Annotated in this window: 39 protein-coding genes and 3 pseudogenes (1 of these 42 running past the window's edge); 15 read left to right on the forward strand and 27 right to left on the reverse strand. The window is 57.8% G+C overall.

Annotated elements, in window-relative coordinates; genetic code table 11:
• Window positions 1-107 precede the first annotated feature (107 nt).
• From BK658_RS28475 to BK658_RS28490, 4 genes are all read left to right on the forward strand, one after another.
• Window positions 108-1196, forward strand: coding sequence for a polyamine ABC transporter substrate-binding protein (locus BK658_RS28475; protein ID WP_123585215.1), 1089 nt, complete (start codon window positions 108-110; stop codon window positions 1194-1196).
• Window positions 1193-2503: an NAD(P)/FAD-dependent oxidoreductase gene (locus BK658_RS28480; protein WP_123585216.1), complete on the forward strand. Its 1311-nt coding sequence runs from the start codon at window positions 1193-1195 to the stop codon at window positions 2501-2503. The genes BK658_RS28475 and BK658_RS28480 overlap by 4 nt, the downstream gene beginning before the upstream one ends.
• A gap of 36 nt (window positions 2504-2539) precedes the next feature.
• On the forward strand, window positions 2540-3037 hold the full coding sequence (locus BK658_RS28485) for a GNAT family N-acetyltransferase (RefSeq protein WP_123585217.1): 498 nt from the start codon (window positions 2540-2542) through the stop codon (window positions 3035-3037).
• 108 nt (window positions 3038-3145) lie between these two features.
• Window positions 3146-3943 carry a DJ-1/PfpI family protein gene (locus BK658_RS28490; protein ID WP_123585218.1) on the forward strand — a complete coding sequence of 266 codons (798 nt, stop codon included), beginning with the start codon at window positions 3146-3148 and terminating at the stop codon, window positions 3941-3943.
• Window positions 3944-3955: 12 nt separating this feature from the next.
• Here the strand turns inward: BK658_RS28490 and BK658_RS28495 are convergent, their stop codons facing one another.
• The gene (locus BK658_RS28495; RefSeq protein WP_123585219.1) at window positions 3956-6220 is read right to left on the reverse strand and encodes an ATP-dependent DNA helicase; all 2265 of its coding nucleotides are present in this window, start codon (window positions 6218-6220) and stop codon (window positions 3956-3958) included.
• Window positions 6217-7869, reverse strand: a complete 1653-nt coding sequence (locus tag BK658_RS28500) for a VRR-NUC domain-containing protein (protein WP_123585220.1) — start codon at window positions 7867-7869, stop codon at window positions 6217-6219. The genes BK658_RS28495 and BK658_RS28500 overlap by 4 nt, the downstream gene beginning before the upstream one ends.
• A 419-nt stretch (window positions 7870-8288) precedes the next feature.
• Here BK658_RS28500 and BK658_RS28510 point away from each other — a divergent pair, with 419 nt between their 5' ends.
• Window positions 8289-8513, forward strand: a complete 225-nt coding sequence (locus BK658_RS28510; protein ID WP_123585222.1) for a YgdI/YgdR family lipoprotein — start codon at window positions 8289-8291, stop codon at window positions 8511-8513.
• Between the two features lie 9 nt (window positions 8514-8522).
• Here BK658_RS28510 and BK658_RS28515 read toward each other — a convergent pair whose 3' ends face one another.
• Complete coding sequence (locus BK658_RS28515) at window positions 8523-8909, reverse strand: hypothetical protein (RefSeq protein WP_123585223.1); 387 nt, start codon at window positions 8907-8909, stop codon at window positions 8523-8525.
• Between the two features lie 283 nt (window positions 8910-9192).
• On the opposite strand from BK658_RS28515, the gene BK658_RS28520 reads away from it, so the two are divergent.
• The gene (locus BK658_RS28520; protein ID WP_259740159.1) at window positions 9193-9636 is read left to right on the forward strand and encodes a hypothetical protein; all 444 of its coding nucleotides are present in this window, start codon (window positions 9193-9195) and stop codon (window positions 9634-9636) included.
• 49 nt (window positions 9637-9685) lie between these two features.
• Here BK658_RS28520 and BK658_RS28525 read toward each other — a convergent pair whose 3' ends face one another.
• From BK658_RS28525 to BK658_RS28565, 9 genes are all read right to left on the reverse strand, one after another.
• Window positions 9686-11539 carry a polyurethane esterase gene (locus BK658_RS28525; RefSeq protein ID WP_123585225.1) on the reverse strand — a complete coding sequence of 618 codons (1854 nt, stop codon included), beginning with the start codon at window positions 11537-11539 and terminating at the stop codon, window positions 9686-9688.
• A 94-nt stretch (window positions 11540-11633) separates the two neighbouring features.
• Window positions 11634-13328 (reverse strand): polyurethane esterase, encoded by a 1695-nt coding sequence (locus BK658_RS28530; protein ID WP_123585226.1) that lies wholly within the window; start codon window positions 13326-13328, stop codon window positions 11634-11636.
• 46 nt (window positions 13329-13374) lie between these two features.
• Entirely contained in the window at window positions 13375-16428 is a 3054-nt protein-coding gene (locus BK658_RS28535) for an autotransporter outer membrane beta-barrel domain-containing protein (protein ID WP_123585263.1), read from the reverse strand.
• Window positions 16429-16653: 225 nt separating this feature from the next.
• Entirely contained in the window at window positions 16654-19620 is a 2967-nt protein-coding gene (gene eprS / locus BK658_RS28540; RefSeq protein WP_123585227.1) for an autotransporter serine peptidase EprS, read from the reverse strand.
• Window positions 19621-19689: 69 nt separating this feature from the next.
• Window positions 19690-21054, reverse strand: a complete 1365-nt coding sequence (locus BK658_RS28545; RefSeq protein ID WP_123585228.1) for a TolC family outer membrane protein — start codon at window positions 21052-21054, stop codon at window positions 19690-19692.
• 2 nt (window positions 21055-21056) lie between these two features.
• Window positions 21057-22373 carry an HlyD family type I secretion periplasmic adaptor subunit gene (locus tag BK658_RS28550; protein WP_123585264.1) on the reverse strand — a complete coding sequence of 439 codons (1317 nt, stop codon included), beginning with the start codon at window positions 22371-22373 and terminating at the stop codon, window positions 21057-21059.
• Window positions 22374-22387: 14 nt separating this feature from the next.
• A complete protein-coding gene (locus BK658_RS28555; RefSeq protein WP_123585229.1) occupies window positions 22388-24166 on the reverse strand; it encodes a type I secretion system permease/ATPase in 1779 nt (592 codons plus the stop codon).
• A gap of 217 nt (window positions 24167-24383) precedes the next feature.
• Window positions 24384-24770, reverse strand: a complete 387-nt coding sequence (locus tag BK658_RS28560; protein ID WP_123585230.1) for an AprI/Inh family metalloprotease inhibitor — start codon at window positions 24768-24770, stop codon at window positions 24384-24386.
• 103 nt (window positions 24771-24873) lie between these two features.
• Complete coding sequence (locus BK658_RS28565) at window positions 24874-26298, reverse strand: serralysin family metalloprotease (protein ID WP_123585231.1); 1425 nt, start codon at window positions 26296-26298, stop codon at window positions 24874-24876.
• Window positions 26299-27070: 772 nt separating this feature from the next.
• Between BK658_RS28565 and BK658_RS28570 the strand changes: the two genes are divergently transcribed.
• Window positions 27071-27346: a DUF1652 domain-containing protein gene (locus tag BK658_RS28570; protein ID WP_123585232.1), complete on the forward strand. Its 276-nt coding sequence runs from the start codon at window positions 27071-27073 to the stop codon at window positions 27344-27346.
• An 82-nt stretch (window positions 27347-27428) separates the two neighbouring features.
• Here BK658_RS28570 and BK658_RS28575 read toward each other — a convergent pair whose 3' ends face one another.
• Complete coding sequence (locus tag BK658_RS28575) at window positions 27429-29903, reverse strand: UvrD-helicase domain-containing protein (RefSeq protein WP_123585233.1); 2475 nt, start codon at window positions 29901-29903, stop codon at window positions 27429-27431.
• A gap of 276 nt (window positions 29904-30179) precedes the next feature.
• Here BK658_RS28575 and BK658_RS28580 point away from each other — a divergent pair, with 276 nt between their 5' ends.
• Entirely contained in the window at window positions 30180-30875 is a 696-nt protein-coding gene (locus BK658_RS28580) for a pirin family protein (RefSeq protein ID WP_123585234.1), read from the forward strand.
• A 206-nt stretch (window positions 30876-31081) separates the two neighbouring features.
• Here BK658_RS28580 and pgm read toward each other — a convergent pair whose 3' ends face one another.
• The 4 genes and pseudogenes from pgm to BK658_RS28605 form a co-directional block, all read right to left on the reverse strand.
• Window positions 31082-32728, reverse strand: coding sequence for a phosphoglucomutase (alpha-D-glucose-1,6-bisphosphate-dependent) (gene pgm / locus BK658_RS28590; protein WP_054597307.1), 1647 nt, complete (start codon window positions 32726-32728; stop codon window positions 31082-31084).
• Window positions 32729-32853: 125 nt separating this feature from the next.
• A pseudogene (locus tag BK658_RS28595) lies at window positions 32854-34176 on the reverse strand (aminotransferase class I/II-fold pyridoxal phosphate-dependent enzyme).
• 55 nt (window positions 34177-34231) lie between these two features.
• Window positions 34232-35707 (reverse strand): hypothetical protein, encoded by a 1476-nt coding sequence (locus tag BK658_RS28600; protein ID WP_123585235.1) that lies wholly within the window; start codon window positions 35705-35707, stop codon window positions 34232-34234.
• 600 nt (window positions 35708-36307) lie between these two features.
• Complete coding sequence (locus BK658_RS28605) at window positions 36308-37330, reverse strand: zinc-dependent alcohol dehydrogenase family protein (RefSeq protein WP_123585236.1); 1023 nt, start codon at window positions 37328-37330, stop codon at window positions 36308-36310.
• A 267-nt stretch (window positions 37331-37597) separates the two neighbouring features.
• Between BK658_RS28605 and BK658_RS28610 the strand changes: the two genes are divergently transcribed.
• Both BK658_RS28610 and BK658_RS30520 read left to right on the forward strand, forming a co-directional pair.
• Window positions 37598-38512, forward strand: coding sequence for a LysR family transcriptional regulator (locus BK658_RS28610; RefSeq protein WP_123585237.1), 915 nt, complete (start codon window positions 37598-37600; stop codon window positions 38510-38512).
• A 153-nt stretch (window positions 38513-38665) separates the two neighbouring features.
• Window positions 38666-38806 (forward strand): annotated as a pseudogene (locus tag BK658_RS30520) (tyrosine-type recombinase/integrase); the annotation flags it as partial.
• A gap of 221 nt (window positions 38807-39027) precedes the next feature.
• Here BK658_RS30520 and BK658_RS28620 read toward each other — a convergent pair.
• The 8 genes from BK658_RS28620 to BK658_RS28650 form a co-directional block, all read right to left on the reverse strand.
• Window positions 39028-40356, reverse strand: a complete 1329-nt coding sequence (locus BK658_RS28620; protein ID WP_123585238.1) for an LLM class flavin-dependent oxidoreductase — start codon at window positions 40354-40356, stop codon at window positions 39028-39030.
• Between the two features lie 36 nt (window positions 40357-40392).
• Complete coding sequence (locus tag BK658_RS28625; RefSeq protein ID WP_123585239.1) at window positions 40393-41298, reverse strand: ABC transporter substrate-binding protein; 906 nt, start codon at window positions 41296-41298, stop codon at window positions 40393-40395.
• A 49-nt stretch (window positions 41299-41347) separates the two neighbouring features.
• Window positions 41348-42031, reverse strand: coding sequence for an ABC transporter permease (locus BK658_RS28630; protein ID WP_123585240.1), 684 nt, complete (start codon window positions 42029-42031; stop codon window positions 41348-41350).
• A complete protein-coding gene (locus BK658_RS28635) occupies window positions 42031-42660 on the reverse strand; it encodes an ABC transporter permease (protein ID WP_123585241.1) in 630 nt (209 codons plus the stop codon). Before BK658_RS28635 ends, BK658_RS28630 begins: the two co-directional genes overlap by 1 nt.
• Window positions 42657-43688 (reverse strand): ABC transporter ATP-binding protein, encoded by a 1032-nt coding sequence (locus BK658_RS28640; protein WP_123585242.1) that lies wholly within the window; start codon window positions 43686-43688, stop codon window positions 42657-42659. The genes BK658_RS28635 and BK658_RS28640 overlap by 4 nt, the downstream gene beginning before the upstream one ends.
• A 31-nt stretch (window positions 43689-43719) precedes the next feature.
• Window positions 43720-44664, reverse strand: coding sequence for a fatty acid desaturase (locus tag BK658_RS28645; protein WP_123585243.1), 945 nt, complete (start codon window positions 44662-44664; stop codon window positions 43720-43722).
• A gap of 132 nt (window positions 44665-44796) precedes the next feature.
• A complete protein-coding gene (locus tag BK658_RS29870; RefSeq protein ID WP_148049745.1) occupies window positions 44797-45009 on the reverse strand; it encodes a hypothetical protein in 213 nt (70 codons plus the stop codon).
• 468 nt (window positions 45010-45477) lie between these two features.
• Window positions 45478-46596, reverse strand: a complete 1119-nt coding sequence (locus BK658_RS28650; protein ID WP_123585244.1) for an NADH:flavin oxidoreductase — start codon at window positions 46594-46596, stop codon at window positions 45478-45480.
• Between the two features lie 102 nt (window positions 46597-46698).
• Here BK658_RS28650 and BK658_RS28655 point away from each other — a divergent pair, with 102 nt between their 5' ends.
• Window positions 46699-47073, forward strand: a complete 375-nt coding sequence (locus BK658_RS28655; protein ID WP_123585245.1) for a winged helix-turn-helix transcriptional regulator — start codon at window positions 46699-46701, stop codon at window positions 47071-47073.
• Between the two features lie 85 nt (window positions 47074-47158).
• On the opposite strand, the pseudogene BK658_RS28660 reads toward BK658_RS28655, so the two are convergent.
• Window positions 47159-47356: pseudogene (locus tag BK658_RS28660) on the reverse strand (OprD family outer membrane porin); the annotation flags it as partial.
• Window positions 47357-47691: 335 nt separating this feature from the next.
• Between BK658_RS28660 and BK658_RS28665 the strand changes: the two are divergent.
• Window positions 47692-48807 (forward strand): substrate-binding domain-containing protein, encoded by a 1116-nt coding sequence (locus tag BK658_RS28665; RefSeq protein WP_259740160.1) that lies wholly within the window; start codon window positions 47692-47694, stop codon window positions 48805-48807.
• Window positions 48795-51815, forward strand: coding sequence for an EAL domain-containing protein (locus BK658_RS28670; RefSeq protein WP_123585247.1), 3021 nt, complete (start codon window positions 48795-48797; stop codon window positions 51813-51815). The genes BK658_RS28665 and BK658_RS28670 overlap by 13 nt, the downstream gene beginning before the upstream one ends.
• Before the next feature lie 54 nt (window positions 51816-51869).
• Here BK658_RS28670 and BK658_RS28675 read toward each other — a convergent pair whose 3' ends face one another.
• The gene (locus BK658_RS28675; RefSeq protein WP_123585248.1) at window positions 51870-53156 is read right to left on the reverse strand and encodes an MFS transporter; all 1287 of its coding nucleotides are present in this window, start codon (window positions 53154-53156) and stop codon (window positions 51870-51872) included.
• A gap of 925 nt (window positions 53157-54081) precedes the next feature.
• On the opposite strand from BK658_RS28675, the gene mexE reads away from it, so the two are divergent.
• Both mexE and BK658_RS28685 read left to right on the forward strand, forming a co-directional pair.
• Complete coding sequence (mexE, locus tag BK658_RS28680) at window positions 54082-55335, forward strand: multidrug efflux RND transporter periplasmic adaptor subunit MexE (RefSeq protein ID WP_123585249.1); 1254 nt, start codon at window positions 54082-54084, stop codon at window positions 55333-55335.
• A 15-nt stretch (window positions 55336-55350) separates the two neighbouring features.
• Window positions 55351-57671: the 5' portion of an efflux RND transporter permease subunit gene (locus tag BK658_RS28685; protein WP_123585250.1), read on the forward strand. Its footprint extends 859 nt past the window's final position; 2321 of the gene's 3180 nt are visible here — the first part of the coding sequence; the start codon lies at window positions 55351-55353; the stop codon falls past the right edge of the window.

The following is a 57671-nucleotide window of genomic DNA, read 5'->3' on the forward strand; positions in this document are numbered from 1 at the left end:
CAAGGCAGCCTTCAGCTATGAGAGAGTTTTACCGGACACTAGTGACGCAGAGCATGGGAACGATCAGTGCAAAAACATCGAAAACAATCATTCAAAGGGGTGTCGAAATGCGTCTATTGAAATCGGTCGTTCCCGCAGCGCTCGCGCTGTTCTGCAGCCTCGGTGCGCAAGCGCAGCCGAGCGTCAGTGTGTACAACTGGACCGACTATATCGGTACGACCACCCTCGCCGACTTCCAGGCGAAAACCGGTATCAAGGTCATCTACGACGTATTCGACTCCAATGAAACCCTGGAAGGCAAACTGCTCGCCGGGCGTACCGGGTATGACGTGGTGGTGCCTTCCAACCATTTCCTGGCGCGCCAGGTCAAAGCCGGCGCGTTCCTCAAACTGGACCGCTCGCAGCTGCCAAACTGGAAAAACCTCGACCCTAAATTGCTGGCACTGCTGGAGAAGAACGACCCGGGTAACGCGCATTCGGTGCCGTACCTGTGGGGTACCAACGGCATCGGCTACAACGTCGACAAGATCAAAAAAGTGCTGGGTGTCGATCACATCGACTCCTGGGCCGTATTGTTCGAACCGGAGAACCTGAAAAAGCTCACCCAGTGCGGTGTCTCAATGATGGATTCGCCCGACGAAGTATTCCCGGCGGTGCTCAACTATATGGGCATGGACCCACTCAGCTCGAATGTCGAGGACTACAAGAAAGCCGAAGCCAAGCTGCTGACCATCCGCCCGTACATCACCTACTTCCACTCATCCAAATACGTGTCGGACCTGGCCAACGGCGACATCTGCATCGCCTTCGGCTACTCGGGGGACGTGTTCCAGGCGGCAAACCGCGCCAAGGAAGCGAAGAACGGCGTGAACATCGCCTATGCGATCCCCAAGGAAGGCAGCAACCTGTGGTTCGACTTGCTGGCCGTGCCTGCCGACGCCGGCAACGCCAAACAAGCCCACGAATTCATCAACTACCTGCTGGAGCCGGAGGTGATCGCCAAGGTCAGCGCCACCGTCGGTTACGCCAACCCCAACCCTGCGGCCAAACAGTTCATGGACGCGGAACTGGTGAACAATCCAGAGGTTTACCCGTCCCAGGCGGTGCTGGACAAGCTGTACATCTCGACCACACCGACAGCGGAAATCATGCGCGTGATGACCCGCTCCTGGAGCAAAGTGAAGTCCAATAAATGAATCAGATCGCTATAAACCTGTCAGCGGAACACGCCCGCTCCTATTACAACGCCTCCGCCAACGCGATGGTGCAACACCCGATGTTGACGTCGGACCTGGAAGCCGACGTCTGCGTGATTGGCGGCGGTTTTACCGGCGTCAACACCGCCATTGAACTGGCCCAGCGCGGGCTCTCGGTGATTCTGCTGGAAGGCCGGCGGATCGGCTGGGGTGCCAGCGGCCGCAATGGCGGGCAGTTGATCCGTGGCATTGGCCACGACGTTTCGGGCTTTGCCCGGTACGTCGGTCAGGAAGGCGTGCGCTATCTGGAGCGCGCCGGCATCGAATCGGTCGAGGTGGTGGGCAATCGTATCCGCGAGCATGGCATCGATTGCGACCTGCGCTGGGGTTTTTGCGAACTGGCCAATACTCCCGCGCAGTTCGCGGCGTTTCAGCTGGAGCAAGAAACCCTGGGCGCCCAGGGTTATGCCCATGCAACCCGCCTCGTCAGGCCCGAAGACATGCGCCAGGTTGTGAACTCTGGTGTTTACGCCGGCGGACTGGTGGACATGGGCTCCGGCCATCTGCACCCGCTCAACCTGGTGCTCGGCGAGGCTCGGGTCGCCGAGTCGCTGGGGGTACGGATTTTCGAGCAAAGCCCGGTGCTGGAGATCATCCATGGCAGCACCGTGCAGGTTCGCTGCGCGAGCGGCACGGTGCGCGCCGGGAGTCTGGTGCTGGCCTGCAACGCGCATCTGGAGGATCTGGAACCACGGCTCAGCGGCAAGGTGTTGCCGGCGGGCAGTTACATCATCGCGACCGAGCCATTGCCGGCGCAGGCTGCCGCAGAACTGATCCCGCAGAACCTGGCGCTGTGCGACCAGAAAGTCGGACTCGACTACTACCGGCTTTCGGCAGACCGGCGCCTGCTGTTCGGCGGCGCCTGCCACTATTCCGGGCGCGATCCAGCGGACATCGCCGCCTATATGCGCCCGAAAATGCTCAAGGTGTTCCCGCAGCTGACCGATACGCGCATCGACTTTCAATGGGGCGGCAGGATCGGCATCACCGCCAATCGCTTCCCCCAGGTCGGGCGGTTGTCGCAGTATCCGAACGTGTTTTACGCCCAAGGCTATTCCGGTCATGGCCTCAACGTCACGCACTGGACCGCGCGTCTGCTGGCCGAGGCGATTCATGCAGGACACAGCCACGGCCTGGACGTCTTCAGCGCAGTGCCGCACATGACCTTTCCGGGTGGGCGTGCATTGCGCACTCCGCTCCTGGCGCTGGGCATGTTGTGGCATCGTTTGCGTGAGGTGCTAGGTTAATCGCCATAGCCATCGAATCGTCTGGAGCTTCGTGCAATGGCCGCGATCGAACTGCACCGCGCACAACGGGATGAACTGGACTGCATCGAAAACCTGATGCAGTTCTATCTGTACGACTTCAGCGAGTGGCTGCCGCTGAAGATTGGCGCCCATGGTTTCTTCCCCCTTCAGCCCATGCTCGACTACTGGCGAAAGCCTGCAACGCAAGCGTTCCTGATCAGGGTCGATGGTGACATTGCCGGGTTCGTGACGGTTGACGACTCGGTTCATTTTGACGACGTGCAGTACAACATCGGTTATCTCTTCGTCAGCCGTCACTATCGAGGCCGCGGCGTCGGGAAGTTTGTAGTATCTGCCCTGCTCCAGCAGCTTCCCGGTCAGTGGCAGATTTTTCATATCGATGCCAATCAGCCGGCCCAGGCGTTTTGGTCAAAAATCATCCCCGAGCTGACCCAGGGTCAGTTCACTCGCCATCAGCTTCCCGTCGACAGCTACCCGTGCACGCTGTTCAAGTTTCGGTTCACTGAGGCTTGAGCCCCTGACTGCATACAATTGGCAGGCAACGGCTGGCGAAGTCCAGTCCCTGCGTCCAGACTCAGAGCAATAGACGATCCCCAGCGCTGACGACTCGAGGCTTTGTACATGCTGCTTTTCCTGCTACCTCAGGCTGACTACGACCCCACTGAAAGCAGTGTGCCCTGGCAGGCGTTGCATGACGCCGGCATCGAGGTGTGCTTCGCGACACCAAAAGGCTTGCCGGCCTACGCCGACTCGCGATTGGTGGACATCGGTTTCGGGCCACTGAACTCGCTGCTGATGACCCGCAAGGAAGATCTTCAGTGTTACGCAGCCATGACCGCCGACGAGCGTTTCAAATCACCCATGGCCTACGCCGAAGTAGATCCCGAGCAGTACGAGGGGCTGGTGATCCCGGGCGGCCACGCCAAGGGCATGCGCAGTTTGCTGGAGTCCGAAGACGCCCGGCGGATTGTCCGGTACTTCTTTGATGCACAGAAACCGGTCGCGGCGGTTTGCCATGGCGTATTGCTGCTGGCCCGCACGCTGGATGCCGACAACGTTCTTTCGGTACTGCACGGGCGCAAGGTGACCGCGTTGCTGGCCAACACCATGGAACTGCCAGCCTGGTGGCTTACTGCGCCGTGGCTCGGCCGCTACTACCGCACCTATTCGCAAACGGTGCAGGCCGAAGTCACCGCCGCATTGGCGAGCGTCCATGACTTCTTGCCGGGGCCAAGATTCTCGCAACGTGATTCGACAGAAAACCCGCAATGCGGGTTTATCGTGCATGACGGCAACCTGTTGACCGCACGTTGGCCGGGCGACTGCCACCGTTTTGCCGCGGAGCTGGTCAGCATGGTGCACCAGGCACGCAGTGTTCAGACCTCGCGCCGGGCCGACCGGACAGTCGGCATGCATTGACGGCGGCGCGTCTCACACGCGCCCGCTGACCGACCACCAGCGCGGCAACAACTGCTGAACCTTGCTTTCGCCAAAGCGGTCATCGATCAGCATCACCACGCCATGATCCTGCTGGGTACGAATCACCCGCCCGGCGGCTTGCACCACCTTTTGTACGCCGGGAAACAGGTAGGTGTAGTCGTAACCTGCACCGAAGATCGCCGCCATGCGCTGCTTCAACTGCTCGTTGACCGGGTTCAGTTGCGCCAGCCCCAACGTCGCGATGAACGCACCGATCAACCGTGAGCCCGGCAAGTCGATGCCTTCGCCGAACGCCCCACCCAATACCGCAAAACCAATGCCCTGGCTGGTGGGCGTGAACTGCTCCAGAAAGGCCTGACGCCGGGCTTCGTCCATGCCGCGTGACTGTGACCAGAGGTTGATCTGCGGCCAAGTCTCGGTGAACAGCTGTGCCACCTGTTGCAGGTAATCAAAGCTGCTGAAAAACGCCAGGTAATTGCCGGGACGCTCAATGAACTGTCGGGCCATCAACTCGACAATCGGCGCAAGCGAGGCCTGCCGGTGCACGAATCGGGTGGATATCTGGCTGACAATCTGCACCTTGAGCTGCTCGGCGTTGAACGGCGACTCAACGTCGATCCACACCGTGGTAGCCGGCAATCCGAGCAGGTCTGCGTAATAGCGCTGCGGACTCAAGGTCGCGGAAAACATCACGGTGCTGCGCGCCGCCGTCAGACGCGGGCGGAGGAAACCGGCTGGCACAACGTTGCGCAGGCACAGCTGCGAAAGGCTGCGCGTGTTGCCGAGGTCGCGCTTGCTGATGTCGAACAGGAAATGCTCATCGAACAGCTCAGCGACCCGGCTGAATTGCAGCGCATCGAAATAGAAGCTCTGCAACGTAGCGTCCAATCCTTGCGGGTGATCGTTGAGGTAATCGCCGATGGCGGTCGTGCAGAGCGACAGCGCCTGCAACAATTTGTCCGGGGCTTTCGCGTAAGCCTGATAAGGGCTGATCTGTGTTTTGTGCAGCGCATTCCATTCACGGTTGACCCGCTGCAAGCTCTTCTTCAGCACCTCGGGAGCGCTTTTGCGCAGGGTATTGAGGGTGAACTGATCGAGTGTGGCGCTGTACATCTGCCGACCACGCTCCACCAGATTGTGGACCTCATCCACCAGCACGGCGACTTTCCACTGATTGGCCTGGGCCAAACCGAACAGCAACGCACTGAAGTCGAAATAGTAGTTGTAGTCGGCAACCACCACGTCAGCCCAACGGGCCATTTCCTGGCTCAGGTAATACGGACACACCTGATGTTCAAGGGCGATTGCGCGCAGGGCGGTCTGATTGAGTAGCGTCACCTGACTCGCCGCCTCGCGGGCCGCCGGCAAGCGATCGTAAAAGCCTTTCGCCAACGGACAGGATTCGCCATGACAGGCTTTGTCCAGGTGCTCGCAGGCTTTGTCGCGAGCAATCATCTCAAGCACTCGCAACGGTAAACCGTCGCTGTTGTCGACGATCACCTGTGCCGCATCCAGCGCCAATTTGCGTCCGGGAGTCTTGGCGGTGAGGAAGAACACCTTGTCCAGTTGCTGCGGCGCCAACGCCTTGAGCATCGGGAACAGCGTGCCGACCGTCTTGCCGATGCCGGTCGGAGCCTGGGCCATGAGGCAGCGACCGGTGCTGACCGCTTTGAACACCGATTCGGCGAGGTGACGTTGCCCCGGGCGGAAGTCCGGGTACGCAAAGCTCAGCACCTGCGTAGCCTGATTGCGTGCTTCACGATGGGCCATTTCCTGCTCGGCCCAGTGCAGAAACAACCCGCACTGCAGCGTGAAGAAACGCTCCAGCTCAAGCGCGCTCCAGGTTTCGACCAGGCTGGTTTCCTTTTCGCTGACGATATCGAAATACACCAGCGCCAGCTTGATCTCGGCCAACTGTAGTTTCTGGCACATCAACCAGCCGTAGATTTTCGCCTGGGCCCAATGCAACTGGCGGTGATTGGCCGGCATCCGCTCCAGTTCGCCACGGTAGGTTTTGATTTCCTCAAGACGATTCTGGCCAGGGTCATAACCGTCTGCCCTGCCCCTGACCTTCAACTGACGATATTCGCCTTCAAGGGCCACTTCGTTTTGATAGGTCTCGCTGCGCCGCGAAGCGACAGTGCGGTGACCGACGATGCCTTCCAGGGCAGTCGGCGACGGGGTGAAGCGCAAGTCGAGATCACCGGCCTTGGCGGTGAACTCACACAACGCACGCACTGCAACGTTATAGCTCACGCCTCAGCCTGCGCCCATTGCACATAACAGACCGCGACCGGCATCTGGTGTTCGTGGCAGAACTCCAGCCAGCGCAGTTGGTTGTCTTGCAGGCGATCGCCCGGGCCTTTGACCTCGATCATCCGGTAGGTCTTGTGCTGCGGCCAGAACTGGATCAGGTCCGGCATCCCGGCGCGATTGGCCTTGATGTCCAGCAACAGTCGATGGAACCAGTGCTTGAGGTGTTCAGCCGGCAGACAGTTCAGCGCCTGCTCCAGCAGTTCTTCGGTCAGCACGCCCCAAAACATAAAGGGTGACTGCACACCCGACTTGGCGCGAAAGCGCTGGCGGATGGTTTCGGCATAACGCCCATCGTCCAGCTCTGCCAGGCACGCCTGGAACAGATCGGCACGCCGGGAATGAAAATCTTCGCTGAGCAGGTCTACCGGTCCGCGCTGGAATGGGTGAAAAAATGCTCCAGGCAACGGTGCGAAAATCGCCGGCCAGCAGAGCAGCCCAAACAACGAATTGATCAGGCTGTTTTCGACGTAATGCACCGGTGCCGTGGGTTCATCGAGATGAGCCTGAACATGGAATTCGACTGACAGCGTCGGGTCGATTCGCGACAGACTCAGCTCCAGCCGTTCAACTTCGCGTGCCTTGACCCGTGGCGACGGCGGCCCGCCGAGTTTGCGTCGCAACCGGGGCAGCACCCGCAACAGTTGCTGTTGCTCGGCGGCGCTCTCTGGCGCGTGTTCGGCGTCGGTCGCCAACTCCAGGGCCAAGTGAAACTCAGCGCAACGCTCCAGCACCCGGATCAAGCGCAACCTGGCGCCGGGGTACGCACACTCGCGGTAGATTGTCAGCGCTGCCGAGAAATCGGCGATGCGCTCGCAGTGTTGCCCGATCTGAAACAGCAGCTTGGCGCGTCGCCGCTCGAGCCAGGGGTTGGCGGTTTGCACTGCCTGGATCTGTTCGACGACCTGTTCCAGCGCCTCTCCGGCTTCAAAACGCAGCTGACAATCATGCAGATAGACAAACGCCTCGACGTCGTCACGACTGCGCAAGCCTCGGGACTCGGCGCAAAACTCGACTTTCTCGTAGGTAAAGATCCCTAGATCCGCCAGGACGAACTCCGACCAGTCCTGATACAGGTTGCCGAAGAACATCAGCCGCAGCCGATCGCACAGGTCCATGATGGTCAGGCTCAACAACCGGTCATCCAGCGTCGGGCACCAGTTCTTGAAGGACTGAGGCTGGATGAACTGCTCGCACAGTGCAGCCAGCCACTCGGACTTCTTCGCTTTGGGTTGTTTGATGGCCGTGCTGAAGCACTGAAGGATTTCCGGTTTGAGCAGCACCTCGAACAGTTGCTCAATCGACAGTGGCGTCTGTTCGTCAACCCAGCCAAGGTTCAGCAAGGGTTCTGCCGCGCGGGCACTCTCGCCAATTTCGGTGTAATGCAACTTGCCGAGGCGAAAATGCTCGCCCTTGCGCATGACCATTCTGACCAGCAGTGCCTGGGAGGCACGCGGCAACTGGCCAAAATCAACGATGAATTGCTGCTCCTCCGTGCTAAGCACATCGGCATAGCGCTGCTCAAGCCAGGCGAGCACTTGTTGGAAGTTGTTCAGGTAATAGAACGGATCTTCGAGCGGATTGACTGTCACAGATAGAAAGTGCCATGGCGAGCGGATACTGGTTATGCGTACAGATATCAGCTGAACCCGGTGCTGGCAAACGGAAAAAGATAAGTGGCGGGTTTTGCGTACCACCAGTCCGTCAGGGAAATACATTCTATAAAACGAAGCAAGTCTAGTGTGGGAGCGAGCTTGCTCGCGATAGCGGTGTAACAGTAAACATTGATGTCGAATGTAAAACCGTCATCGCGAGCAAGCTCGCTCCCACATTCGATCTTTGCTGTTTCGAACCTTGGGTTCACTTGGCTGACTGGAATCATCCGGTCTTGTGGCTTTTTCCACCATAAACCGAACTTTCCTGGAGCGAGTGACACCAACAACGGTCGGTATCGAAATGACGCACCTGTGTGTCGAAACGATCAAAAGCGTTCTGAAAGAGAGGTTTATTTATGAATATCCGCATTCTAAGCGTCCCCCTGGCTATCGTAGGCTTGCTGGCATTAGGCGGTTGCGCGTCGCCAACGGTGGTGACGTTGCAGAACGGCACCCAGTATTTGACCCAAGACATGCCGAAAACCAAAGGCACGGACGGTTTTATTGAGTTCAAGGACATTTCCGGCGCCAAGATCAAGGTCAACGCGAACGACGTCGCCACCATCCGCAAAGAAAAATGATCGAAAGCCTCAGGGCATCTGCAATGCAGAGTCTTGCCCCGGGATACTGTTATCGCAGGAAATGACCTGCCCGCCGCGTCGCAGCAATTGCCCCCTGATCGTTTGGCAGCGCTCGTATTCCCGGGCATTCGCGTTGTCGATGCTGATGTTGCCGGTCGCTGGCGGTTGCTTGCCGTCACCCAGGCTCAGTTTCACCCAGGGTTGTTCCGGCTGAATCTGGAAACGGCTGTTCTCGGGTTCAGGCTCGCTCTGCTCGACCTGCGCGGGGGGTGGCAGTTGATCGGCGGTCACGCCGTATCGGTTCAAAATCGAGCCATGAGGCAACTCCTCGGCCATCGCGCTCGCCGATAACATCATCAGCGCTGCTGCGACTGCCTGCCTCTTGCTGTTACTCACTGTGTTCACTCTCCTGTTTCGGTTCACCGCGCCTGGTGTCTGTGCTGCTCGAAGGTGGCGCCCTCTGGAAACGCATGGCCTGCCCGGTGGTTTAATGCCATGGCAAAAAAATACCGGGGCACACGCGCAAAATTCTAATTTACGCCTGGCTCACCGGAACATTGTGGCTATGCTTTTCAGAGTCGACGGGCGTTTTCCTGATCCCGGGGAAATGCTTTTGTCCGGTATTTGAGCCTGTCGTGTATCGACAGGTCACCTTTTTCAATCAGAAGGAATTACCAGCGTGCAGCCCCTACAACGCCCTTTGAGCGATAAGGACTTCGCGCTTCCCCTGCCCGGCTTCAAAGTTCTGGCACTGGCCCTTGCTGTATTCGGGCTCAGTGCGTGCAGCAGTATCCACGCGCACACCACCGAATACGCCGGGGCCCAGCACACAACCGCGACGTCCCCGGACTCGGTGCAAATACTGCGTACCGCGCCGACACGACCGTACACGCGGTTGGGTGAAGTGATTCTGCACACACGCACGCAGCCGGCCCCGCCCGTCAGCCAGTTCGAGCAGAGACTGCGTGAAGAAGCGGCAAAAATCGGCGGCGATGCGGTGGTGGTGATCTACGACATGACCCTACCCATTTCGGATTACGTCAGCGTCGCGCTTCCGCTGGACCGGGATCTCCATTCCGAGCAGAGACGCAAGCTCAAAGGCATCGTGATTCACTATGAATAAACGCTGAAAAGCCCGACGCGAATCGAGGTTCGCGCCGGGCTTTTTAACGTCAGGCGATCACCACGCCTGAACTGGCCAAGTGATCGAGCCCAACTCCGACCAGCGTCACCGAGTCATTGCCGAAGCTCAACACGGTATCCGCGCCTACGGCTTTGGCGTGGTCGCGTACGTCGTAGTTTTGCCCCACGCCTTCGACGCCGAGGAAGACCAGCTTGTCGCTGGTCTGATAGCCGAGGATCCGGTCGTTGCCGAAGTTGCCGCTGAACAGGAAGGTATTGCTCCCGTCACCCGACTCCATCAGGTCGTTTCCGGCACCGCCAACCAGCACGTTATTGCCCTTGCCGCCGATCAGATGATCATTGCCGTCCAGGCCAAACAGCCAGTCGCCGGCTGCATGTGCCGTGAGGACATTGTCTCCCGCGTCGCCCTTCACCGATGACGCGTACTGGGTCAGGTTATTGCCGACCTGCAAGCCTTTGTCGGTGATGCTATGAGTCACGTCATCCTTGAGCAAGCCCCACAGAAAACCCGGTTCTTTACTGATGATGCTGCCGATATCGCGGGTGATGCTGATCCCGCCGTTGGCATCGCGCACGTACAAAGTACCGGCGCCATCGTTAGCAAAATCGAAGTTTTTTACCGACTGCTGCAAGTCCAGGGTATTGCTGCCTTTACCGCCCAGTATGATGTTGTAACCACCGGCATCCCTGAAGGTGTCGTTGCCATCGCCGCCCTCCAGATAGTCATTGCCTTTGCCGCCCTGGATCAAATCGTCGCCGTTACTGCCAATAATAAAGGTACTGCCCTTGTGGGTTTCGGCGTTGCGGTTGAGGTCCTGAACCCAGGTGTTGCTGCGCGCCGGGTCCGACAGGTTGGCGACGATGATCGTCGAGTCCTTGCTGGTCAGGTCGTAGAACTTCGACTCCAGCACCCGGGTCATGCCATCACCGTAACCGGTGGGCAGATGGGAAATCCAGGTCGGGACATTAAGGATCGAAAACGGCAGCACGTTCCACGCCGCCGAGGCGTAATGGTCGTTGAAGCTGACGATGTTGTTGGTTGCCGAGTCCTGATGCGCATCGTGTACGCCGACCGATGCCAGGTTGAACGTTGAACCGTCCAGCGCGCGGAATACCGGATCGTTTTCATAACCAATGTTGAGCACCTTATCGGTGCTGCTCTGGGTCGGTGACGCGTAGGCGACGTAGTTGGAATCCTTGTAGAAACCGTTCCAGTGATCGCCGCTCAGGTCCGCCAGGCTGTTGACCGCCAGCCCGCCGAGGCTGTGGCCGCTGACCAGTACGTCCTTGCCGCTCAGGCCATTGGCGGTGGCAAATGCGGCGACATTCTTGAGCAGTGAACCAAAGGCTTCGCCGACGTAGTTCTTGGCGTAATCCTTGGGACCCAACGCTGCCATCAGGTCGTTGATCACATCGCCGATGGAGTCGCTGATCTGTATTTCACGGGGGCCGCTGGTACCGCGAAACGCGATGCCGATTTCCGTGAGATGGCCTTGTGCGTCGTACTTGCCGAGGATCTCGACCTGAGCGCTGGTGTAACCGGCTTTCTCGCCGAAGAAGGTTCCCCGCACATCGACCTTGCCGCCATAGCCTAACTGGCTGGCAGTGATCGGGGTCCAACCGGCCTTTTGTACCGCGTCCAGCGCAGCTTTTTCCGAATCGGGGTTCCAGGGAACGCCGGGGATCACGCCTTGCGAGTCGGTGCCGCCGATCAGTGCAGTGACCAGCGTCGCCGGCAGCCCGAGGCCGAAACCATTCTGCTGATAGCCCGTGGCAAAGCCATTGTCGAGGTTGTGATAGGAATACAGCGTGATCGCCAGCGCATCGGAAAACAGCGCTTTGGATTCGGCTGAGTTGTGGTTTTTGTAGTCATAAACACCCATGGTATTGCCTCTCTCGTTGTTGAAATTGTCAGAGATAGCTCACGCAGCCGGAACGCCCCGCAGCGCAGGGCGTTCCATTTAGTGCTTCTGTGGTTTAAGCAAATATGATCTCCGCACCAGACAGGTTGTTCAGGCCGACACCGACCAGCGTCACCGCGTAGTCGCCGACCTTGAGCAGCGTGTCGTTACCCGATTGCGAAACGTGCTGGCTGTAGTCATAGCCCTGCCCCGCGCCCTGAACGCCCATGAACACCAGCTTGTCGCTGCCCTGGTAACCATTGATGGCGTCGAAGCCGAACGCGCCGCTGAACAGGAAGGTGTTGTGGCCGCCGGAGGCATACATGACGTCATTGCCCTCGCCGCCGACGAACGTCACCTGGCTTTTGTCGCTGCGCAGCACATCGTTGCCCGACAACCCGAACAGCCAGTCACCGTCGGCGGTCGCCACCAGCGAATTGCCGTAGGCATCGCCATTGAGCGAGTGGTTGTAGTGAGTCAGGTCGGTGCCGGCCAACAAGCCTTTGTTGGTGACGTTGTAACTGACGTCCTTGCCGAGCAGGCCCCACATGGCCCCTGATTCCTTGCTGACCAGCGCGCCGATGTCGCGGGTCATGCTGATGCCGCCATAGCTGTCGCGCACATACAGCGTGCCGTCGCCATCGTTGGCAAAGGTGAAGTTCTTCAGCGGCTGTTGCAGGTCAAAAACGTTCTGCCCTTTGCCGCCGAGCAGGATGTTGTAGCCACCTGCGTCCCTGAAGGTGTCATTGCCGTCTCGGCCTTCAAGGAAATCATTGCCTGCGCCGCCGCGCAGCCAATCGTTGCTGTCGGTGCCGATGATGAAGGTGCTGCCGGTGTGCGTTTCACCACTGCGGCCCAGGTCTTCGATCCAGGTGCTCGCGCGCAACGACTCCGACAAGGTCGAGACGAGGATCGTCGAGTCCTTGCTGGTGAGGTCGTAGAAGCTTGAACCGATCACCCGGTTCAAGCCGTCGGCATAACCGAGGGAGCTGTGAGCCGCCCAGTGTTGCGGGTTGGCAATGCTGAACGGGGTCATCTGGGTGGAAACGTAGTGGTCGTTGACGTTGACGATATTGTTGGTCGCCGAGTCCTGAACCTTGTCGTGCTTGTACAGCGATGAACTGGTGAAGGTGGTGCCGTCGAGCACACGAAACACCGGGTCGTTTTCGTAACCGATGTTCAACACATGCGTGCCCGCCGAGCTTTGCGTCGGCGAGGCGAAGGTCATGTAGTTGGCGTCCTTGAAGTAACCGCCCCAGTGGTCGGCACTCAATTCGGCCACGCTGTTGGCGCCCAGACCACCGAGGCTGTGGCCGGTGATCAGCACGTCCTTGGCGTTCAGGCCTTTGCTGCTGGCGAATGCGGCGACGTCCTTGAGCAAGGTGTCGAAGGCGCTTTTGGCGTAGTTCTTCGCATAATCCGTCGGGCCGATAGCGGCCAGCAGATTGTTCTTCATGTCACCGTAGGTGTCGCTGTAACCCAGGCCTCCGGTCCCGCGAAACGCGATACCGAGGGAGATCAGCTTGCCTGCAGCGTCGTACTTGGCCAGTACTTCGGCTTCGGCGCTGGTGAAACCTTCCTGCTCGCCAAAGAACGTGCCCTGGGCACCGACCTTGCCCTGATAGCCCAATTGTCCGGCGGTGACCGGCGTCCAGCCGGTAGCCAATGGCTTGCCGGTTGGCGTGTAGGCATACAGCGTCAATGCAATCGCATCGCTGTACAAGGCCTTGCTGGCCTCGCTGCCGAACTTCCTGTAATCAAAAACACCCATTTTCTTGCCTCTTGGTTATTGCTGTTACGTGTTGCGGTTTTTCAAATCAGAACTGCCAGTCGAGGGTCAGCCCGACGCCGTGGGTCTTGTCCCGCGAGCCCAGCAGCCCGTTGTAATCCAGGTTCAACGTGACATCGCGTGCCAGCGCCAGCCCTGCGCGAACACCGACCACCGCCGCATTGCGATCCATGGAAACGCTCTGCACAGCGAACGGCGTACTGCCGGAGGCAAACGCGAGGTTTTCCTCGGAGTGGATGTTGCTCAGGTTGTGCTGCCAGTCCAGGGTCCCGGACAGGTCGAGTTGCTGATGCTCAGTGAGCGCCAGGCGTTTGCTCGCCCGCAGGCCCAGCGTGGAAAGCACCACGTCGCGGTTGTCGTCGCCGCCCTTGAGCGCCGCCGCACCGCCCTTCTCGGTGAAACTGTCACTGTCCAGGTGCACGTAGGCCAGGTTGGCAAACGGCTCCAGTGCCAACGGTTGCAGGTCCAGGCGATAGGCCGCCTCAGTGAACACTTGTGTGGTATGCGCATCGCGCTTGGATTTCTGCTTGGCACTGACGTCGCCGAACTGCAGGTCACGTTTGGCGTCGATGCGGTGCCAGCTGTACGCACCGCCGACGCTCAGACGCAGCGCATCCATTTCATGCCCGGCGTACAGGCCCAAGTGGTAGCTGTCGACCGTGGCGGAAGAATGGGTGCCATCGCCCATATTCAGCGAACTGTTACTGTAACCGGTGACGAAACCCAGTCGGGTGTGGTCGGCAATCAAACCGTCACCCCCGGCCAGCAGACCGCTGATGGAGCTGGTGTAGTTGGCGTTGTCGTGGCCGCTGTCGGTCTTGCCCCAGGCGCCCAGCACTTTGACCCAGGCATTGTTTTCACTGCTGTTGGGCGTTGCGGCGTCGTAGAGACCGCCATCGCGCAGGCGCTCACCGACGGCATCACGCAGATAGCGCGAGTCGTTGATCAGCAAGGTGCCGATCGCCGGATGAATTTCCCCGGACAATTGCTGGAAGGCTTGCTGCGCGCTCGCCGCGTTCGGCGACAGCAGCAGGCGTTCATACACGGCGTTACCCGCGCCCAGTTGCTCGGCGGCAACAGCCACGGAGCGTTGATTCGGGTTTTGCCCGACGCTGGCGAAGGAGTTGCCATTGCGCTCGATCGCCAATTGCACGCCGGTCGCCGAGTAATCTAGGCTGCCACCGATAAACGCGTAGTTCGGCAACACCGCACCAAACTGGCCCTGGATACCGCCGGCCGCTTGCAGGATGTTGTACTGATGACCGATCAGGCTGCGCACGTCGCTGGGGCTCAACAGCGTCGGGCTGTTTTCCAGCGACAGGCTCACGGTCGCGCCCTGGATCGTGGCTGTGCCGCCGGCAACGATGCTGTCGCTGCTGGTGGGAGACAGCTCGACGGCATAGGTCGAACCGGGCTCGAAGGTCACGTTGCCGGCCACGTGCAAGGTGCCGATCGAGTTGCCCGGCGCGACGGTGCCACCGCTTTTCGCGGTCAATGCGCCGACCTGCCCGGAGCCACCGAGAATGCCGCTGTCGTTGACCGTGACCGCCGACAGCAGAGAACCGTTGACGGCCAGTCGCCCCTGATTCACCAAGGTTGGCCCGGCATACGTGTTGCTGCCCGTCATCACCAACGTGCCAATGCCCTGTTTGGTCAAACCGCCGTGGCCGGAAATATCGTTGCGCCAGACGTCGAACCCGCAACTGATGTCGTTACAGATCCGCTGCGTTGGCTTGCCGGCATCGATGACCGCGCCAATGCCCGGCAGGTCGGCGACAAACTGGCCTGAGCCATAGGACCCGGCCACACGGAATTCCTGCGGAATGTCGGCATCGGCGACGAACATGCCGGGGCCGTCGATGCCCTTGCGCAGGTTGATCATGCCCCAGCCGTACAACGAATCAATGCCTGGTGCGCCCATGTCGGTGGCGGTGGTTTTCAGCACCGTGGCGACCTGCGCGCCGGTCATGTACGGGAAGCGTTCCATCAACACTGCGGTGGCGCCAGCGGCGTGTGGCGCGGCCATCGAGGTGCCGTTCTTGTTGGCGTAGCCCACGGTCAGGTCATCGGCGTTGGTGCCGCCGATCACTGCGCTGTAGATCTTGGTGCCCGGTGCCGACACACAAAAGCCTGCGGTATAACCGCAACGCGACGAGAAAGTGCTGATGATGTAGGGATTGGGGCTAGTGGTGTCCGGGTTCATTTGCAGCGCCGCGACCGTGACCCAGTTGGCAGCAATGTCCGGCACGAAGTAACCCAGGCCGGCAATCGCGTCCGGGTTGTTGAGGTTGTAGTCGTTACCTGCGGCGAAGATGGTCACGATGCCGCTGCGGGCCGCGTCGATGGCGCCCCGGTAAGCGCCGCCCTGTTTGGTGTTGAGCAGCGGCTGAATCTGATCGAACTGCGCCTGGCCGTCCTGCACGGTGAAATGCGGGAACGCCGGGTCCTTGCCACCCTTTTTGAAGCGATCGGTGATGCCGATGCCCCAGCTGTTGTTGATGATCCGTGCGCCGCTTTCTCGCAGAGCGTCCCAGCCGGCTTTGTAGACCGCACCGTCGTTGCCGAGAATGATCCCGTCTTCAGGTCCCGGGTCGCCGTTGTCGGCGCTGATGATTTGCGCGTTGAACGCTACGCCGTGCATCGGGCTGCCATCGCGGCTGCCGGCCGCAATCCCGCCAACATGGGTGCCATGAGACCCCAGTTTGCCGTCGGAACCTACCGTCGGTGTGCCGTCATACCGAAAGGCATCTCCGGCTTTGACCGGAATGTAGGGGTCGGTGTATTCACGGATACCGCTGGTGACCAGCGTCACCACTTTGTCCACGCCGGAAAATTCCGGGTGTTTGGCGTAGACCGGTTGATCGAAGATGCCCAGCTTGACGCCTTTACCGGTGTACCCGGCCGCGTATGCATCCTGGGCGTTGGTTGCGCCCAGCCCCCACTCGGCGTTGAATTCGGGACTGCGCCAGCTGTTCGGATCGCCGAGCTTGCCGCTTTCCACATAGGGTGTGGCCTGAGCGACTCCGATCGCCGCCAGATAAGCGATAAAGGCTCCATTGAAAGCTTTTGCCTTGCGGCTCATGCCGATTTGCGCAGACGCGTTGTTGCGAGACTTGCCTTCCATCCAGCTACCTTCCTTAGTGGTCTTTCTTCTTTTATTACTCATCCAGATAACCTGCCGAGCTCCATCCGCAGGAGCTGCCGCAGGCTGCGATCTTTTGACCTTGCGGGCGCAGTCATCCATAAAAAGATCGCAGGCTCCGCCAGCCCCTACGCCAACAGCAATCTTTTTGGGGCATTCACGTCATCAGAACTGCCAATTCAGGCTCAGCCCTACTCCGTGGCTGTTTTCGCCGCTGGCCAGACGGCCGTTGTAATCGAGGTTCAAACGAACGTCCTTGGCCAATGCCAGCCCTGCCTGAACCCCGATCAGCGCCGCATTGCGCGCCAGTGGTGCGCTTTCGACGGCGAACGTCGGGCCGCCGCTGGCAAACGCCAAATGGTCTTGCGATTGGGTAGCGCTCAGGTTGTGCTGCCAGCCGAGGGTGCCGGCCAGGTCGAGCCGTTGCTGACTGGAAAGGTTGATGGTTTTCAGCGCGCGTACGCCTAACGTGCCGAGCACCGCATCACGCGTGTCGCGACCATTTTTCAGCGCAGCAGCCTCGCCCTTTTCGGTGAAACCGTCAGTGTCCAGGTGCACATAGGCGAGGTTGGCGAACGGCTCCAGTGCCACGGGCTGCCGGTCCATCCGGTAGGCGGCTTCGGTGAACACTTGCGTGGTGTTGGCGTCGACCTTGGCTTTCTGCCTGGCACTGACATCGCCGTAGTGCAGGTCGCGCGTGATGTCTGCCCGGTGCCAGCTGTAAGACCCGCCGAGACTCAGGCGCAATGCGCCCAGTTCGCGTCCGGCGTAAGCGCCCAAGTGGTAGCTGTCGACCTGCGCCCGCGAATGGGTGCTGCTGTCCAGGTTCAACGAGCTGTCGCTATAGCCCGTGACGAATCCCAGACGGGTGTCTTCGTCGAGCAAACCGTCGACCCCGGCCAGCAAACCGCCAATCGAGGTGGTCGAGCCCGCCGTGTCATTGCGTTCATCGGTCTTGCCCCAGGCGCCCAGCGCCTTGACCCAACCGCTACCGCCCGTTGCCGGATCTGCCTGCAAACGTTCCGTCACCGCATCACGCAGGTAGCGGCTGTCGTTGATCAACAAGGTGCCGAGCGCCGGATAGATTTCCCCGGACAACTGCTGGAACGCCTGTTGGGCAGACGCTGCCGACGGCGACTGTAAGAGGCTTTCGTAAACCGGATTGCCGGCGCCCAATTGCTCGGCGGCAGCGGCCACGGAACGTTGGTTCGGGGTTTGCCCGACACTCTCGAACGAAGTGCCGTTGCGTTGAATCGCCAGCTGCACGCCAGTCGCCGAGTAGTCGAGACTGCCGCCGATGAACAGGTAGTTCGGCACTACCGCACCGAATTGTCCCTGAATACCGCCCGCCGCTTGCAGGATGCTGTACTGGTGACCCAGCAGGCTTTCGACCTGACTGGCACTTAACAATGTCGGGCTGTTTTCCAGCGCAAGGCTGACAGTGGCACCGGTGACGGTCGCCGTGCCGCTGGCGACAATGCGGTCGCTGCTGGTTGGCGACAGCTCCACCGCATAGGTCGAACCGGGTGCCAGCGTCACATTACCGTTGACCTGCAAGGTGCCGATCGAATTGCCCGGCGCGACGGTTGCGCCGCGGTTGGCGATCAATCCACCGACTCGCCCGGAACCACCCAGAGTGCCGCTGTCATTGACCGTCACCGCCGAGTTCAGCGAACCATTGACCGTCAACAGGCCGCCATTCACCGTGGTCGTACCGCGATAGCTATTGTTCCCGGCCAGAATCAACTGGCCTGCGCCGGACTTGATCAGGCTGCCTTCATACAGTCGTGCAGCGGCGGCCGCATCGCGCGCCGTGCCCACGGCGTAATCGGTCTGGTCCTGCTGACTGGCGTTGGCCGCGATTCCGTTTACCCAGCCTTTGTCTTTCAAGGTCTGTTGCCAGGCGCTGTGTTCGGCGGCGTCTTCGCTCTGGCGCTGAATCAGCGCCTTGTCCGAGATGTCGTTGCTCCACACATCACGCTGGCCGGCAGCGAGGTTGGCGTCGAATGGACCGAGCAATTGCCCCGGCCCTCTCATCGCCCGCGCAAGGTCGGGCACGCCCCAACCGACCCGAGCGGTCGGCGCGTCGGTGATCGAACCGTCAAGCTGGGTCGCAGTCGTCAGCAACACCTGCAAGGCTTGCTGGTTGTTCATGTACGGGTAGCGTTCCATCACCAGCGCCAAGGCCCCGGTTGCATGGGGCGCAGCCATCGACGTGCCGTTGTAACTGGCATAACCGCCACCGACGATGGTGCTGTAGATCTGCGCGCCCGGCGTGCTGATGCACCAGTACTTGGCGATCCCGCACTGGTTGTATTTTTGCTGGTTGTTTTTATCCAGCCCCGACACCGCCAGCCAGTGGCCTTCCAGGTCCGGTTCGAAGTACGGCAGGGCCGCGCGCACGCTGGCGTTGGCGTACCCGCTGTTGCCGGCGCTGAACACGTTGATCACACCACGCCGCGAGACATCGGCGGCCGCATCGATCCAGGTGTTCCGGTTCCAGTGCTGGGCATAAGCGGCGTGCAGGCTCTCGATCGTCTTGTAGTCGACATCCTTGGGCTGGCTGCCCCAGCTGTTGTTGATCACCCGAACGCCGGCATCGGCCAAGGCGTCATAGGCCGCCTTGAAATAGCGCGGGTCGGGGCCCGGGCCAAACAGGAAGCTGTCGTTCTGATTGGTATTGGCGACGTACACATCCGCGTTGAACGCCACGCCGTGCATGCCGACACCGTCACGCGCGGCGCCCATGGTGCCGGTGACATGGGTGCCGTGGGAGTCGTTGTTGGCGTTGTGATTGCCGCTGACACTGAACGGCGTGCCGTTAACGTAGTTGCCGGTGGCCGTGACCGCGTGAAAGCGTGCGGCTTCGGGATGATTCGGGTCAAAACCCGAGTCCAGCGCACCGATCTTCACCCCTTTGCCGGTGAATCCTGCGGCATAGGCTTCATTCGCCTTCAGGCGATCCAGCCCCCAGTCACTCTGGTACTCGGCGGTGCGCCAACTGGCGGGATCGCCCACTTGCCCCGGATCAAGATAAGCCGCATGAACTGCAGCAGGCAGCGCGGCGACGAGCAACAACAATGAGCCGGTGGTGATCGGCTGGGCACGATTACGACGTACGTCCGTGTTCATAAATACTCGCTTTCCTGGCGTTATTGGATTTGTAGTCCCCCTATCGGGGGCGGTGCAGCGGTGTGGCGTTTATCGGGTCGTCTTGTGCGGGCCGAAGGCTTCATCGACCTTGGCCATATCCTCCTCACGCAAGTTGCCGGCGTAGTAATGCAACTTGGTCCAGGCCATCAAATAGTCATAACGGGCCTGGGCCAGGTCACGGCGCGTGGTGTAGAGCTGCTGTTCGGCATTCAGCGCATCGAGGTTGACCCGCTCGCCGCCGAGGATGCTTTGCTTAGTCGAGACCACCAGCGCTTCGGCCGACGTCAGGGCTTTTTGATAGGCGCGCAATTTGCTGACCCCCGACAGGCAGGCGCTGAACTGGCGCCGCAGTTCGATCAGGGTTTCGCGGGTTTTCGAGTCCAGATCGTATTCGGCCTGCTCCATCGAGCGACTGGCCTGACGCGTCGCTGCCGACACCCCGCCACCGGCGTACAACGGCACGCTGACCTCGATGCCGATGGTGTTGGTGTCGTAGCGCTGGTTATAGGTGTTGCCGCTTTCCGACTCGTTCTTCCGCGCTGTCGCGTAGGCGCTGACTCTGGGCAGGTGCCCGGCGCGATTGCGTTCTACTTCGAACCGCGCCACTTCTACCGCCTGACGCTGGGAAGCGAGGTTCGGGTTGTTGCTCAGTGCGAGCTCATGCCAGCTGTCGAAATTGGCCGGTTGCAAGGTGAACGACTCAAAGGACTCGCCCAAAGGCTCGAGGTCTTTGATATCAATATCCCGCGTGCCGATCAGCGCGCCCAGCTCACGCAAGGAAGCGTCTTGCTCGTCGCGAGCCTCGATTTCTTCGGCGGTGGCCAGTTCATAACGCGATTCCGCTTCGAGAATATCGGTGCGGGTGCCCTCGCCCTGACGGAACATCTGCTCGTTCTGCTGGAACTGTTGTTCGAAGGCTTTTTTCTTCGCTTGCGCGATGTCGATCTGATCCTGGGCAAACAGCGCCTGGGTGTAATAGGTCAGCACCCGGACCAGCAGTTCCTGGCTTTTGCCGCGAAAGCTTTCATCGGCGAACAGCGATTGCGCCACGCCCTTGCGATACGCCGCGTACGCCTCGTAGTCGAACAACGGTTGTTGCAAGGTGAACGTCGAGCCGTAGCTGTTGTAGTTGCGGTCTTCGGTCTGGTTGCGACGGCGTTCGTCCAGGGAAGTGGCCTTGGAGTTGTTGCGGCCCTTGTTGTAGTTGTACGAGAGTTTTGGCAGCAGGCCGGCGCGACCAATCGTGCGGTTTTCCAGGCCGGCGTCTCGTTCCTTGATGGCGCCGAGGAATATCGGATCATTGCGCAGTGCCTGTTCGTACACCTCAAATGGCCCCATGGCGTAAACGTTGGTGCAGACCAGCAATGCAATAGCGGTCCCGAGAATGGAATGCTTACTCATACGACGGGACATCCTTATTCCTCGGTCAATGCGGAGCCTGCCCGGTCGAGCAGAGGTTTGAACAGATAGTTGAGGAGTGAGCGTTCGCCGGTGCGCACGAACATCTCGGCCGGCATGCCCGGCTTGATCACCAGACCGTTGAGTTTCTCCATGGCGACATCGCTGACGCTGCTGCGCAGCACGTAGTACGGCACGCCGGTTTTCTCGTCGACCATCTGGTCGGCGGAAATCAGGCTGACTTCGCCTGGCACACGCGGTGTCTTGCTCTGGTTGAAGGCAGTGAACAGGATGTCCACCGGCAAGTGGCTGCCGACCTTGTCGATCAGGTTCACCGGCAAGTGGCCTTCGACCTCCAGACGAGTGCCTTGGGGCACGATTTCCAGCAAGGTTTCACCCGGTCGAATCACCGCGCCTTCAGTGTGCACACCGAGGTTGACGGCGATGCCATCGGCTGGCGCGACGATTTCACTCTGTTGCAGATTAAAACCGGCCGAGGTCAGTTGCTGCTCCAGGGTCAGGCTCTTGAGCTGCGCGTCCGCCAACTGACTGCGTACCTCTTTCTGGTATTCCTCGCTGTGCTGTTGCAGCTTCAAGCGCGTTTCAAGAATGCCCTGCTCCACTCGCCCGCTTTCGCCGCTGTTCTGCGCCAGCTGCTGTTGCACCTGCGAGAGCTGACGCTGGAATTCCATCAGCCGGTTGCGCGGGATGTAACCGTTGTCCGCCAAGGGTTGCAGGTTGGTCAGTTGCTGGCGCAGGGATTCAGCCTGCGCGGTCAGGTCGGTACGCGCCCGGCGCATCCCGGCCAGTTGCGCGTTGGCACCTTCGATGTTGGCGCGCATCCCGGCCTGCTCACGATCAAACGCTTCGCGGCGGCTGCTGAACAGTTGCCGCTGGCCCTCCAGCACCAACGCCAGACGTGGGTCGGGGTCGTTGCTCAGCTCGGCGGGGAAATTCACCTGCTTGAGGTTGTCACGCTCGCTCTGCCAACGTGCCAGGCTGGCCCAAGCCATGCGGTACTGGGCTCGCAAGGATTGCACATCGGCTTCGACCTGAGTCTGGTCGAGGCGAAACAACGGCTGGCCTTGCTTCACCGCCTCGCCTTCACGCACCAGAATCCGGCTGAGCACCCCGCCACTCATCGATTGCACAGCTTTGCGCTTGCCAGACACCACTACCGTGCCCTGCACCGGAATCCCCTGATCGAGAGGCGCCAGGCTGGCCCAGAGAAAAAAGCTGCCAGCGCCGACCACGGCGAGCATCCAGCCCAGGCGGGCAAAATAACCGGCGTCGCGCTCAGGACGTTCCGGTGCGTAACCTTGTTCGATTGTCATGCCGCTGTCCTTGCTCATACACCGCTGCTCTTTGTCGGGGCCTGATACTGGCGGCTCATGCTGAGTCCGGCCGGTGCTGCTGCGGTTTTATCCCGTGGTTGTTCCTGTTGCGCGCCGGACAACGCCTTGAGCACTTCCTGGCTCGGCCCGAAGGCTTGCAGGCGGCCTTCGTTGAGCACCAGCAACTTGTCGGCCTGGGCCAGCGCCGAGGAACGGTGGGTCACCAGAATCACGCTGGTACCCTGGGCTTTCATCTGTGCGATGGCACTGGCCAATGCAGCCTCGCCAACGGTGTCGAGGTTCGAATTCGGCTCGTCAAGCACCACCAGGCTCGGCCCGCCATACAGCGCTCGGGCCAGGGCCACGCGCTGTTTCTGGCCGCCGGACAAACCGCTGCCGTCCTCGCCCAATACGGTGTCGTAGCCCTGCGGAAGACGCAGAATCATCTCGTGCACACCGGCCTGCTGCGCGGCCTCGACAACCTTCTGCGGGTCGGCTTCGCGAAAGCGCGCAATGTTCTCGGCGACGCTGCCGCTGAACAGTTCGATATCCTGTGGCAGATAGCCGATGTAAGGACCGAGGTCGTCGCGGTTCCAGCGATGGATATCCGCACCGTCCAGCCGCACAGTGCCGGCCAGGGTTGGCCAGACGCCCACCAGCACCCGCGCCAGGGTTGACTTGCCGGAGCCGGATGCTCCCAACACACCCAACACTTCGCCGGCCCTGAGGTTGAAATTGACCATGTGCAGGGTTGCCGTGCGTTGGCCCGGCGGGCCGGCGCTGACCTGTTCGAAGGTCACCTGGCCCTTGGGCGCGGGCAACTCCATGGCGTTGTCACTTGGTGGAAACTCTTGCAGCAAAGCGTCCAGCCGTCGGTAGGCCAGCTTCGCCCCGCTCCATTGTTTCCAGACGGCAATCAACTGATCGATCGGGCTCAGCACCCGGCCCATCAGGATGGAGCCTGCGATCATCATCCCGGCGGTCATATCACCCTTGATCACCAGCAAGGCGCCCAAACCCAGCACCAACGATTGCAGGCACAGACGCAGGGTCTTGCTCAAGGAACTGATGACTGCTCCGGTATCGCTGGCCTGGTTCTGCAAGCCGAGAAACCGTGAATGCACCTGGAACCAGCGTTTGCGCAGCGCCCCGAGCATGCCCATCGCCTGGATGGTCTCGGCGTTGTGCAAATGACTGGTGGCCAGTTGCGTGGACCGTTGCGAATAACCGCCGGCTTCACCCAAGGGCTTTTTGGTGATCGCCTCATTGAGGAACGCCAGACCGATCAACAGCACCGCACCGACGGTAGCGAACACCCCAAGCCAGACGTTGAACAGATAGATCACGAACAGGTAGACCGGAAACCACGGTGCATCGAAGAACGCGAACAGCGCAGGTCCCGTGACGAACTGGCGAATGTGGGTCAGGTCGCCCAACGATTGGCCGGCGTTACCTTCACCCTTGAACAGGTTGCGCTCGAACGCGGCCTGATAGACCCGCAGATTGAAACGTCGCTCCAGTTGGCTACCGATGCGAATCACGATGAAGCTGCGCACGGTCTCCAGCAAACCGATAAACGCAAAAAAACCGACCACCATCAGCGACAGCATCGCCAGCGTGGTTTCATTTTGCGAGGAGAGTACCCGGTCATAAACCTGGAGCATGTAAATCGACGGCACTAACATCAGTACGTTAATCAATGCGGTGAAACAACCGATGCTGATCAAAATACTTTTATAGTCACCCAGCGCCTTCAATAGCGGTGCAGTGGGAGTGGTCTTCGCCATTCTCATTGATCTTCCCTGAGCTGATAGCCCGCGCGGTAGTTCGACACGGTTCCGATAAACTGCCTCCACTCTGGCGGAGGCATGTTTTTAATAGTGCAACTGACAGGCGAACGAACTCTATGTCATGACGATATAGAGTTCAGGTTATTTACCGGTCAGCAGAAAACTGTGAGGGAGTCGTTATTTCCATTACGGGGAAAGATTCGACTTACCCTAGATGTTCTTAGTCTGGAGCACGTTGCAGAACAATCGCCGGATCTGATTGTTTGGTACTTTGGTAGCGCCCTTCCTGCTGTCGGCCAAGATGAATAATTCTTGAACCCTCTTTACCAGTCAGCGATATACCGTCGGGTTCCGGAAACCAACCGATGGGTGTTTCACCCAGCCAGCCGGCGAGGCACTCAATATCGCCCGCCAATGTTTGATTTTGCACAAGTTCCAGTGAACAGGTGTTCTGCGGCTGTGCCGTCAGGTAAACCTGCCATTGCCCGGCCAGTTCTGACGGGTCCGCTAATCTCAGGCTGCTTGCCATGACTACATCTCCAGAAAACATCATCAGCGTGGCGATCAGCCAAGCCATTGCCCTGTAGGTAAAGGCGTTATGGGTCATAAGGTGTTTCGTTCCAGGTTGTAGCCTATGCAGCCTCGCCTACCGCTGCGGTGCTGGCAAGGATAAAGGGCAGCGCATCTGCGCTGCCCCCATAATCATCGACTCAGGCCACGATGTCCGTGGTAGCTGCCTGGCCAACGGTGGTGACCAGGAATTCAGCCACGCCGTGCCCGGAGAAGTCGATGGCAAGGCTGCTGCCACCGGAGATCGTGCTCAATACCGCGTCGCCCGCTGCACCGGTGAACGAATTCACGAAGTGCAGGCCTGCGCCGTTGGTAATGGCACTCAGGTCGATTTTGTCCAGACCGCTGGTGAAATCCAGGATCTGATCGACCGCACCCGGCTTGGAGTCGGAGCTAGCTGCAAACACGAAGGTGTCGGAACCGCTGCCACCCCAGAGTTTGTCGGCGCCACCCGCGCCGTAGATGATGTCGTTACCGGCACCGCCCTTGAGCTCGTTGGCCACGCTGTTGCCAATGAGCAGATCATTACCCGAACCGCCGATGGCGTTCTCGATGGTCACACCCTTGGCAATGGAAACGTTACCTACCATGCCACCAATATCGGAGAACGAGGCCTCATTGAGGTTGATCTTCTGGTTTTGGGTGAAGCCGGAGAAGTCCAGGGTGTCCTTGCCACCCGCGTCCCACACCGAGAACACGACTTTGTCCGACGATGAGGTCGCACTGTAGAAATCGCGACCGGCGTTGGAGTTGAAGCCGTAGGTGGTGTCACCCGTACGGGTGCTCATGTTGGCGCCATAGAGCTTCTGCACCGCAGCAATATCGTCCATCAACGGACCGGACGAATAAGCCTCGACACCGCCCTTGCTGAAGTTCTGGTTGGTGTTGCTTTCACTCCAGTAACTCATCAGGCTGTAGCCGCGAGTGTCCTGGCCATAGGACGCGTCGCTGTAGGTCGGGTTGCCTTCGCCGGCGTTGTAGTCGCCAGGGTGAGACAGACCGAGGGTGTGCCCGATTTCGTGAGTCAGGGTCTGACGACCGTAGTTGTTCACGCCCGGGGTTTTGTTGACGTTGTAGCCACTGCCGGTCAGGTACCACGATTGGCCGTCATAGCCAGGCTCGGTACCCGGCAGGAAGGCGAATGCTGCTGCACCTTCCTGGCCGCCACTGTAGTTGCCAAAGGTCATGTGACCATCGCCACCCTTGGCTGCTTCAGTGAAGGTGACATTGGCCACGTCTGCCCAGGATTGCATGGCGAGCCCAGCCTGAGATTTCTGCAAGGCACTGAACTGGCTGAAACCAGTAACACCCAGGCCGCTGAAATTCGACGTTGGGGCAGTCAGGAACGTGTAGGTGAGTTCGATCTTGCCGCTGCCGTTGAGATCGTGCCAGGAGGCACCATCACGCAACAGTTGCGTCGCCGCTTGATCTACCGAGTAGGAGGGTTTGCCATTGACCGTGAGATTGCCGCCACGGTCATACTGATGGCTGAAACTATCGATCTGTGACCAGGCGTTACTTGTGGCGGCCAGTGAGTCAATAGCGTTCACTTTTATTTTCGACATAAACACACTTCCTTGTTTAGCAATGGAACAGTTTTTGTCAGACAGCGACAATCTCTGGCGAGATCGTCCTATCACTCGCCCAATGAAGGCGTAAGAAAGCTGACACATTTCGAAATCAAACGTCTACTACTTTTTTGGCGTCAAATTGAACTGTTCCACAAAACGCCCGAAAACAATGACCAGCAAGTCGAAATAATCTTTATCGCTCAATCTCCTGAGCGGATTGTCGGACAATGATTTATTTAAATATTAAATAACAGTACAGTTGTATTTGATTACTGCGTCGCAATGTTATGTGGCTTTGCGCCATCTAGTTACACTCCAAATATGCCGTAAATGTTCAAGTTCAAGTGCATTAACCTAAAGATCGCCGCCTTCGGCAGCGCCTACATCGGTGTTTACCTGTAGGCGCTGCCGAAGGCTGCGATCTTTTGATCTTTGGCTCTCACCCCGGACGGGTTTTACCCCCTCAACTCTCCGTCCGAATCTTGTTCCACAACCGTGTACGAACCCGGTCGATGTTCAGTGGCATGGCCTCAAGGGCAAAAACCGATGCCGGTTGACGCAACCAGCATCAGCGGCCTCCACCCGATACCCTACAAAACATGATCCAGATCAATGACAGCGCATCAATCGCCAAACGGCCTTAAAGATTTCACGGTCCTTTCACCAACGAGTGCTATTTTTAAAATTCAAACGGTTGGGCCAATGAGGGCCCATCCCTCCTAAACACGGGCTAACGGACGCGCTCGATGAACAAGGCGGGCAACACATGAATAGAGTGTCGTTGAGCAAAGTTACGTTTCCAAACGCCTGCCAGCTGATGCGCTGGTATTTTCATCCCATGGGATTCGAGGCGAGCATGGATGCCCCGGACAGCATGATTGCCCGGTTGTTTGATCGTGCCAGTGGCGAGACCATGATCGCCATTGCCGCAATTCCCTGCGCTACAGTGATGAACGCCGCCGATGTCGAGCGAATAATCGAAGCGGTGGAGGATGAGCTTCAAGCCCTTGCTCCTCCTCTTGCCCTGAAAAGTGCTTCTTGAACCACAACCCTTTCGCATCAAAGCCCACGCAACGTGGGCTTTTTCATGTTCGAAGGTATTCCAGATTTCTGCACCACCCTGTTCAGGCCGACTGTTTGCCAACTCGCTGATCGGCGAAGAAAGGCTTGCCCTGCGCGATCCTGTCGGATGCCTTGGGCATATTGACCGATTGATTGTCCTGGCCATCGACGTACCAATAACAGTGCTTCACTGCCCGGGTGATACCAACGTAAGCCAACCGCAGAATCTCGTCTTTCTGCGCATTGTCATAAGGCTCCGCATCGCCGTCCTTGCCCAGCCCGGCCATGCGATAGACCTGATTCTTGTACGGTGAACTGGTCAGGTGCTGGCAGTCGCCGAGCAGGAATACCGCATCGGCCTGAAGCCCCTTGGCACTGTGATAGGTTAACTGCTTGAACCGTCGAGCCTCGAATGGCAAGCTAGAATCAGCATTAACTACAGGTGAAATATGTTCTTCAATCAATGTTTTATCGCTACTTTTTCGATACAGCATCAAGATTGAATCACCGTTTCGGTAGTGTTCCATCAGACGCTTGGCCATGGTCGAATCATCCCGATCATGGACGTTGACCGGCAACAGTTCCCCCGGCTCACCACTGGCCTTGGCTTTTTTGCCGGGAATCGCCGGTGCGGTGCGCACGATATGCTCGGCAGCGTCGATGATGTGCTGATGGCTGCGGTAGTTTTCACTGAGCATTACCCGCGTGGTATTGGGCGACGGAAATTCCTTGTTGAACTCCATGAAGTACTTCGGCGAACTGCCGCGCCAGCCATAGATCGACTGCCAGTCGTCGCCGACACACAGCAGCGACGAGCGTTGCGCCCCGCGCCCGACGTGCATGGTTGGACCACGGCTGCGGATTTCCATCAGGGTTGCGCGAATCCAGGAGACGATTTGCGGGGAAACGTCCTGAAATTCATCGATCATCAAATGCGACATCGGTCGCAGCAACTCATCGCTCAGCAGTTTGAGGTTTTCTGGCGAATGTTCACTGAACAAGGCGAACATCCGGTTGTAGGTCATCACCGGCGGCGACTGATCCAGCAGGTGATCCTCCAGGGCTCGCCAGTACAGGCTGAGCGCTTCAAAGAACAAACGGTCCGGATCGTCCTTGGCGAAACTCATCTGGCCCACGGCGGCCGGAACATCCAGCCCAAGGTTTTCGATAAAGCTCGCCGCCGCGACAAAACAATCGAGCAGCGGTGCGGAGCCCAGTTCACCCTTGACCTTGTAATCGAACCCCGGTCCGGCGCTGGCATCCCCTGCCAGCGTGGCCAAAACGCGCTTTGAAGATTCATAGCTATCTAGCCAAATCAAAGGCTTACGACAAAAAGCTTGAAACAGGGTGCGCTTGACTGCCCATTCCGCGCGAACCGTCAGTTTGGCGTTGGGACGGCTGACTTGCGGGTTTTCACGGGGATCGAAGCCCAGCACGACCCAAGCGTCGAGCGTCGGAATGTAACCGTGACAATGGAAGGTCGAACCGTTGATCTCGAATGTCTGGCGGCTGGGCTCAATGCCCTTGATCGGCCAGGCGCCTGCGCGAATCCATAGATCTTCGACGACATCACAGAGCTCTTCATCGCGCTTGGCCGCTAGCTCGGTCACCGCCATGCGCTTTTGCACATCCGGGTGATCGCGTTCCAGCTCCTTGAGCTGCAAGGCATGACGGGACAGCGGCGTGATCAGTTCGCGAAAGCGCTCGCTTTGAGTAAACAGCCGGTGAAAACAGGCGTTCAGTTGCTGGCGTTGGGAGTCGTTGATCCGCAGATCGAACGGGTTGCTGTCGACCTCTGCGTCATTGAACAGCGAACGGCCATTAAGGCTTTCGAAAGCCTGCAGCCGCTCGAATCCCGGCAGGCTGCGGACCATCGGCAGAATGCGCGAGTGGAAGGTTCGCACCAGATCGCGGGCGTCTTTCTGAGAGAGCGCCCGGCCCCACACGGCAAACAACCCGATCAGCTTGTTGATGAAGTCCTTGCGGGATTCCCGGGTGAACGTCACCACGGTCAACGAATCGAGTTCAAACCCCAGGTAATGGGTCAGCAGCAAAATGCGCAGCGCCAGAGTCGTCGATTTCCCGGCGCCCGCCCCGGCAATCACCGAGGTCGAGGGGGTGTCGCTGAAGATCATCTTCCACTGAGCGGCGCTCGGCTGCGCCGATTCCGGCAACAAGCGGGCGACATCGGCCTTCATCCGTTTCTTGATCTCGGCACTCAGCGGCAACCGCCAGTCGTCGAACAGGTTTTCATCAATACGCGGCGCCGGATGCTCGGTGGATCGGCCGTCGCGAATCAGCAGCACCTGACGGCCTTCTTCTAATCCTTCGAGTTTGCCTTCTTTGTAGCCGTAGTCGACGCCCGCGCTATGACCGCTGCGAAAGCCGTCGGCCTGGCCATGCAGCCAGGACGCCCGGTGCTGCGCGCGTAGACGATTGAGGCCGTGGCCAAAAAAACGCGCGGCCAGGCGTTTGAGCAACGGCATCTCGGCCAGGGGCAAAAGCTCGGAAGGAAGATCGGGGTTGTGACGCGGCACGCTGACTCCAGGGTGTGAGGCTGTTGCAGGCTATGGTGTCTTCATTTGCCGGCGAGTTCTAGTCAAATGCTTATCCATCATTGGTTTAAGCGATGAAGTGAATGCTGAAACGTAGAAAACAGCCTTTAAATAACATCTAATAATCTGATTGGATTGAGGCAGTTTTTACGCTTTTTATCGATTGTTAACTGATAGATGATGCTTGCCATCAACCACCGGTTCTCGTTTTGCGGCTCTAGCGTTCCGCCCCATGACGAACCTTTTCAGGAGACGATCATGCTTGAACTCAGACCCTTCAATTCCCTGGGCGGCGCCCACCATGGCTGGTTGGATGCCCATCATCACTTTTCGTTCGCCGAGTACCATGACCCCAAACGCATGAACTGGGGCAACCTGCGAGTATGGAACGACGATGTGATTGCGCCAGGCACCGGATTCCCGAAACACCCGCATCGGGACATGGAAATCATCACCTACGTTCGCGAAGGTGCGATCAGCCATGAAGACAACCTGGGTAATAAGGGCCGCACCGAGGCTGGTGATGTACAGGTCATGAGCGCCGGCACCGGGATTGCTCACAGCGAGTACAACCTGGAATCGACGGCAACGAAGATTTTCCAGATATGGATCATCCCGAATGAAACCGGGCTGGCGCCGTCCTGGGGTGCTAAACCGTTTCCCCAAGGTCAACGCGAAGGTTTCGTGACCCTGGCCAGCGGCAAGGCCGGCGACGACCAAAGCCTGCGGATCCGCGCCGATGCACGGTTAGTGGCAGCAAACCTGAAGGCCGGCGAAACCGCCGAGTATCAACTGGATAACGGTCGCCGAGCGTACCTGGTGCCTGCCACCGGAGTCATTGAAGTCAATGGCTTGCGTGCACAAGCTCGAGACGGTGTAGCGGTTGCGCAGGAGCAGGTGCTGCGAGTCACAGCGATAGAAGACAGTGAAATCGTATTGGTGGACCTGGCTTGATTGTGTGAATGCAGGGCAAAAAAAGGGGCGACCATTATGGTCGCCCTTTTTTACATGTAGTCATTGTGGCGAGGGGGCTTGCCCCCGTTCGGCTGCGAAGCAGTCGCAAAATGGCGTATGCGATCTGTCTGAAGAACAGCAATGATCAGGATCAGGGCCGCTTCGCAACCCAACGGGGGCAAGCCCCCTCGCCACGGGGCCTTCGATTATTTCGTGCTGATCGCGCTGTCCACCAGTGTCTGAGCTTCGCTGACCAATTGCTTGAGGTGATCGTCGCCAATGAAGCTTTCGGCGTAGATCTTGTAGATGTCCTCGGTGCCCGAAGGACGGGCCGCGAACCAGCCATTTTCGGTCATGACTTTCAGGCCGCCGATCGCCTGGTCGTTACCCGGCGCCTTGCTGAGAATGCTCTGGATCGCTTCGCCAGCCAGTTGTGTCGATTTGACCTGGTCCGGTGACAGCTTGCCAAGCAAGGCTTTTTGCTCAGGGTTGGCCTTGGCGTCGACGCGTACCGAGAACGGCTCACCCAGCTCATCGGTCAATGCGCGATAAGCCTGGCTTGGATCACGCCCTGTGCGAGCAGTCATTTCCGCCGCCAGCAAGGCTGGAATCAGGCCGTCCTTGTCGGTGCTCCAGACGCCGCCATCCTTACGCAGGAACGAGGCACCGGCACTTTCTTCACCGCCAAAACCCAGCGAGCCATCGAACAGGCCATCGGCAAACCATTTGAAACCGACCGGTACTTCGTACAGACGACGGTTCAGGCGCTTGGCAACGCGGTCGATCAAGCCACTGCTGACCACGGTTTTACCCACCGCCGCATCGGCGCGCCATTGCGGGCGGTTCTGGAACAGATAGTCGATGGACACGGCCAGATAGTTGTTCGGCGCCAGCAAGCCACCGGACGGGGTGACGATGCCATGACGGTCGTGGTCCGGGTCGCAGGCGAACGCCACGTCGAAGCGCTCTTTCAGACCGATCAGGCCTTGCATGGCATAGCTGGACGATGGGTCCATGCGAATCTGACCGTCCCAGTCGACGGACATGAAGCGGAAGGTTGGGTCGACCTGGGTGTTCACCACCTCAAGGTTCAGGCGGTAATGCTCGGCAATGGCCGACCAGTAGCGCACCCCTGCTCCGCCCAGCGGATCCACGCCCAGGCGCAGGTTGGCGCCACGGATGGCGTCGAAGTCGATCACATTGACCAGATCGGCGACGTAGGTATTGAGGTAATCGTGACGATGGGTGGTGCTCGCCTTGAGTGCCTGCTCGTAGCTGATGCGTTTGACACCCGCAAGCTTGTTGGCCAGCAACTCGTTGGCCTTGGCCTCGATCCACTTGGTGATGTGGGTATCGGCCGGGCCACCGTTGGTGGGGTTGTACTTGTAACCGCCGCTTTGCGGTGGGTTGTGGGACGGCGTGATGACGATGCCGTCCGCCAGCCCCGACGTACGGCCGCGGTTGTAGCAAAGAATTGCGTGGGAAATAGCCGGCGTCGGCGTGTACTCGTCGCCTTCGGCAATCATCACGGTCACGCCATTGGCGGCGAGGACTTCCAGCGCACTGGCGCCGGCCGGCGTCGACAGCGCGTGAGTGTCGATGCCGACAAACAACGGGCCGTCGATGCCCTGCGCTTCGCGATACAGACAGATGGCCTGGCTGATGGCCAGAACGTGCCATTCGTTGAAACTCAGCTCGAACGAGCTGCCACGATGGCCTGAAGTACCAAACGCAACGCGCTGGGTCGAAACAGAGGCATCGGGCTGACCGGTGTAATAGGCCGTTACCAGTCGCGGGATGTCGACCAACAACTCTACGGGTGCCGGTTTGCCCGCAAAAGGACTGAGTGTCATGCAAAACCTCTGAAAAAGAGTGGTTCAGGAATGGGGAGGCAGTTTACTGGCAGTTTGACCAGAGAGCGACGATATCTATCCAGACAAAATCTATCCAGACATCAGCAGCACATATTGACGTCCGGTCAATCGATGAGTTCAAGCCTCAATGCATCCGCCAGCTTCGTCAATGCAGCCTCCAGGTCGTGCTGCCCGCTGAATGTGTGGCTGAGCCTGACGTTCTGCGAATACAACCCATGCAGGCTGAACAGTTCGCCGGGGGCAATCACCACCTGTTGCTTGAGCATGCGCTGGAAGACCCGCCGCACATCGACCGGCCGTAACGAGCGCGCCCAGATGGTCGCCCCGCCCGCCGGCTCGACAAATTCCAGCGAGTCGCTCAGACGGTCCTGCAGCATTTGGATCATTCGGCTTTTACGCTCTTTCAACAGCCGGCGCAGCACCAGCAAGTGCTGGTCGATACGGCCGCTGCTGTACAAGCGTGCAATGGCTTTCTGACGAATCGGCGACAGGCGAAACGCGCGCAGCAAAAAATGCCGCTGCAACTCCACGCTCAAATGCCGTGAAAGCAGATACCCGTAAGGTGCCTCAGGCCCCATGAGCTTTTCGAAGGTGGAAAACACGATCAGTCGATCAGGATCGAGCACATCGCGAAAACGACGTTCATTCGGCTCATGAGCGAGTTCGCCGTACACGTCGTTTTCCAGTACCCAACTGCCGTGTTGCTCCAACAGCTCGGCGGTGGATTGCCGGTTGTCCGACGGCATCAGGCTGCCGCGCGGCATGCTCACGCCCGACGATAGCACCACCAGGCGAACCGCCTCGGTCTGGAGCAAATGCTCAAGCAACTCAAGGTCAAGGCAGCCGTTGCTGTCTATCGGCAACTCGATCACCTGCACGCCAGCGGTCTGGAACAAGCGCAAAATGGCCCAGTCGCAGGGCGATTCGACCAGCACGGTCGCATCCTTGAGCTCGAGCACAGCGATCAGTATTTCCAGCACACCCCGCCAGTCGGCACCGATGTAAACATCGTCGGCGTGCCAGCAGCGTGCCGGTGAAGTGGTGTAGCGTGCCGCCAGCGCGGTACGTAATTCCAGCTCGCCACACGGCTGCGAGTGAAGCTGCGGTTGGCGCGGATATTGGCGCACCAATTCCCGCTCCAGCAGTAACAGCGGACTGTCCAGCGACTGCAAAAGCGCGGGTTCGTCGATACTCAGGACCAGCATTCCCGGGCGCCTTGCGCTGACATAGACCGTTTCAAGCAGGTCGTTGACAATGCGGAGTCACTAGGCGTACTGGATAGTTGAAATCGACACGTTCAAGCGGTCTGCCAGTTGCCTTAGCGAAGGCAGCTTGATCGGTGCTTCGGTCGCCATTTCATTGGTCAGGCTGGTCAGGTATCGGTACACGGCCTGGTAGGCAAAATCGGTTTCCCTTTGCCCTTTCATGAACGCTGGCCAATCGCTGTGCAGGTAGTGTTTGAATCGGTCAAACCAGACTCCTTCAACGTCTCGCTGACCGTTCACTCAGCGCGTCATCCACCTCAAACTCTCCCGCGCCTTCGGCACTCAAGCCCGAATCACCCGCTTCAAGCCCGATCCCGGACACCGAACGCATGCCGTAGAGCTTGCAGATCAGGCTGACCGACAAACCGCTGACGTCGATCATCCATTGCATGACTTGCTCAGGAGCGGCATTGCCCTGCATCGCTTTGTGCAGTTCGGGCATCGCCACCAACATGCCGGGATGGCAGCGGCGCAAAAAGTGCTCGAGCCCGGCACCGGCATCGACAAAGGGGGCGAACAGCAGGCACAGCTGCTGTGTTTCATTGAGACCCAGTGCTTGCCGAGCCTCGGCCGACGCCAGGGTCCGAAGCTCAGCCATCGCGCGTGGATTGCCGTAGACCTCCAGCACCTGCTCGCAAAGCCGCTCGGGCAGACGTCGTTTACGCATCTTCAACAACGCCCGTTGTATGTACTCGCTGAATCCGTTTTCGTAGGCCAGGCCGTTCACGAAGCAGGCCTGCAAGCCCCGCAAATGGGCCGAGAGCAAAGGACTGGCGAATTCGTTTTCGCGCAGGTGAACGTCAATTTCATCCGGTTGCAGCCCGAGAAAGTCGGTCAGTAATGGCCAGCGCTCCTCCATGTTGCCGGTCACCAGGTCCTGGATATCGATATAGTCTGCGCCGCGTCGCGCCTCAAAACTCTCGCGTGGCCGCCACTCAACCGTTTCATGGCCCGCATAAAGCTCGCGATAACAATCGCCGCCCAATTGATCGAGCGTTGAGAACAATCCTTCATAACTGAAGGCCGGATGAGTGATTGCCGGCAGGCCGGCCTTTTGTGCCTCGCGCATCAGGCCGGTCAAAAACTGCTTTTGCTGACGCACGGTTTCACCGCTGATCAACGCATCGACACCGCCCTCCCATCGGGCCATCTGCAAGTAGAACTCGCCTGTCGCCAGATAGCCGTCGTCACACGCTTCAAACACCCCGTGAGCCCCTCGCAGATGGCCGAGCATCAGCATGTTCGTGCGATTCAAGTCGCGACCAGCCTCAGACATCGGCGTCAGATGGCTGAAGGGCAACACCTCGCGGTTATCGACCATCACCACCTCGACCCGAGGATCGTCGTAGACAAACAGGGCACCGTAGCTGCTATGAATATTCTCCATGATCATCGGCGTCGTCCCGCCCAGCCGTAGCGTGGCGACACGCAACTGGAAGGTCGCGGGCGCTCTGCCCGCGATACTCAACTGCGCGGCACGCAGGAATGCCAATGTGTAGCAACTGTCGCGCGTTCCCGAGTGCATCATCAGCACCTTGTAAGTACCGATTCTCTCCATTCCCCCGGCAGCCACCACCAGACGCTGGATCAACAGCTGCAATGCAGTACGTTCCGCGCGAGAAAAGAAACCCAGCAACCGCTGCAAAACTTGCTGATAGACATAGTTCATCGCTTGATCATGAGTTGTGCTCATTGTCATTTACCTGATATTCAAAAAGTCGGCATCGCACAAACAATCATTTGCTTGCACGACCTGCGATCGGTGATGGCTGATTACGGCTTATCGTGAGTATCTGCTGTCAAATGCTAACACTTTGGTTGTGGTAACTATTTGAAACGATTGTTATAGAAATAACATTCACGACCGAGTCAATCGCCCACAACCCCCGAGGCCAAGCGCTCCGACGGGCCGGATGGGCGGCCTAGGATTTTTCCGACAACGTCCCACAGACAATGAGCACGAGAAATAAGGAAACCAGAACAAGGCAATACTTCCATAACTAACAAGCGAACCGCTTACTTGCCGCGTTTCAACACGAAGCGCAGGCGAGCAATGGTCCGAATACATAGCACCAAAAGCAGTACCCATTAAAAAAATATGCCCAGCCATGACTCATTCCTTGAGATGAAATTAATCATTCAATTATCAGGGCTTATATGATGATTAGAAGATACAGATCAGGAGCAAAAACCAGTTCAGTTGCTGAACCGGCAAATGACGAAGGGGGGGATGAGAGGCTTGCCCGTACAACAAAAACGCAAGAGTCCGTAAACACGGACTCTTGCGCAAGCGTCATGCAGGTTCTACTTGAAGCGCCACACGCTCGCGACACGGACACTCATCCATGTAACGGTGCGCCTGGACAAACTCGCTAAACGGGAAGACCCGGGTCTTGAGTGGCAGCAGTACACGGTCAGCCGTCAACTGGTTGATATCGCGCAAGGCTCGTTGCAGTGCGACCTGGTCCTGAATGATCCCCAGTTCCGGTTTGCCGGTGAAGTTACCGATGCAATGCACGAAGAACTGAATGTTTTTCTGGAACGCGGCACAGGCCGGGAACGGAGTCTGGTTCCCGCCTTGCAGGCCATACAGGACCAGGCTGCCACGAGGCGCCAGCACGTCACCGAGCATCGACATCTGCGGCCCACCGAGGCCGTCGAATACCACGTCGACACCGCGGTTGTCGGTGAGCTTGTTGATCTGCATGAGCAGATCCTGCTCTTCAGTGACGATCACCTTCTCGGCACCCAGGGATAACAGGTACTCGCGCTCGCTGGCCGTTTTGGTCGCGGCAATGACCCGTACACCCAAGGCCTTGCCCAGTTGCACAAAGGACGGGCCGGCACAATGGCTCGCATCGGTGACCAGTGCAAACTGGCCAGGCTTGACCCGTGCCAGATCGACGTAGGCAAAGTAGGCAACCAACAGCGGCGTGTAATGGACAGCGGCTTCGATCGGGCTGAGCACATCCGGATAACGCGTCAGCGCCGAACGCGGCAGCACGATTTGCTCGCCGTAGACGGGATAGTCATTGGGACTTTCTGCCGGGAAGCTGGCGACCTTGTCACCCACGGCCAGATCATCGACACCTTCGCCGACGGCGGTGACCACGCCGGCCATTTCATGACCAAGGCCCGATGGCAACCGGGCATGGGAAGACGCCAGGTTCTGGCGCCAGAGAATGTCATACCAACTGATGCCGATCGCTTCGACACGCACCTGCACTTCGCCCGGCGCTGGCAGAGCTGCCGCATGCTCTTCGCATTTGAGCACCTCGGCAGGACCAAACTTGTGAAAACGGATCGTGCGGGACATCGCAAACCTCGTCAAAGTAACCTCTAATGCCCTGAACTCTATCTGGGCTTTCTGGCCAAGACCATCAGTGGCTATTAATAGTCGACATGCCTGTCATTGATTCCGCAGCCCCGGCAATACGTCCATCAACGTAGAAAACCGAACCAGCATTGTGGGAAAAATGAATTACTCGGTGCAGAGTAACAGCCTTTCCCCGTAAGATTCATGCCGGCCATTGTTCTCATATGGCTGCTCTCGTCAAGTTTGATGACTCTGCCAGGACCCCAGATGAATCGTAATGACCTGCGTCGTGTCGACCTGAACCTGTTGATCGTGTTCGAAACCCTCATGCATGAACGCAGCGTGACCCGCGCGGCGGAAAAGCTGTTTCTCGGTCAGCCGGCCATCAGTGCGGCGTTATCGCGCCTGCGCAGTCTGTTCGACGACCCGCTGTTCGTGCGTACCGGCCGCAGCATGGAACCTTCAGCCCGGGCGGTGGAAATCTTCGCCCTGCTCTCTCCGGCGCTGGATTCGATTTCGACCGCTGTCAGTCGCGCCGCTGAATTCGACCCGGCCACCAGCACCGCGGTGTTTCGCATCGGCCTCTCGGATGATGTCGAGTTTGCCCTGCTGCCGATGCTGTTGAAGCGCCTGCGTGCCGAGGCGCCCGGCATCGTGCTGGTGGTGCGACGCGTCAACTATTTACTGATGCCGAACCTGTTGGCGTCGGGTGAAATCTCGATTGGCGTCAGCTACACCACAGATTTGCCGGCCAACGCCAAACGCAAAGTCCTACGACGCAGCATGCCGAAACTGCTGCGCGCCGACTCGGTACCCGGCGCCTTGAGCCTGGACGACTTCTGCGCTCGCCCCCATGCGCTGGTGTCCTTCGCCGGCGACCTCAGCGGTTTCATCGATGAAGAACTGGAGAAACTCGGGCGCAAGCGTCATGTGGTGCTCGCGGTTCCGCAGTTCAATGGATTGGGTACGCTGTTGGCCGGCACCGATATTCTCGCCACCGTGCCGGACTACACCGCCGATGCACTGACCGCCGCCGGTGGCGTACGCGCCGAAGACCCGCCGCTGCCGACGCGAACCTTCGAGTTGCACATGGCCTGGCGCGGCTCGCAGGACAACGATCCCGGCGAGCGCTGGCTGCGTTCGCGGATTCAGATGTTTTTTGGGGATCCTGATAGTCTGTAACAGAACACCGCCAAGCTCAAAATAACCTTTTATAAACATAAAGTTATAGGTTTTTTCAGTCCAGGGCCGTCCGTCCAATTCCACTGGATTCCGGAGCGTATGGGGGCATAACTGGGGGCAAATTTCGATTTTTTAAAAACGATGCCCCCACCGATGCCGCCAGATAATGCCCCTGTTTTCAGACGAAAACTCAGCGATGCCTTCATCCGTTCGCTGACCGAACCCGGCAAGCACGCCGACCGCGAAGTCCCTGGTCTCTACTTGGAAGTGAGGGTGTCGAGCAAGACTGGCCGGCAAGACTATCCTTGATAGCCAGTTCTCAAGAAACCTCAGGAAGCTGTTTCAACGCTTCGTTCATTGCGTTCCTGATTGAATCTGCTCCCGTCACCGTTCGACGAATCGACGTTATGTAAGGCAGGCAGGGACTGCGCACACTTCACGCCTGGATCTTCAGGCCTTCTTTCTCGCCGCTGTTATCCCTCTCAAGATAGTCCGTAGGTGACGCTATCGATAGATCACAGCAAGAAGCTGTTAACAGGCTTTTTCAAGCCCAAGCGGTCCCTCAGCGTCCCAGGTTCATATTCCTTGCGGAAAACCCCTTTGGCTTGCAGCAAAGGCACCACGCCGCGTGTGAATGCTTCGAAGTCCGTTGGCAAAAACGGAAACATGAGGTTGTAGCCATCGACGGCATTCGATTCGTATAACGCTGAAAGCTTATCGGCAATGTGTTCCGCCGTTCCGATCAGTAGCCAGGTACTGGAGCTCTTGACCAAACGGCGTCCTATTTCGCGGATAGACAAAGAAGCATCGTACTTCTTGAGAAGGGCCAGCTCAGTTCGAATGCCATCGAACTCAGACTCATCCGGCAACGCTGGCAATGGGCTGTCGGGCGAAAGTCCTGTCAAGTCGAGGCGGGTGTAAGTGGAGACCAGATCAATCGCCACGGCATCAATGATGAGGCTGTCCTCCAGTTGCCGGCGGCGCTCCTCCTCAGTCTCATCCTCTAGAACCACCGGAAGCACGCCGGTAATAATTTTCAGGTCACTGGAATGCCTGCCCTTCAATTCAAGTCGGCGATTCAAATCCGCCCTGTACACCAGTCCCTCTTCGACCGAATTGATGAAACAGAAATGCACGTCCGCATGGGCGGCGGCCAGATTCTTGCCTGCTTCAGAAGACCCCGCCTGGGCAAGGACGGGATATCCTTGAGGTGGACGCGGCACGTTAAGCGGCCCACGCACGCTGAAATGTGCCCCTTTGTGATTGATCGGGTGAATTTTCGATGGATCGGCAAAATCGCCGGTGCCCTTGTCAAATTCAAGCGCACCCTCCTCCCAGGAGTCCCAAAGCTGCTTGACGATATGGATGAATTCTTCGGCCCGCAGATAACGGTCGCCGTGTTTCGTCACACCTGACAATCCGAAATTTGCAGCCTCCTCTTCCAACCAGGAAGTCACGATATTCCAGCTGGCTCGCCCGGCACTGAGATAGTCCAGCGAAGCAAAATACCGCGAGATGTTGAAGGGCTCGTTATAGGAAGTTGAGGCGGTCCCCATCAGCCCGATGTGATCGGTAACAGCAGCCAGTGCGGACAAGAGCGTAATAGGTTCAAGGCGGGCGTTGGCATAATGCCTCAACCCGCTGGCGACGGAGTCCCAGACCGCTACGTGATCCGCGACAAAAACCGCATCAAACTTAGCCGCCTCGGCTGCCTGCACCAGTTTTACGTAGTAACCCAGCGTCAATATTTCTTTGGTCGGTGACAGCGGATGGCGCCAGGAAAAACGATGATCCCCTTGGGGGTTAAAAAAGAACAAATTCAAAATCATACTTTTATTGGACATTACGCCTCCGCGACCTTATCAACATCGCATTCATTTTCAGTGGGCGGTCTTGACGGTATTTTCGGCAACCCACTGCGCCGCGACTTTTGCTGGATCCTTGTGATCGATATCAACAAGGCGATTGAGTTGCTTGAGGTCGTCATCGGTCAGTTTTGCAGAGACCTCGTTGAGCACCTTGGTGACTTCTGGGGTTAGCAACGCCTTGCGGCCCAGTGGCGTAATGTTTTGCAGGGGCTGTTGGTGCTTGTCGTCCTCGAGGACAACCCAAGGCTCTTTAGCCAGGATGCCTTGCGTGGAGACCACCGTGGCGACGTCTATAGCGCCTGAGTTCAACGCCAGCCGCGACAAGGGCCCGCCCATGTCCAGCGATTTGATACTCTTGAAGTTGATGTCGTAGACCGCCTTCAACCCGGGCAGGCCTAATGCAGAAGTGGCGACTTCGGGAGGTCCACCCAATGTGAAATCACCTGAGACGGGCGCCAGGTCGGATAAGGTGTGCAAGTTGTACTTTTCTGCGGTTTTTTTGGTGACGACCCAAGCGGTAATAGAGCCCGCGGACGAAGGTTCAAGCAACTGGAGGTCCGCCGGTAACTTCTGTTGCAAAGCGCTGACGATCTCCTTTTGGGTGGTCAGGGCGGTCTTATCGTCATAGAAACTCAACAGTGATCCTATGTATTCGGGTACAACGTCTATATCCCCGTTTTCCAGCGCCTTGGCGATGATCTGGCGGTTCCCCAGATTGAGCCGGGTCTTGACGTCAATCCCTTCGTTTTTCAGGGCTGACGCATAGATGTTTGCGAGAATCGTCTGCTCGGAAAAATTGGCCCCGCCGATGGTGATGGATTGAGCACTGGCAAACATGCTGCCCACCAGCAGACCTAAGCCCAGCAACAGTGAGGCCGAGAGCGGTAAACGAGCCTTCAAGCGTTGTTTGTTTTTCATTTGGATTTGCACCTCTGCAGAATTAATACGCACTTTCAAATGCCCCTGATCATGTAGCGCTCAGTTCAACATCCCCCGCCCGCCATTTTCGAGCCATGAATGTTTCTATCATCGAGCACACCCACTCGCTGACAATCGCAAGTGCTGAAACCATCAGTGCGCCGCCAATAATTTGCGGCGTATCATTTCGACCAAGCCCGTCAATGAGAAACCTGCCCAGCCCGCCGAACCCTGCATACGCGGCGATGGTGGCTGTTGCAATGAGTTGCACGAGGGCTGATCGGAATCCAGAAAAGATCAGCGGAAAAGCCAAGGGTAATTCGAGCTGAATAAACATTTGCCCTCTGCGCATCCCCATCGATTTGGCAGCATGTTTCAGAGACGAATCCACCTGATCGATTCCGACATAGGTGTTAGTTAATATCGGCGGTATGCTCATGGTGACTAATGCGATAATCACCGTGCTGGTTTCATAGCCAATGACCATGATTGCAAGTATCACAATACCGAGCGAAGGCAATGCTCGCCCAATATTGAATACCCCTATCGCCACCTGCGCGCCTTTGCGGTAGTTAGCCATGAGTACGCCGAAAGGCAACGCTATCGCACAAGCAATAGCAAGACTCAACGACACATAATAAATATGCTCCGCCAGCCGACTCAGTATCCCGTTTTCACCCAACCAGTTTTCAGGAAGCGAAAACCAAAGGTAGACACCTGCGATCATATTCATTAGCACACCCAAGGGACCAGCCACTTATCTATTGAATAAAACAGAAAATCAAAACATAACGCCAACATCACCGTCAGAACCAAGCTGACCGCCACAGGCGTAGTAAAACTTTGCGCCAACCCGGTAATGAAGAGTTGTCCCAACCCACCTTGACCAATTAACGCGGTAACAGTCACCAGCCCGACCAAGGTAACCGAGGTCGTTCGCAGTCCGGCCAATAACGAAGGCAACGCCAGTGGAAGTTCAACCCCAAAAAATCTCTGCATGCGCGTATACCCTAGCGCACGGGCTTCCTCCAGCACGTCCGGAGGGTTACTCGCAAGCCCCGCCAAGCTGTTCTGTAAAACAATAAGCAAGGAGTACAGACTCAAACCAATCACCGCCGTCGTCTTGGACAAGCCGGTAAAAGGCATTATCAAAATAAACAGTGCCAGGGACGGAATGGTAAAAAATAGTCCGCTGGCATAAATCATGGGGCGCGCCAATCCTGGCCTCCACAACGTCAAGAGCACCATTGCACCCGCTAACAGCAGCCCTATGCACAGGCCTAAGGTAACCAACTGAACATGATCAAATAACAACTGGCCGATCTGCTGCCAGTTTTCAATGATCCAGGACCAGTCAATCATTGTGCACTTCCGAAGCGGCGCTCATTGAGTGCGCTGTGAAGGCTGGCAATCGAGAGGCAACCTTCGTATCTGCCCTCTTCGTCAACTCGAACAACCACACCAATCGGCGCCGTTAAAATTTTAACCAGTGCATGATGCAACGAGTCATTGTTCGACACCGTTGTAAGCTCGGGAACCGGCACATCCGATTCACTGACCCATTTCAACGGATTGGACTTATCATCCAGCAGGAGCTTGAATTCGCAATTGACTTCATCCGCTGGAAGATCAGAAACCTTCATCAGCGAAAGTCTTTTTAATAGTGGATCTTTGCCGATGAAATTCTTCACAAACTCGCTGGCAGGATGGGCAAGGATATTGTGAGGTGTATCGAACTGAACAAGTTTCCCTTCACCCTCGAAGATGGCAATCCGGTCACCAATCTTGATGGCCTCCTCCATATCGTGGGTCACCAGGATAATGGTTTTATGCAAACGTCTCTGAAGCGCAACCAGTTCATCCTGCAGTCGCTCGCGTATCACCGGATCAAGCGCGGCAAAGGGTTCGTCCATCAATACAACCGGTGGGGCCGAGGCCAATGCCCTCGCCAGAGCGACACGACTTTGCTGCCCGCCCGACAACTGGTTAGGGTACCGGTCAAGGAATTCCGGCTGAAGTCCAACCAGGGAAATTAGCTCGTTCACGCGCTGGCGGATTTTATGCTTGCTCCAGCCCAAGAGCCGCGGTACTGCGCCAATATTTTCTGCAACCGTTTGGTGAGGAAATAAGGCTGCGCTCTGCATCATGAAACCAATGCCGCGGCGTAGCGTAACGACGTCAAGCTCATCGCTTGCGACCCCATTTACACAGATGCGACCACTGTCCTGGGTATCCAGCCTATTGATCATTCGCAAAATGGTCGTTTTGCCACACCCACTTGGCCCGACAAATACACAGATCTCACCCTCCCGGACGTGAAGCGTTAAATCGCTCACGGCCATTCGCGGGCTACCTTTATGAGTTTTCTTGATGGCTTCAAAACGTATCATTTTCCGACGCCCAGATTAGCTTTCATATTTTTTATTGCTCGGCAGGATGGCGAGGACAATCCACGGGACTGACCATATGTCTCTGCAATAACTGGAAGTAGCCATGAATGACATAGCCATTGTTTCGCGCAGTCCATTGTTTACGCCTGGTTCTATACACCTGGGGCAAGTAAAACCAGGGCAAACCGGGAAGGTCATGATGAACCAAGTGAAGATTGAGGTTAAGAAAGAGCCAACTCAAAAGCCCAGACGATTCATTGATAACCGTGCGGTGTTCTGGAAGCGTTGACGGCCGATGTTCGTAAAACGACCTGATCATTGCAATGGACAAAGCCGGTAGCGAAACTAAAAATATGTACTGTACGGCACTGATGGCGCTGTATTGTTCAACCAGGGCCAGCACTACGCCAACACTTACTATATGAGTCGCCCACATCCGCCAAGCGATTCGCCCGGTGTGAAATAGCCCTCTGATCTCGCTACCCACAAGGGCTATCACCGCCAATGGCGCCCCCATAAGCAAGCGACCACCCAACGTCTTATTTACCCACAACAACGTTCTAATATAACGAGGCGAGCGCAACCAAAAAGCACCGGTGACATAACGACTTTCTGGATCTTGACCAGGCACCGTCAGCATCGCGTCGTTGTGATGCGCCAAATGGGTGTCCCTATAAATGTCGTAGGGATACCAAACGGCGAACGGCAGAAATCCCAAGGCTTTATTTATGCCAGGCCAACGCGTTGGATGACCGTGGATAAGCTCATGCTGAATCGACATCCAGAGCACGACCAGTGGAACCAACAGGACAATGGTGAATACTTCACCGAATGCGTCCCCATAAAAAACTATAAAACCCCAGGCCAGATAGAAGCCGACCAACAAAAGCCAGGTGGGCCATTCAGTTTGGCTGGTTAATGTAGTGCTCAGCTTAACAATTTCAGCTCGATGAGCTTCATCCAAATAGTTTGGCATTGTTGTAAGTCGCGATAGATCTTGCTTGGAACAGACGCCCACTCACGCTTCAAGCTGCAACCCCATGGGACCGGGTATTACCTGAAGATGATTGGCTAGGCTAACGGTATGGAAGTGCCCAACAACGATGATTCACATGGCGTAGAGAAGAAACGCCAAGCCTTCGCTGATTGCACTGCAGGCTTCGCTGTTGGCCTGACAAGGGAGAGGTTTGCCGGTAACGAATGGAACGGCAATGGAGGCACAAGGACTAATGCGGATATTGCCGGAGTGAGAAATCGCTACTTGAGTTCCGTCATACGACAGAGCCTCAAAGCTGATTTGGAAGATTCGGGCGCCGGACATAGTCGTACCATAAAATTGGATTGAACATATCCGGTGGTCCGGTAAGGGCAATGTAGCATGACCGGTAATACGATCAAGGAATATATTTTATTATGCTTAGTCCTGAAATGAATAAGAGTTAAGCAATGCGTCTCCCCTACTCTGGACTTGCCTGCTCCGCTAGCCTGGTTGCAGATGCATTTTTCGCCGCAGCCTTGCTGCTCAATCGGTGGATTCCTGCGCCATGAAGAATCTAACGCTACATTACCTGGCGACACTGTGTAGCCTGCGCGTAAATGCCCGGGCCACACGGCAACGCAATCCTGTTTGCGCGGGTGTTGAGTGGCCTTAACTTGTTCGGTTATTGAAACAGTCAGGGCCACTCAACAACAGATTACGATTCAACCTCGCAAAATCCGAGGCGAGACCTCTGATTTCTTCAGACTAAAACCTTTGTGGCATCACACTTTCCATACTCTGTAATAAGGCTCAAACCAATTCGGCTAAAGATGCCGGATTGAAGCCCTTCAGATCTGCGTAATCGCCATTCTCCACTTTGGCTACCCAATCCTTGTCACTTAGCAGAACACGCCCTACCGCGATCAGATCAAACTCTTCGCGCTCCATGCGCTCGACAAGCCGATCCAGACTCGCAGGGGTTGATCCCTTGCCGGCGAAGGCATTAGTAACATCGTTATCCAGCCCAACCGAACCGACGCTAATGGTTGTGGCTCCAGTGACTTTTTTCGCCCAGCCCGCGCAGTTCAGTCCGTTCTCACCATCAATTTCGGGAAACTCAGGGTCCCAGAAGCGTCGCTGCGAGCAATGCAGAACATCAACACCCGCCTCGACCAACGGCAGCAGCCAGTCTTCCATTAATGCAGGGGTCTCGGCGAGGCGCACCCCAAAGTCCTGCTGCTTCCACTGGCTAACGCGCATGATGATAGGGAATTCGGGGCCAACCGCATGACGAACGGCAGACACGATCTCAGCGGCAAAGCGCGAGCGCTCTTTGATCGTCGGTCCGCCGTAACGATCGGTGCGCTGATTGGTACCCGCCCAGAAGAACTGATCGATCAAATAACCATGAGCCCCATGGATCTCAACGGTGTCGAAACCCAGGCGTTTGGCATCCGCCGCTGCCTTGGCGTATGCAGCAACTGTGTCTGCAATATCCTCTTCGCTCATCGCCACACCGCGAGGGTCGTTTGGCGAATCGAGGCCAGATGGGCTTTCAACCGGCGCATCAGGCTCCCAGCCGCTGACGTCACGCACTGCACCGGTGTGCCAGAGTTGCGGCCCCATGCGGCCACCAGCATTGTGAACAGAATCGATCACGTTCTTCCATCCAGCTAGCGCTGCTTCACCGTGGAAAAAAGGGATGCTGGAACCATTACGTGAAGCGGGACGATCGATGACGGTCCCTTCTGACAAAATCAATCCGACCCGCCCCTCAGCCCGCCGCCGGTAGTATGTAGCGCTCCCTTCCCCGGGAATGCCCTCCGGCGAAAATTGCCTCGTCATCGGCGACATGACAATCCGGTTTTTCAGTTCAAGCGACCGGATGGAAAAAGGACGAAATAAAATGCTGGTATCAGGGTTTGACATTGGATGGACTCCATTTGCTTTTGGAAGCCATATAAGTATATTTTGTAAACCAAATGTCAATTAGGCACCTAGAGTCGCCTAGGTATACATGAGGAAACTTCGATGCTGGAATTAAAGCCGCAATGTTTTTCGTCAGAGTGCCCAAGCCGGGCGCTGTTCGACCAAATCGCAGATAAGTGGTCAATGATGGTTCTGGCGGTGCTTGATGACGGGCCGCATCGTTTTAACGCCATCAGGCGTCGCCTGGAGGGCGTCACTCAGAAAGCACTTACACAGTGCCTGAGGCGGCTGGAACGAAATGGTCTCGTCTCGCGCCAGGTCATTTCGTTCTCGCCCGTGGCGGTGCAGTATGAGATCACCCAACTTGGTCGGACACTTCAGCAGCCATTTCGCGAATTGCATAAATGGACGCTCGACAAATTGCCTGAGGTTGAAGCGGCCCGGTTGAAGTTTGACGAGGCCGCGCAGGTAAACTGACGGCGTGATTTTTTTATCGACTCGCCGCCACCGCCAACCTGCAACGCATTAATTGATAAATCTGCTGGCGGTATCCCTAAACCTACCCGATGAGTTTTTGAAGGCCTACATAGAAAGTGTTGCCTTTGTACTTGACCGAAAGCAGCGCGGAAACGGTTTTGTTGTCAAGATCGCCGGCCAGGGCGCTGCCGTCTTCCCTCCCATTGAAGAAGCCTAGATTGGCGCCCAGGGTCCAGTCGCCCACCGGTTGGCTATGAGTCAGGTTGACGTATTGTTGCTGGTAATTTACGGGGATCCGGACAGCCTGTCATAAGGCGCGCCGAATGGTCTTGCAGGCCCTGTATCTTGGGATTAAGCGGCCGTTTAAAGTCTACCTCCGTCCGTCAAAATCCGTTCATGGCAAGGAGAACCGCTTTTCCATCGGTGTTCAGGACTAAAGTTCACGGGCTTTACCCACAAAAGACCTGATGACAGCAGAACCGACTATCCTTTCGGATAGTGAACGCTGCACTCTTGGCAAAAAGGGACACCATGCCAGACTATGATCGTGCCATCGGCTCCAGACCCGGCATCACATGCGGTGATCGAACCTGTCTGATCAGGCCTTGGTTACCCTGGATGGCTTCAATTGCGGTTTTCTGTCTTTTCACGCCAACGCCCGGATACGGCCAGAACCTGCCAGTTGCAGCGGGTGTCGAAAACGCCACGGTTACGGTAATTCAAGCGCAGGAAATCGTTTCCAGGGCCACCCTCGAAGCCGTTCGCTGGAGCGGCCCTGAAACCGGCCCGCAAGCCCTGCGGGGCAAGAGCATCGCCCTTGTCGCAGAAGATTTGCGTAACGGAGGAATTGTCGGTGTCGCGCAGGGCGCTCGCGAGGCAGCCAAGGCGATGGGCTGGACGCTGAAAATATTCGATGGCGCTGGATCATCGGCCGGGCGCGCGAAGGCCTTTTCCGATGCCCTGGCAGCGAAACCCGACGGCCTCATTCTGTGCGGCTCCGATGCCCTTGAGAACAATGCGGCGCTGATCCTCTTCGCCAACAAGGATGTGCCGGTGGTCGGCTGGCACGCCGGGGCACGCCCCGGGCCGATTGACGGCACGCCGGTGGCCATGAACGTCACGACCGACCCGCTCGAAGTGGCTCGCCTCACGGCCATGGCGGCAGTGGCACAGTCAAACGGACACGCCGGCGTGGTCATCCTGACCGACTCCAAATACAGCATCGCCATGGCGAAAGCCAACGCCATGGAAAACGTCATTCGGGCCTGTCGGGAATGTACATTGCTGGAAGTGCGCGATGTCGCGATCTCCGAAAGTGGCGAGAAAATGCCGGCGATCACCAACGAGCTGCTTCAGCGTTATGGCAAGCGCTGGACCCACACGCTGGCCATCAACGATATCTATTTCGACTACTCGATTGCCTCATTGACCAACGCCGCAATACCCAGTGACGGCATCAGTCTGTTGTCTGCCGGTGATGGCAGCGCTTCGGCTTTCTTGCGTATACAGGCAAAAACCTACCAGACCGTCACCGTGGCCGAGCCGCTAAACCTGCATGGCTGGCAAGTGATGGATGAGTTGAACCGGCTATTTGCAGGTCAGCCGGTGAGCGGCTTCGTAGCGCCGATTCACCTGGTCAATGCCGACAATATCGCCTTCGACGGTGGGAAGAAATTCCAGTACGACCCTGACAATGGTTATCGAGACATCTATCGCCACCAATGGAACCCCTGACATTGGACGTTATTTCCCGGCTCGGACGCCAGCTATTGCCACAATCGCTACGCGCACAGTTCACACTGGCATTTCTGACGCTGGCGCTGCTGATCCTGGCGGGTGGTGCAACTGCGGTCTACGCGTTGCGCACGTCAAACAGCGCCACCCGCCAGCTGACGGATGAACGACTGGTCCGCATGCAAAATGGGCAAGACATGCTGCATCGTACCTTGCTGATCGAACGCCAGACTGATCAGCTTCTGACAACCCGCTCCCCCGACACCCTGCGTTCAAGCTATGCGGCGACCGTCGAACAGCTTGAAGCCCTTGATCAGCTGGTGCAGCAACTGACTGCCGCGAACAGTGGCGTGGCGATACTCGACATGTATCAGTCGAGTCAGATGTTCCGCAATACCGCTAACATCGTTGCGCAATTGCGAGAAAGCCTGCTGCAAACCGAGGTCACCTTCGAACAAACCCTGGAGGATCACACCGCCCGGTTAACCGCGACCCAGACCCGGGCCAGCCTGGAACTGGCGGTGTTACTTTTCGATCTGCCGCAGGCTGTTGATAGTGATGCCGTGCAACGCCTGCGGATCCGGTATGAGCGCCTGTCACGCACCACAGGCAAGTTACCCGACGCTGATGTGGAGATGCCCAAGCTCTTCTCCCTGCGCCTGAAGCTCATCAATCAGCACAACGTCATACAGCGGTTCAATGAGGAGCTGAAGAATGAGGCCGGGGTTCTGGTCGCGTTGGCCCGTGCGCAATCCAGTGCTTACACCGAAGACTATCGCGAAGCCGTACAGCGCCTGGTGGAGGCCTCAAACCGTAGCCAGCAATGGGTGCTGATCATGTTGGGCGCCAGCCTGGTGTTCGCCTGGTTTGTGACCCGGGTCTTCATGGGCCGTCATGTGCTCGTGCGCCTGAATGCAATAAGCCGGCAATTGCGTCAGGAATACACTGACAAAACGCATTTGATGATGGCGGAACATGGGAAGGACGAGATCGCCAACATGGCTCGCGCGGTGAATCAATTCCTCAAAGACCGACTTCAGCTGGAAAAAAAAACGGTTCAATTGAGTATCGCCACAGAGCGGCTCGCCGTGCAAAACCGCCGATTGGAGCAAGAAGCCATCATCCGTGCCGGACAAGGTCATGTCCTGGAGCTGATCGCCAGGAGTACCGAGCTTGCAGAAGTCCTCGACAGCCTGGCTCACCTGGTCGAGTCCCAACTGCAGGGGATGATGGTTTCCATCCTGGTGCTGGATGAGGATGGCAAGCACCTGCTGCACGGGGCTGCGCCCAGTTTGCCGAAAGCCTATAACCAGCTCATTGACGGGATTGCGATCGGTCCGAACGTCGGTTCATGCGGCACCGCGGTGTATCGACGAGAACCGGTCATCGTCACGGATATCGAGCTGGATCCGCTGTGGGAGGATTACCGTTCAGTTGCTGCGCCCTATGGATTTCGCGCCTGCTGGTCAACGCCGATCCTGTCCCATGAGCGAAAGGTATTGGGTACGTTTGCCTTGTATTCCAACACTGTACGCAGCCCTGGCGTGACCGAGACGCGACTGATCGACATGGCGACACCTCTTGCCGGCATTGCAATAGAACGCCAACTCACCGAACAGCGCATTCGCTATATGGGCGACCATGACGCACTGACCGGGCTGCCGAATCGCACACTGCTCGAAGACCGCCTCAAGCAGGCAATACTTTATGCTCAGCGCTACAACCGCCAGGTGACGGTGGCGTTTCTCGATCTGGACAAATTCAAACTGGTGAATGACAGCCTTGGGCACAGTGCTGGAGACGAATTGCTGAAAACCGTCGCCCAGCGCATGCTGGAGTGTGTACGCCGCACCGACACCGTCGTGCGACTGGGTGGCGACGAGTTTGTGATTATCCTGTTCGACCAGCCCTCAGACCTCGACGGCGTTACCCCTGCCCTGCACAAAATCCAGGAAGCCATCCTGCGGCCGATTCAACTAAGCGGACATACACTCCACGTCACCTGCAGCATGGGGTTGGCCACCTACCCTGCCGATGGCAGCGATACCGACACGTTACTCAGCAACGCGGACGCCGCCATGTACCGGGCCAAGGAACTGGGTCGCAACAGTTACCAGTTCTATACGAGCGAGATGAATAACAAGGTTCAGGGCAAGCTCGCCATGCAAGACGGGCTTCGAAATGCACTCAACCATGACGAGTTCCTGCTGCTGTACCAGCCACAGGTGGATTTGCAGTCAGGTCAGATTATCGGCGTAGAAGCACTGATCCGCTGGCAGCACCCCGAGCTCGGCATGGTGTCTCCAATCAAATTCATTCCGCAGGCCGAAGAGACCGGGTTGATCGTGCCCATCGGCGACTGGGTGATTCATACCGCATGCAGACAGAACAAGGACTGGCAGGATGCGGGCTGGCCGCCGATCACCATGTCGGTGAATATTTCAGCACGCCAGTTCATCGAAAGGGACCTGATCGACCGAGTGAGGCATGCCTTGAAAGAAACCGGACTGGACCCGATGTACCTTGAGCTGGAGCTGACCGAAAGTCTGATCATGCAAGACCTTCAGCAAGCCATCAACAAAATGAAAGAACTGCAATCAATGGGGATCAGTCTCTCGATCGACGACTTCGGCACCGGCTACTCCAGCCTTGCAGCATTGAAAAGCTTCCCGATTGCGAGACTCAAGATCGATCAGTCTTTCGTGCGCGATCTGCCCGACAACGAGAACGACAAAGCCATCGCCACTGCAGTGATTTCGTTGGGGCACACACTGAACCTCAGGGTCATTGCCGAAGGTGTCGAAACCCAAGAGCAGCAAACCTTCCTGCATGAAAACGGCTGCGATGAAATTCAGGGCCACGTTTTCAGCAGAGCGGTCAGCGCAGAGGAAATCAGTCTGTTACTGCGTACGCCCCGGTTGCCTCAATCGAGCCGCATTGCGAGCCCTGACTCGGTAAGGCGAAAACGCGATGTAAAGCGCCCAAGCAGTCCAATGCCCGGGCATTAATGACTCAGTGTGGCGTACGTTCGGCGTGGTCTTTCACATGCTCATGAAAAGCTCTCATCGGGTGACCTCATTGCCATCCAACAGAGGCGCTTCGTCCGTGTTCGCGTAGAGCGCTTCATTGTCCTTGGGAACGAGCAACACAATCGCACCGACGATGACTTCAAAAATCCCGCTACCGACGATGACCATACCGGTTTCGAACCGGGCATAAAGTGCCGCGCCGCAGGCCCCGGCAATGAGAATGGAGGCACCCAGCGCGGCATAGCGTAACCTTGCCAGCCCGGCGATCTCGCTCTGCCTGAACGTGGTTTGAATCAGCAGAATGAACGAGATGTCGATCAGCGGCCCGCCGAGCGCGGCCAGGCCTGCGCCGAACATCATCCCGACCAGGACGTACTCCGCTGGCAGGTACATCACCGCCGCACCGATGGTCGCGATGCCCAGGCCGTTGACCACGGAGCCGAGGGTAAAACCACCGTACAAGCGTCGGATATGCAGGTTGCCGACGACAAAAATAGAGATCAGGTTGCCGCAACCATAGGCGCCCATGATCAGGCCGTAGGCGGCAAAGCCCTGTACGCCGAAACCCTGGATGTCGTACTTGACCACGGCCAGCGCCATGCCGATGGAAATGCCCAGGCTCCAGGCGACGTTGCCCAACCCCGCACACACATACACCGCCTGCATCTGCCGACGACCGACCAGGCTGCGCCAACCGGCGGTGAAGGCGGCACGCCGGCTCGTCACCTTGACCGGTTGACGAGGCAATGCCTTGCTCAACTTCATCACCGCCCAGGCCGAGATCAGGAAAGTCAGGCTATTGAGGGTAAACAGATGTTCAAGCGGAATCAGCAGTGTAATGGCCGCGGCCAGCATCGGCCCGATCACCCGGGCCACCCGGATGATCGCGTCGAACAGCGCGTTGACGGCCTGCAACTGGTCCGGCGCCACGACAATGCGCGGCAGGCTGGCGCGCAAGGCCGGTTCGAACAAAGAGTTGACGATCATCATGAGCATGACCGGCACCGCCAGCATCCACAGGCTCATGATGCCCAACGCCCAGGCCAGCATCGGAATCAGCGCGAGCCCGGCCCGCGCAAGGTCGGCCCCGATCATCGTGCGCCGATGGTCCCAGCGCTCGGCCCAGATCCCTCCCAGCAACGCGCCCACCAACGCGGCCCCGCCGCGCAACGCACTAAGCCAACTCGCATCGGTGTCGGCGATCTGCACCGCCATCCAGGCGACAGCGATCGCGAACAATTCGTCGCCGATCGAGGATAGCGCCAACCCTCCCCATAGCAACGCCACAGGCCGCTGAAGCAACGGTCTAAACAACTTCATATCATCAATTCCGCAAATAAAGACCCGTCATACAACGAACCTGTAAGTCCGCCCATATCGGTGCGTCAAACATCAAAATCGGGCGCTTTCTAACGTTGGCAACTTCATCATTGATTCGAATAAACTTTACCAACACGCAACAACCAAAACGCATCATCCCGGGAAGCTCCAGGTAAGCTTTCAGGTTGCGAATGTACTGAGCTGGAAGTTAACTATTCAATAAGATGAGGCACTCTGTTTATTTATCGAGTGACGGTCGGTGCCCGCAAGCGGGGGATTGAAAACACTGACCAGGATGAGGCAGGATGCATTATCAGGGGACATGGAGCATACAGACCGAACGTGCGCCATTGCGACAAATTAGTCATTCCCTGACCCTAGTGCTTTCCTGTAGCCGAAGTTAACTACGGCCGAATAGTACGCGTGTAAATTTTAGGGTGTCAATGCGTTTTTCTTGTGCGACCACACTCTAACGACTGGCACACTTTAGCAATGCCCGTGACATTTCAGTTACAAAACAAAAAAATATAATAGTTACTATTTTCCCGATCAAAAAATTATAAAATATTTGATATTTTCAACCGACTCTTTGTACTTTCGGGTACTACTATTGTCCAGATTGACGAAGCGCAGGTCGATCACCAAAAAGGCCGAAAGCTGGTAACGGCTCAGGGGGTTCGGGCACAGCAAGAAGCGAGCTTGCTCGCGATGACCGCGACTCGGTTTTCAGCCCGACCTTTGCACTCCCCGCAACACTCAATTGTCATCAGACACATTGATAGCTGCCTAACGAAAGCCCCATGCTAGAGGGCTCACTTCGCTCTTATATCATTCCGAATGATAGTTACCTTTGCCTCATTCGATTCGTGCGATACAGCCCCGCCGAGCATCATCCGCCCATCTCAATACATTGGCGGATGCATCCATGGAACAGTCATTCAAACATTTGCGCTTCCCCTTGGCCGTTTTGGCCTTGCTGGTGATGAGCGCCTGCGGCAAAACCCCGGGCACCGCTGCCGCCATGCCTGCGGCCAAAGTCAGCGTGGCCAAGGTGCTGGAACAACCGGTCAACGAGTGGGACGATTTCACCGGCCGCCTCGAAGCACCGGAAACCGTCGAGATTCGTCCTCGGGTGTCAGGCCAGATCGACGAAGTCGCATTCACCGAAGGCGCCCTTGTGAAAAAGGGCGATTTGCTGTTTCAGATCGACCCCCGCCCGTTCCAGGCTGAGGTCCGCCGTCTTGAAGCCCTGGTTGCCCAGGGCCGCGCCAATGCTACCCGCAGCGAAAATGAAGCCCAACGCGGTGAGCGCCTGCGCACCAGCAACGCGATTTCCGCAGAACTGGCCGACTCGCGCAGCAGCGCCGCCCAAGAAGCCCGAGCCGCTGTCGGCGCCCTCCAGGCGCAACTGGACCTGGCCAAACTGAACCTCAGTTTCACTCGCGTCACCGCACCGATCAGCGGCCGCGTCAGCCGTGCCGAAATCACCGCCGGCAACCTGGTCACCGCCGATGTCACCGCGCTGACCAGCGTGGTTTCCACCGACAAGATTTACGCCTACTTCGACGCCGATGAGCGTGTGTACCTCAAATACACCCAGCTCGCCCGCCAGGGCCAACGCGGTCAAACCACTCCGGTTTACCTTGGCCTGTCCAATGAAGAAGGCAACCCACACCTGGGCCAGATGAATTTCGTCGACAACCAGGTCAACCCGAAAACCGGCACCATCCGTGGTCGCGCCGTGTTTGACAACAGCAAGGGCGAATACACCCCCGGCCTCTACGCTCGCCTGAAACTGGTGGGCAGCGGGACCTATTCCGCTGTGCTGATCAACGACGAAGCCGTCGGAACCGACCTTGGTAAAAAGTTTGTACTGGTGATGGACGCCGACAACAAGTCGGCTTATCGCGCCGTCGAACTGGGACCGAAGATCGAAGGTTTGCGCATTGTGCGCAGCGGCCTGAACAAGGACGACACGATCATCGTCAAGGGTTTGCAACGGGTGCGTCCGGGCTCGCCGGTGACACCTGAAGTGATCCCGATGGCCAGCCAGGAAACCCTCGCGGCCCTCACTCAACAACGCCAAGCGCTTGAAGCCAGCAACCTGCCCCAAGTCGCACCTGCCAAGGTTGCGCCGGGTACGGCTGTGAAACTCGCCGCTGCGACTCCACGCGGTTAAGGGACGACAACTCCGATGAATTTTTCCCAATTCTTCATTTCACGGCCGATCTTCGCAGCGGTGCTTTCGCTGCTGATCCTGATCGCCGGCAGCATCTCGCTGTTCCAGCTACCGATCAGCGAATACCCGGAAGTCGTGCCACCGACCGTGGTGGTCCGCGCCAACTTCCCGGGTGCCAACCCTAAAGTCATCGGTGAAACCGTGGCCGCTCCGCTGGAGCAAGCCATCACCGGCGTCGAGAACATGCTGTACATGTCCTCGCAATCCACTGCTGACGGCAAGATCACCCTGACCATCACCTTTGCGCTGGGCACTGACCTGGACAACGCTCAGGTGCAGGTGCAAAACCGCGTCACCCGCTCCGAGCCCAAGCTGCCCGCCGAAGTGACCCGCATCGGTATCACGGTGGACAAGGCCTCGCCCGACCTGACCATGGTTGTGCACTTGACCTCGCCGGACAAGCGCTACGACATGCTCTACCTGTCCAACTACGCCCTGCTCAACATCAAGGATGAGCTGGCGCGACTGGGCGGCGTGGGTGACGTGCAGCTGTTCGGTATGGGTGACTACTCGCTGCGGGTCTGGCTCGATCCGAACAAGACCGCTTCGCGCAACCTGACCGCAACCGATGTGGTCAACGCGATTCGCGAACAGAACCGCCAGGTCGCCGCCGGTGCCCTGGGTGCGCCACCTGCGCCGAACGCCACCGCGTTCCAGCTCTCGGTCAACACCCAAGGTCGCCTGGTCTCCGAGGAAGAGTTCGAGAACATTATTATTCGCTCCGGCGAAAACGGTGAAATCACACGCCTCAAAGACATTGCTCGCGTCGAACTGGGCTCCAGTCAGTACGCCTTGCGCTCCCTGCTGAACAACCAACCGGCCGTGGCGATCCCGATCTTCCAGCGTCCGGGTTCCAACGCCATCGAGATCTCCAACGAAGTGCGCGCCAAAATGGCCGAGCTGAAGAAGAGCTTCCCCGAAGGCATGGACTTCAGCATCGTGTATGACCCGACGATTTTCGTTCGCGGCTCCATCGAGGCTGTGGTGCACACACTGTTCGAAGCACTGATTCTGGTGGTGCTGGTAGTGATCCTGTTCCTGCAAACCTGGCGCGCCTCGATCATTCCGTTGGTGGCGGTCCCGGTATCGCTGATCGGTACGTTCGCCGTGATGCACCTGTTCGGCTTCTCGCTGAACGCGTTGTCATTGTTCGGATTGGTATTGGCCATCGGTATCGTGGTCGACGATGCGATTGTGGTGGTGGAAAACGTCGAACGGAACATCGGCCTCGGACTGACACCGGTCGAAGCGACCAAACGCGCCATGCGTGAAGTAACCGGACCGATCATCGCCACCGCGCTGGTGCTGTGTGCAGTGTTTATCCCGGCGGCCTTCATCTCCGGCTTGACCGGGCAGTTCTATAAACAGTTTGCGTTGACCATTGCGATCTCCACGGTGATCTCGGCCTTCAACTCGCTGACCCTGTCGCCAGCGTTGGCAGCCGTGTTGCTCAAAGGCCATGACGCACCCAAGGACCGCTTCTCGAAGGTCCTCGACGGGATCTTTGGTGGCTGGTTGTTCCGTCCGTTCAACCGTTTCTTTGATCGTGCCAGCCATGGTTATGTCGGCACCGTAGGTCGTGTGATCCGCAGCAGCGGCATCGCCCTGCTGCTGTATGCCGGCCTGATGGCGCTGACGTTCCTCGGTTTCTCCAGCACGCCAACCGGTTTCGTACCGGGCCAGGACAAGCAATATCTGGTGGCGTTCGCCCAACTGCCGGACGCGGCGAGCCTGGATCGTACCGAAGATGTGATCAAGCGCATGTCCGACCTGGCCCTGAAACAGCCTGGCGTGGAAAGCGCGGTGGCCTTCCCGGGTCTGTCGATCAACGGGTTCACCAACAGCCCTAACGCCGGCATCGTGTTCGTCACCCTGAAACCGTTCGACCAGCGCAAAGACCCAAGCCAGTCGGCCGGTGCCATTGCCGGAGCCTTGAACGGCCAGTACGCCGGGATTCAGGAAGCCTACATGGCGATCTTCCCGCCGCCGCCGGTACAAGGCCTGGGCACCATCGGTGGTTTCCGCCTGCAGATCGAAGACCGGGGCAACCTGGGGTATGACGAGCTGTACAAAGAAACCATGAACATCATCACCAAGAGCCGCAGCGTGCCGGAACTGGCCGGGCTGTTCACCAGCTATACCGTGAACGTGCCACAGGTCGATGCCGCCATCGACCGTGAAAAAGCCAAGACCCACGGCGTGGCCGTCAGCGACATCTTCGACACCCTGCAGATCTACCTGGGTTCGTTGTATGCCAACGACTTCAACCGCTTCGG

Origin of the sequence: Pseudomonas brassicacearum (assembly GCF_003732175.1) — a bacterium.
Taxonomy (GTDB): domain Bacteria; phylum Pseudomonadota; class Gammaproteobacteria; order Pseudomonadales; family Pseudomonadaceae; genus Aquipseudomonas; species Aquipseudomonas brassicacearum_G.

What these genes read in the sequence shown, in the direction of transcription:
- BK658_RS28675 (WP_123585248.1), bottom strand. Translation starts at nt 53,156, where the DNA reads ATGAAGTTGTTTAGACCGTTGCTTCAGCGGCCTGTGGCGTTGCTATGG.
- BK658_RS28480 (WP_123585216.1), top strand. Translation starts at nt 1,193, where the DNA reads ATGAATCAGATCGCTATAAACCTGTCAGCGGAACACGCCCGCTCCTAT.
- BK658_RS28600 (WP_123585235.1), bottom strand. Translation starts at nt 35,707, where the DNA reads ATGAGCACAACTCATGATCAAGCGATGAACTATGTCTATCAGCAAGTT.
- BK658_RS28510 (WP_123585222.1), top strand. Translation starts at nt 8,289, where the DNA reads ATGAATATCCGCATTCTAAGCGTCCCCCTGGCTATCGTAGGCTTGCTG.
- BK658_RS28535 (WP_123585263.1), bottom strand. Translation starts at nt 16,428, where the DNA reads ATGAGCCGCAAGGCAAAAGCTTTCAATGGAGCCTTTATCGCTTATCTG.
- BK658_RS28630 (WP_123585240.1), bottom strand. Translation starts at nt 42,031, where the DNA reads ATGAATATGATCGCAGGTGTCTACCTTTGGTTTTCGCTTCCTGAAAAC.
- BK658_RS28650 (WP_123585244.1), bottom strand. Translation starts at nt 46,596, where the DNA reads ATGTCAAACCCTGATACCAGCATTTTATTTCGTCCTTTTTCCATCCGG.
- BK658_RS28545 (WP_123585228.1), bottom strand. Translation starts at nt 21,054, where the DNA reads ATGTCCCGTCGTATGAGTAAGCATTCCATTCTCGGGACCGCTATTGCA.
- BK658_RS28525 (WP_123585225.1), bottom strand. Translation starts at nt 11,539, where the DNA reads ATGGGTGTTTATGACTACAAAAACCACAACTCAGCCGAATCCAAAGCG.
- BK658_RS28475 (WP_123585215.1), top strand. Translation starts at nt 108, where the DNA reads ATGCGTCTATTGAAATCGGTCGTTCCCGCAGCGCTCGCGCTGTTCTGC.
- BK658_RS28560 (WP_123585230.1), bottom strand. Translation starts at nt 24,770, where the DNA reads ATGACCCATAACGCCTTTACCTACAGGGCAATGGCTTGGCTGATCGCC.
- BK658_RS28485 (WP_123585217.1), top strand. Translation starts at nt 2,540, where the DNA reads ATGGCCGCGATCGAACTGCACCGCGCACAACGGGATGAACTGGACTGC.
- BK658_RS28565 (WP_123585231.1), bottom strand. Translation starts at nt 26,298, where the DNA reads ATGTCGAAAATAAAAGTGAACGCTATTGACTCACTGGCCGCCACAAGT.
- pgm (WP_054597307.1), bottom strand. Translation starts at nt 32,728, where the DNA reads ATGACACTCAGTCCTTTTGCGGGCAAACCGGCACCCGTAGAGTTGTTG.
- BK658_RS28655 (WP_123585245.1), top strand. Translation starts at nt 46,699, where the DNA reads ATGCTGGAATTAAAGCCGCAATGTTTTTCGTCAGAGTGCCCAAGCCGG.
- BK658_RS28490 (WP_123585218.1), top strand. Translation starts at nt 3,146, where the DNA reads ATGCTGCTTTTCCTGCTACCTCAGGCTGACTACGACCCCACTGAAAGC.
- BK658_RS28625 (WP_123585239.1), bottom strand. Translation starts at nt 41,298, where the DNA reads ATGAAAAACAAACAACGCTTGAAGGCTCGTTTACCGCTCTCGGCCTCA.
- BK658_RS28550 (WP_123585264.1), bottom strand. Translation starts at nt 22,373, where the DNA reads ATGACAATCGAACAAGGTTACGCACCGGAACGTCCTGAGCGCGACGCC.
- BK658_RS28580 (WP_123585234.1), top strand. Translation starts at nt 30,180, where the DNA reads ATGCTTGAACTCAGACCCTTCAATTCCCTGGGCGGCGCCCACCATGGC.
- BK658_RS28555 (WP_123585229.1), bottom strand. Translation starts at nt 24,166, where the DNA reads ATGAGAATGGCGAAGACCACTCCCACTGCACCGCTATTGAAGGCGCTG.
- eprS (WP_123585227.1), bottom strand. Translation starts at nt 19,620, where the DNA reads ATGAACACGGACGTACGTCGTAATCGTGCCCAGCCGATCACCACCGGC.
- BK658_RS28665 (WP_259740160.1), top strand. Translation starts at nt 47,692, where the DNA reads ATGGCTTCAATTGCGGTTTTCTGTCTTTTCACGCCAACGCCCGGATAC.
- BK658_RS29870 (WP_148049745.1), bottom strand. Translation starts at nt 45,009, where the DNA reads ATGTCCGGCGCCCGAATCTTCCAAATCAGCTTTGAGGCTCTGTCGTAT.
- BK658_RS28570 (WP_123585232.1), top strand. Translation starts at nt 27,071, where the DNA reads ATGAATAGAGTGTCGTTGAGCAAAGTTACGTTTCCAAACGCCTGCCAG.
- BK658_RS28620 (WP_123585238.1), bottom strand. Translation starts at nt 40,356, where the DNA reads ATGTCCAATAAAAGTATGATTTTGAATTTGTTCTTTTTTAACCCCCAA.
- BK658_RS28605 (WP_123585236.1), bottom strand. Translation starts at nt 37,330, where the DNA reads ATGTCCCGCACGATCCGTTTTCACAAGTTTGGTCCTGCCGAGGTGCTC.
- BK658_RS28640 (WP_123585242.1), bottom strand. Translation starts at nt 43,688, where the DNA reads ATGATACGTTTTGAAGCCATCAAGAAAACTCATAAAGGTAGCCCGCGA.
- BK658_RS28670 (WP_123585247.1), top strand. Translation starts at nt 48,795, where the DNA reads ATGGAACCCCTGACATTGGACGTTATTTCCCGGCTCGGACGCCAGCTA.
- BK658_RS28610 (WP_123585237.1), top strand. Translation starts at nt 37,598, where the DNA reads ATGAATCGTAATGACCTGCGTCGTGTCGACCTGAACCTGTTGATCGTG.
- BK658_RS28530 (WP_123585226.1), bottom strand. Translation starts at nt 13,328, where the DNA reads ATGGGTGTTTTTGATTACAGGAAGTTCGGCAGCGAGGCCAGCAAGGCC.
- BK658_RS28635 (WP_123585241.1), bottom strand. Translation starts at nt 42,660, where the DNA reads ATGATTGACTGGTCCTGGATCATTGAAAACTGGCAGCAGATCGGCCAG.
- mexE (WP_123585249.1), top strand. Translation starts at nt 54,082, where the DNA reads ATGGAACAGTCATTCAAACATTTGCGCTTCCCCTTGGCCGTTTTGGCC.
- BK658_RS28645 (WP_123585243.1), bottom strand. Translation starts at nt 44,664, where the DNA reads ATGCCAAACTATTTGGATGAAGCTCATCGAGCTGAAATTGTTAAGCTG.